The sequence below is a fragment of the Sulfobacillus sp. hq2 genome, from assembly GCF_002903155.1.
GTDB lineage: Bacteria > Bacillota > Sulfobacillia > Sulfobacillales > Sulfobacillaceae > Sulfobacillus > Sulfobacillus thermotolerans.
Window position 1 is genome coordinate 173015 of sequence record NZ_NWUL01000034.1, and the last position, 57516, is coordinate 230530.

Here is a 57516-nt window from a genome sequence, read left to right on the forward strand (position 1 = left end):
AGGTGCTCCATATCCTACGGCCACCGCACAGCCAAACAGCAGGCTAAATGGCGGCGGGGGCTCAATGCCTCCGCCGTCCATTTTGTTGAGAAAACGGGCTTCTTTTGGCGGGAAATCTACCGCTTATGCGTCTCAGATGGTATGCTATGCAGAAGGAGTGAGACACAAGGCCGTGGATCAAGAAAAGGCAGAATCTTTGTTTGATGGGGCGTTTCGCGTCTTGCGCATGATGGGGCGTCAGTTTGCTCGTGACCGAGCCCCATGGCATATTACCCCTACTCAATACCATACGCTGTACATGATTCGAGACCAAGGGACATTGACGCTTATGGACATGGCCAAGCATTTGCAGGTATCGGCTCCGACGGCGACAAGGGCGGTGGATGCTTTAGCGCAAAAAGGGTTATTGTCTAAAGACCGTGACCCTCAAGACCGCCGTATGGTGTGGCTTAGGCTCTCGGAAAGCGGAGAAGCGTTGTTGACACGGGAACGGCGTGAACATGTCGAGTTTTTGGCACAACGCGCGGATGAACGGTTGACGCCGGAGGAACAAGACCAATTGATTGGGCTTTTGAACAAGCTGATTCCGCCGGAATCAATGGCGAAAAACAGGTGATACGTTGATGACGACAATTGGCCTGATTATCAATCCGATGGCGGGACGTGATATTCGGCGTTTGGTGGCGGCCGCATCATTGCAGTCGGCACCTGAGAAGATGTTGACCGCGCGCCGCTTGTTGTCGGGGATGGCCGCGGTCCCAGACACCGAAGTGGTGATGGTCAATGACTACGAGGGTTTTGGGCGCTATGCATTACACGAACTGGGCGAACTCTTACCCGTACGCCTAGTCGCAGCAGAAAAGGAACCCAGTAATGGAGCGTCGACGACAGATTGGGCGAGACGCTTGCAAGATGAGGGAGCGCGTGTTGTCGTGTCCGTGGGGGGAGACGGGACGCAGCGTAACGTGGCTCAAGCAGGATTACGCATTCCCATGCTGCCGATCGCGGGAGGAACCAATAACGTCGCGTGTTGGACGGGCGACCAGACCGCCGCAGGGTTTGCCGCCGCCTTGTATGCCGTCCGTGGAGACGACCCGCTTCTGGTCGGCCGGCAAGCCAAACTCATTCACGTGCAATTGGACAATGGCCATGAGGAACTGGCATTAATTGATGCGGCGTTGGTCCGCCAAACCTATACCGGGGCTTTAGCGGTATGGCGTCCCGAGGATGTGGAACAATTGTTTTTGAGCATGGCCGATCCCGTTCGTCCCGGTTTGTCAAATGTCGGGGGATTTTTTCAGCCCATCTATGCCGATGATGATGTGGCATTACATCTTACCTTAGGAGACGAGACGATGGGTCAGCGCCCGGTTCTGGCGGTGATGGCGCCTGGGCTCGTGGTGCCTTTTTATGTAAAAGCTTCTGCTACCGTGGATCTGAACAGCCCCGTGGTGTGGTCACGGCCCCAAGGAGGATCAGTAGCCTTAGATGGCGAACGGACCGTAGTCTTGCGCCCTGATGAACCGGTGTCATTACGGGTGGAACGTGACGGCCCTTTTGTGTTAGATCCCCAAAAAATCTTAGCGGCTCCTACGCAGTTTTGAGCATGAACTCGATGTCCTCCCCAAATTACTCTGCGCTGACTGCTTAAAACAATAAAGCCTTAAAAGTTTTTGGTCTAAATCTTCTGCTTGCCTTCTATGCATTGACTAGGACAAAGAGCAAGGAGGCACGCATGGACATACCCCCCTTAACACCCGAAATAGCGCAAGATATTCTGCGTTTGGCTACTGTGCGTCGCACCATAAAACAGCTGGAATTAGAAGAGCAGCAGTTGCGGCAGACGCTAACAAGTCAGTTGGCGTCATGGCCGCCCGAGGCCTTTCCTTTGAAGGTGGGCGTACATGCTGTGCGCGTGAGCTACCGGAAGGGTCGGGTGGATTATGATGCGGCGATGGAAATATTGCGTGCGGCAGGGCTCTTAGACGAGGCACCCCGGGAGCCGTATGTGCTGGATGAGGCAACCTGCTCGGCTCTAGGGCAGGCGATTGTGGATTTGCCTATGCCGCCTTTGACCCAGGTGGCCTTGGAAAAGTATTATCATGGGGCCTTGGGACAACGTCCTGTCATTACGCCCGAGTGGTTAGAAACGTTGGGAGCGCAGCAGAAGCTCTCCCCGGAGGACTACGTGCAATGCTTTAAGGATGAGAAGCCGGTGGTGCCAGTTTTGATGGTACGCTAATGGGCCAGGCCTGAGCATTGGTTGCAATCAGCTGACGGTAAAAGGCGGCGCTAGGGCGTAAGGTCCGTTCTTGTGTCGAGTAATCGACTTCAATTAATCCAAATCGAGGCCGAAAGCCCTCGGCCCATTCAAAGTTGTCCAACGCTGACCAGTAAAAATAGCCCCGGACATCTGCACCTTGTTGTTGGGCTCGGCTCACAGCGGCCACATGATCTGCAATAAATTGTTGACGAACGGTGTCGTCGGCGGCGATGCCGTTTTCCGTAACCACGATGGGCTTGCCAAAGGACCTCAGCTCGTTAAGAAAGTGTTCGAGCCCTTGGGGGTAAATCTCCCATCCCATATCGGTGACGAAGGCCCCGGGTTTCGAGGCAATAGGGACCAGCACGTGCGGACGATGGGTGTATTGGCGTGTGTAATAATTGATGCCAATAAAATCTTGCGTACTATCTGCGGCTTGCAAGAAGCGACGGTTGAACAAGTAATGGAGCATCTTGCTGCTCGCACGGTCCCACACCGAGTGGGGATCGAAGGGCTCAAAGGCCACCATATGATGGGCTAGTCCGACGAGAGCGCCTGGCTGCCGGGTTTTAATGACGTGATAGGCACGGCGGTGGCTCTTGATAAGTTGGGGACCCAGTGCCCAGATGTCTCGTAAACGTTTGTGCCCAGGCGGCCAGGTGCCGATGCCATAACCCATGACGGCATAGATCATAGGTTCATTAATCGTGACATAGAAACGTACTTTGGGGCCAAGGTGCTCGACCACCTGTTGGACAAAACGTTCAAAGAGAGCAGGAGCCTGGGGTTGAAGAAACCCGCCCGCCTGAGCGAACCATATGGGGAGGGTAAAGTGGTGCAAGGTCATGACCGGCTCCATTCCTAAATCATGGCATAAATCAATCATGGCCTCGTAATGATTGAGAGCACGCGTATCAAATTGTCCGGGTTCAGGCTCGATTCGGCTCCACTCAATAGAAAAGCGGTAGGCATTGATGCCCAGGCTGTGAAATAAGGGCAAATCTTGCGCAAATCGTGCATAATGGTCACAGGCTTGCCCGGACGCTATACGGCCTTGATGCCGTCCTGCCTCTTCCCACTGTGTCCAACTGTTGTGATTATTACCTTCGATCTGGTGGCTCGATGTCGCAGCGCCCCATAAGAATGGGGGTAGATCGGTGGGCCAATGTATCATGTGCTGAATTCCTCGCCTTAAATTCCCATGTGGACCCGAATGGCTTTGGGAATAGTCTTCACGTGCACGGGCAAATGACCGATAAGTTCTCCATCAGCATGGACCCACAAGCCAGAGGGACCCTCGACCGTCAATTCGCGCGCCGGGAAGGTTTTCACGACAGACCTTTTGACATGAGTGCCGCGAAAAACACGGGTTAATAACGGAAGAATTTGCCACGGCTTGATCCCTTCAACCCACATGATTTCGAACTGCCCATCATGGGGATCAGCCTGAGGACAGATATTCATTCCTCCTGCGATATATTGCGTGTTACCCATCGCAATCATAAAGGTATTTTGCGTTGTGCTGTGGCCATCGATGGTAACCGTCATGGGCTGGGGACGATATCCCAGCGCATTATATAGTATGCCGCGAATGAAGACCCACGTGCCGTTGCCCTGTTTCTTATGTTTGTTGGCCCAGCCGGCGACCTCGGCGTCAAACCCTGCGCCTGCTACCGTCAAAAAATATTGGTCGTCAATGGCGCCGAGATCAAACCACCGATTAGGCCCATATAGCGCCGTATGTACCATCTGTTCAAGACTGGCAGGATAATGCAAGACGCGTACAAAATCATTACCGGTGCCTGCGGGAATCACTCCGAAGATCGTTTTGCCCATAGGCATGAGCCCATTAATTACTTCATGATGGGTGCCATCCCCACCTAACGAGATGACGGTCAGGTCCTCTTCGTTCGCGACTTCTCGAGCCAGTTCGGTGGCGTGTCCTGGACCTTTAGTTGTCACAATTTCAATATCTTGATCCCTTAAATAAGGCTTGACTGATTCGAGTATCTTGACGGCTTTGCCGTTGCCTGCCGCCGGATTAAAAATGATCCGCGCTGCCATAACTACCGGGATTCCCCCAATTCACCAAATTCCCTACCTTAGATTCGCGATCAAGGCGCAAGTTCCTGCCTTGGGGTCAAAAGTGCTCGGCATTCGCGAATCTCATCAGCATACTGCGCTTCCGACTCGACGGGTGTTTCCAAATAGAACGGAATGTCTCGCAAACGCGGGTCATTCAATAACGAACCAATCATTTCCAGGCCAAGATATCCGCGGCCAATCAATTCATGACGATCTTTGCGCCCGCCAAAGGGGACTTTACTGTCGTTAAGGTGAATGGCCTTCAAGCGCGCCATGAACTCCGGGTGCTTAAAGCCCGAAAAGCCGTCAAGATTGCCTGCTTCCAAGATACCCGCAGAGAAAGCATGCTGGGTATCTAGACAGAAGCCGACTTGGTTGGCGGGAAAGGGATCGGCTATGGCTAATAGCTGTTCGATCGTGGTGCCAATCTCAGAACCTTGGCCCGCCGTATTTTCTAAAAGCAGCATAGTCTGGGTCGTGGTGTTTTGATCCAGGACTTGGGCAATCGCGTCGCGCATGCGTTGAATGCCGTAGTCTATCCCCTTATCTTTGGGCTTGCCACAATGAACAACGACCCCATAGCTGCCGCGTGCTTCGCCAATAACCAGATCTTGTATTAGGGCATCAATCGAAAGATGCCACAATTCATCATCGGCTGTCGCCAAATTTATTAAATAAGGGGTATGGCCAATAGCCACTAAGTCGAGTTCTGTCATTAAAGCGCGTCCTCGTTCGGCGTCCACGATATTGAGCGGTTTTGCCCCCCGAAATCCACGAGGATTTTTCGTAAAGTATTGAAAGCAGTTGGCGCCGAGTTTTGGTGCCGTTTCGACTGCTTTGGTGAAGCCTTTCGCCACACTGAGATGGCAACCAATCCGTGTCATTTGTCTCGCCCCATTTCATCAATAGCATCAATCATGACGAAATCTGAAAAAGACGTCAAGCCGTGAGCAAAGACGTCACAAATTTAGAGGAATTAGGCGGGTCAAGAGAGAACAATTAAGGGAAAAGAATAGCGAGTGTGCGGACCGCTTACAGGAGGCGTAATCATACGGTGACAGAAGCCAGATACTGGACCTACCAAGACATGACAGAGGCATTACAGGATTGGCAACGTGCCTATCCCGACATTTTTTCCTTCACGTCTATCGGAAAAAGTCGGCGCGGCCGGGATTTATGGGCTGTCACGCTATGCGCCGATATAGAACATGCCGACCGTTATCCGGGTCTTTTGGTGGATGCCAATATTCATGCAGGGGAAGTGGCTGGCAATGCCGTGGCCATGCACTGGATTGCGACATTGCTTGAAGGATTTGGGAATGCGCCGGCCATTCAACAACTCTTGCAGACCCGCGCAGTATATGTCGTTCCGCGGATTGCCGTTGACGGTGCGGAAGAGTATTTGACAACGCCAGCACGGTTGCGTTCGAGTCCACATGATTATCCATTAAGTGAACCGCCCGCGGGCTGGGTGCCCAGTGATGTGGACGGCAATGGTCATATTTTGCAGATGCGGGTACCGAGTCCTGATGGAGCCTACGCCATAGATGAACACGATCCCCGGTTGATGCGGTCCAGGCGTCCGGGCGAGTTTGGTCAACGCTACTACCATGTCTTTACGGAAGGGCGTGTCCATCCTCCCACTTATCACGGAAAAGATTTGGAAGGCAGCCGCCTTGATTTAAGTGTGCGGCAAGGGATGGATTTTAATCGCAATTTCCCTATTCGCTGGGCTACAGAAGATATCCAAAATGGGGCTGGCCCTTTCCCATTGTCTGAGCCAGAAATCTACGCGCTCGCTAAATTTATTGAAGTGCATCCCAATATTGCGGCGTATGTGGCATTGCACACGTCAGGGGGCGTGATCTTGCGGCAACCTTCTACGGGAGATGACAGCGCGATACCGACGCTCGACGCGGTGCTATATCGCCGCATGGGAGAAGAAGGGGCACGCGTTAGCGGGTATTTTTCACGTTCCAATTACGAGACCTTTCATAACGGCTATGATCCCGTGTTAATGCCGGGTGCTGCGGATGATTGGATGTATGATCATCAAGGAGTTCTAGGCTTTACCGTGGAAATCTGGGATTTGCCTCGCCACGCAGGAGCCAGAGGATATGCAGAATATGGGGTTAAAGGACTCATGAAACTTTCTGAGGAAGAACGCCAAGAGGACTTGCGTAAGATTCTCCATTTTGTTGAGGACAAGGTGCCAACTCAGGGCTTCTTCCCGTGGATGCCGTTTCATCACCCCGATTTAGGGATGGTGGAAATTGGCGGCTTGGATCCCAAATTTGTTGTGCAAAATCCTCCCCTCTGTTTTTTGGAAGAAGAGTGCGAACGCGTCGGACGATTTCTTACCACTTTGGGTCTTAGCACAGCCCAATTGCAGGTGGGTCCTATTACGAGCGAGAGAATTGGAGATAATGTGTACCGCATTGCCGCGATGGTGAAAAATCAGGGATTTTTACCGACTTCGTCGACCAAACGTGGCGGAGAGATGAAGCGTGTCATGGGAGTGAAAGCTGAGCTAGCGGGTAATTTTGAAATGATTGCGGGGGAATCACCTTGTCAACTAGGGCATTTAGCAGGGTATGGGGAAATCACCTCAGCGATGCCGCCTGGTAAAAACCGCAAGGTCGCCGAGTGGGTTGTGCGGGCACAACCCGGTACGCACCTGACGTTGACCTTTTCGGCACCCCGTGCGGGGACGGTGCAGGAATTGATCGTACTGTAAATGGGGACTAGACAAGGAGGGATTGCGTGTTTGGGGAAGACTTGCGGTTGTTAATCCCGGCTGCCCTTAGGCAAACGTATTTAAACACGGGAACACTAGGCCCGACCCCCACTCCCGCATCGGCCGCCGCCTGTGCTGCGGAGATGGAGTGGGAGGAGATGGGGCCGGGGCATGTCCCTTATTATCTCAGTGCTCGCGACAAAGCACGTCAATTTGCCCTTCGGATTGAACAGACGATGCCTAAAGGCACGGTGAGTTTGGTTCATAATAATACGGAAGCCATTGCGCGGGTTTTGTGGGGACTCCATTGGAGTGCTGGTGACGAAATTATTACCACAGATCACGAGCATCCGGCAATGATCTTTGCACTCTCGTCACTTATTCGTCAGTTTGGTGTTAAAGTAAAGGTTTTGCGTGTGGATAGCTCCGTCAGTCTGGCAGATCAGCTTGAACAAAGACTGAGTCCTCGAACTAAGCTCTTAGCGGTGAGTCACGTGTCCTATCTCACGGGATGGCAGTTGCCCGTGGAATCCTTAGCGCGTGTGATGCGCCAAAAGCCCGATGCCCGCGTGTTGGTGGATGGGGCCCAAGCATTGGGCAATATTGCGGTAGATCCCTTGCGCACGGGGGCCGATTACTACGTATTTTGTGGCCACAAATGGATGATGGCGCCCGTGGGATGGGCGGGGCTGTGGGTGCGCCATACTCGCCTTCAAGAGCTCGTCACCTGCTGGCCGCCAGATGGTGATTACGATCCGCATGTTCTCGAGCGCGAGGAGTTATGGCCGGTGGATCACGTGACGGGGCAGGGATTGGAATACGGTAGTCGCGACTGGCTCCGGGTTGTCGGCTGGTCGGTCACCTGGGATTATTTCGAAGAAGAGGGGTTTGCCGCCCATGCGATTTATCAAAGTGGTTTAGCGCTCGAAGCGGCGCGAGAGGTGGCCCTAATCCCAGAATGTGAGGTGGTGCCGTGTCCCAGACCAGAATATCGCCCTACGGCCTTGATGACGATTCGGTCCAAACGCTATGGAGCAGGTTTAGCGGAAAAACTGTGGCAACGAGGGATCGTGGTCAAGCCTGTCAATGCTTATCAAGGCGTGCGGGTCTCCTTTGCGTTATTTAATACCAGCCAAGATGTGCACGCCTTGATGGAAGGCTTGCGTACAATTGATGCGTAGGCCGCTAGTGGTCTTCCTCGTCATGCAGAGTGGATAAACGGTCGTTTATCAGCCAAGCTAAATCGGGGTCAAGCTGCGACGCATCCAGAGGTCCCGAAAAATCCTTCCATAATTCGGCAAGGGCTTCGGGAACGGCGGGGTGGCTAAGAATCATAGACCGATACTCCGCGTCTTTTAAAAATCGGTCAATCGTAACAAAAGATAAAGGGGCGTGGGCGCTCAGCACGGCCAGACTGATATGGCCTAGCCACGTTTGGCAAGAGGCGGTACTGCGCTCGGGATAGAGCAATTCGACAAGATCTAAAATGGCTTGGACCCCTTTTTGGGGGTCATTGGTTGTCGGACCGAAACCCACTGTTCCCCTTCTTTCTACGCTCGTGGCGTGTTGATGGAACCCGAAATCCCTCTGTGCCGTATGGTACCACAAAGAGGAGGCGAGGGGATGATTCAGCCGTCTATAGAGCGTCCACGATTTTGGGTGGATACGCGATTAGCCTTCGAGCGTGCTATTCAGATCATGACAACGCACGTGGACCCGCGGGGAATTTGGAATTTCTATGAGGCCAAGGGATATAAGGTCAATACGTTAGGAGATATCGCATCGGTACCTTATACGTTGCGCGAGTATCGGGTTACGCTCCTGCGCGGGCGTTACCGTGCGTATATTTTGGGTGAGATGGGAATCAGTCAATTGGCGGGCCCGTTGTCTCCGGCCGTAGGCATACCCATTTTGGCATGGATTCTCCTCCTGTGGGGAGTGCAAATGGGGTGGGCTTATGCGGTGGACATGCGCGACCCAGCGGTCCAGGCAATGCTTGCCTCCATTATCGCCGAAGACTTAGAGCGTGTGGTATTTGGTAGCCCAGAATGCCGAAGATGGCGCGGAACAACGGTTTTGCGTTTGTTTCTCTTGGGATGGGGCCAAGAATTGGCGTGGGCAGATGAGGTGATGGCCCACGTTCGTCGCGTTTTTCGGAAGACACGGCTAAGCATCTAATATTCGCACCTCAACACCCGTCTCGTGGCATTCACAACCTTTTTCACACCTTTCGCGGTAAAGTTCTGGTCGATTAAAGCGCCTAGGCACAAAATAAGGGCATCAGCGGCGGAACTTTTGATCAGGAGGTGTGGATGATGGAAAAGGAAACGCGCGAGGTCGAGGAGAAATTTGAGGAATGGTTTGATGTGATGAGGGAATGGTTTGACGTTGCCGAATAACTAAAGAGGTTTAGGGAGATTTCAAAGCAAAGCAGCTTCCCGCCACCACGGAGCTGCTTTCTTTTTGTGTAAAAGTGAGCGTTAAGACACCTATGAGGTTTTTCGCTCCGACGTCTGGGGCGGAACAAGACCATATGGCAATGGAGACGGGGGCAAGGCGACGGTAACACTGTGGCCCTTGTCCCCGTCCTAGCCTCTGTGGGTCGCCCAATGGTAGCACGCATTTCGCACCTGAGCCTCTCCTATACAGGAATTTCAGGGCATCCGGCTAGCTCGAGGGCGCCGGGGGCGGAGGTTCCGTAACACACCGTTCAGATAATCGCAAGACCTTCAAGAAGGCCCAAAACATGGCATGAAAGGGCTCCGGCAGCGACACGGTGCGGGAACCATCAGGCTGTTGGAGCGCTCGCAGGTGGCGAAAGAGTTCATGGACCGTCGGGCGCGTCAAGACGCGCCGCGATGGCGAGAAGGGCACCCAGAAAACTTAGCATCCGGCCGCGGAATCGGATGCGAGTACCTGGGATCGACCATACTGATTTGGCCAAGCAACATTGTTCAATCGGGTGAGGTTGATTCATTGGGCGAGAGAACTAAAGTATGGTAATATTTTGAAAGAGGTGAAGCTCATGGATGAATTTACCGTCGTCGCGGCCGATGGGGCGCGCATTGAGACCTATTTTGCCACAGGGGGTAAGGTCGGGGTCATCTTGTGCCACGGCAAGGCTTTTGACCGCGATAGTTTTGTGGAATATGGCGAGACGCTGCAACAAGCTGGCTATACGGTCGCTATTCCTAATTTTCGGGGTTACGGGGCGTCTTCAGTGGGTTCGGAAGGGCCCGACGCCATTGAGCTTGACGTTATTGCCGTAGCGAGCGAATTGCGTTCACGCGGCCACCACGTGGTGGCTTTGGGCGCCTCTCGCGGTGGCGGCGGGGTTTTGCGCGCGGCTGCCCTACGTCCTGAACTTTTTGCGGCATTGATTACATGGTCCACGGTGGCTGTGCCTGACGCGACCGCTGTTCGTCTTGGAACCATGCCTAAACTGTTCATCGTGAGTGAGAGTGAAATGATGCATGATCAAACCTTAGCGGTGTTTCGGATTGCCCCTGAGCCGAAAACTCTCAAAGAGATTCCGGGCGGACGTCACGCCCAAAAGATTTGGCAGGGCCCTGACCGTTCCCTGTTGGAAGCCGAGGTGTCCGCGTTTTTGGCCACTGTCTCAGCACAGCAAGAGTAACTGCCGAAATTCGAGTGGTGTATTAAAAAGGTGCCGTGTCTTGACGGTGCCTTTTTTTGTTGATTGCGCCATCTTCTGTTCCTTGGCGTATGGCTATGAGGGCTGTTCCGTAGACAATCCACATAATATTAAACCCAATCATCACACTCGAGGGAGATACCGACCCGATGATAAAACCGGTGAGGGCGATAAAGCCACTCCACGCCACATAGCGCTGAAAGGCGTCGGAAGCATGGCGCAGACGGTAGAGTCCTTGTAGCAAGGCGGCATAAAAGACGACATACAGGCTTAAGCCGAGCCAGCCAAAATCGATGGCGATTTCTAGCCACATGTTATGGGCATCGATGACACCGTAGGTATTATAAGGGCTTTTATGGTGGACATAATATAAGTAATATCGCTCGGCTCCCCGGGGCCCTAATCCCCACGGATGGTGGCTTAAGGCTTGAAGACCACTGTGCAACAACGCTAATCGAATCGCTAAAGATCCAGGCCCCTGATGCGCAGTGACGCGGTGTGGGTGATACGCAAATAAATCGGCAATGTGACGGACTTTCGTCAAGGCAAAAGGCAGGTGAGCGGTCTGAGGTAAGGCCTGCATGTAGAGCATCAGACTCGTAAAGACAACCAGCACCGCGGCTAGGGCTACTAGTGCGAGGCGTTTATAGGGTCGAGGCAAGACGAACGGCAGTGCCGCGAATTCGATGATAATTGCAAGTTCTCCTCCCCGGCTCCCTGTTTTATAGAGCACATACAGCCCGGCTAGCGTAAAAAGGCTGCTTATGATATATGCCCAGCGGGTGCGTACTAAGGAGGCGGCGAAGGCGATAAACGGCAGGATTAAGGCAAGCGCTGCGCCTAAATGATTCGGACCATAGAAAAATGCTGTGGGAATGGGCTTGGGGTGGGCGCCCCCTTCGCTGGAATGACCCAAATGATGTGCCGTGCGAATTTCCCAGAAACTTACCATGAGTGTGGCGCCATAATAGAGAAACAAGGTGAAAAGCACGGTGGCTTTAGCCCATGTACGATGTCGACTTAATGTCCAAAGGCTAAGAACAAGAAGATATCCGGCGATTTGCTCCCACGTGTAATAGACATAATAGTAGGTATGGGGACTAAAGATAGCAAACGTCAATCCGACCCAGAGAAGCCATGCAGTCAACAGCACGAGATACCACCAGGGAGTATGGGGCTCTTGGCGCAGGGTCTGATACAGCACGTAAAGAGGCAAAGGTAGGACAATAAGGCGCTGAAGCAAAGAGACGATGGAGTGCCCGCCGGTTCCTGGCACCACAATATACCCTTCAAACGGAGCACTTATCACATAGAGCGCGAGAAGAAGAAACCAAATCTTATACACTGCGGCTTTCATAGTCAAACACGGAACACTCCCTAGGGTGGCTAAAATGAGCTTCACGGTGGCATTAGCCTTATCTTACTTCGTTCTTAATGTTTCGCCAATCAAGGTAGGTTTCCTGTGTGTTACCATTAAATACAAATGTTGTCATAAGGGGGCATGGTTCGTGCAAACCACAGTCTTTATTGGCCTAGGACAAATGGGGCGGCGCATGGTGCGGCGATTAGATCCTGCGACCACGATTATATACAACCGTACCGAGGATGTGGCGTTGCAGCTGCATCACGATTATGGGTATCAGGTATCATCAAACCTGGCGCAAGACGTTGCGCAGGCCCAGTGCGTGATCACGATGCTGACAGACCATCATGCGGTGGAAGACATCGGGCAACAAGCGCTCTATGGGCATTTAGCGCCGGGGTCTACATGGGTGGATATGACAACGGGAGATGTGGCCAGCACGAGACGGTATGAGGCCGTCTGCGCCAATCGGGAAGCCCATTTTGTTGCAGCTCCGGTGCTCGGTTCTTTAAAGCCGGCAGAAGCCGGGAATTTAGTGGTGATAGCTGGAGGAACGCCGTCAGCGATTTCAGGGGTCATGAGCACATTGGAGCGGTTTGGCCGGGTGGTTGAAACAAAACGTGCAGAACAGGCGGTAGCCGTGAAATTGGCCATGAACACGCTGTTGGGTTTTTATATGGACGGAATGGCGGAAATGTTAAAAATTACGGACGCAGCACAAGTGACACGCAGTCAAGTTCTTGATATTCTTCAAATGTCGTCATTAGATGCGCCTGTGATGCACGTCAAGCGGCCAAAATGGGAATCAGGCGATGCATCGGCAGAGTTTCCCATTCGCATGCTGGCCAAGGATTTAGGACTGGCTTTGCAGTTCGCAGCACGTATCGGTGTAGAACTCCCCGTATTAGCATGCTTAGAATCTGTGTTTCGGCAGGACGGACAAAGTGAGAGAGGCGGACAAGATATGGCCTTTGTAGAGACCGGGCGGGGCGAATAACAGGCCGTCCCGGTCTTTTGGAAAGCCATCCTCATTTAGGGTTCTTCTTCTTGATGGTCTTTCATATACCGGATGCCAATAATCAAGGCAACGACCATGGCAATCCCTCCGAGAATCCAGAGCATGTTGGATGACCTCCCGACCAAAGTTGCTTACCATAATAGGCTCATTTTGAGCATTTGGCAAAGCTAGTTTTCTCCAGTTGTGCGTGGAGGACGGCGGTGCGTTAGCACCGCTTGTAAGCTATCCGACAGTTTTGACTGCGCATCATCGGCGAAGGCGTTGGCAAGAGCAAGGAGCAGTACGTTGAGAGCCACCAACGACGCGATGAGCGACGAACCTGCGCCAATGCGGGGCGAGGCTTCGTAGGCATAGACGTAAAATGGCAAGTCGGCCATGCGGGCTAAGGGATTTTTTCGGTCGAAACGTGTCAAAGCGGCCACGCTTGCCCCTTTAGACCGGGCCAATTGAGCGAGTTCGAGCACTTCGGCGGTTTCGCCTGAATAGGACACCGCAAAGAACACGTCTTGGTCGGAAAGCTGCCCGACAATGGTCGCCATCACATGGAAATCCTCAGAGAAAAAGATTGGGAGGCCAAGGCGCCAAAGTTTTTGCTGAAAATCCTTGACAACGACCGCGGAAGCCCCAATGCCGTACGGTACAATCCAGCGGGCTTTCTGAATGCGTGTCACCAGTTCTTCAATATCATGCTCGCGCACATCATTTAGGGTGCGATTGATGGCCATGATGGCGTTGCGGCGCAAAGACTGAATGGACCGTGAAAGGGAGGCGGCCGGATCGATTTCGACAAATCGGTTACCCGCTGGTGGATCTTCGCGAGCAATATCGGCGACAATAGCCACCTTTAAAGCTTGATAGCCTGGGACCTGAATCGATTTACACAGGCGAATGACGGCGGCTTGACTGCTTCCAGTCAGTTGCGCTAGGTCTTTAACGGTTAAGTCAACGAGCTGGTGGGGATTTTCTAAAATCCAGCGAGCAATGCGTGCCTCCGAGTTTGCCAAGGTTGGTAACGTGCTGCTCAGACGGTCTAATACCCCAGAGATAGCCATGGCTTGTCCTCTCTTTCCCCTAACCATGATGGTGAAATGTGGAATGAAAAAATATTTTGTAATTGAAGATGAATATTTTTTTCACTCTATTGGTTCTACTTTTGAAATATGATAACATAAGCCCCAGATTTCTATACAGCTTATAGCAAATTCCCTGAAATTTTACAGTATGCAGCGTGTTTATGTCGGAAAATTTGGCGATTAAACAGCTTTTCAATCGAATGATAAGGAGAGACATCATGAAGAAAGTGCTTCCTCTAGCGCTAATTGCTAGCTTAGGGGTGTTGGCGGCAGGCTGTGGCGCCTCCCCAACACACAGTGCCGCAGCTCAGACCTTCACCACGATTGATGAAGCGCACGGCATTACCGACGGGGCTCCGATGAACCCCTTCAACACTAATGGGAACAGTTTTATGAGTTTTGATGTGATGCAATTGGGATGGTTCACGAATTCGGCGACGAATCCCAATGACTTCTATCCCGGATTAGCTAAGAAATGGCAAATTTCTGATGGCGGGCGAACTGTGACCGTGTGGCTGCAGCCTAATGCAAAATGGTCGAATGGGCAGCCGGTTACAGCGCAGGATGTCAAGGCGTCCATGGCTGCAGGCTTTACCCAGGGCAACTCGCAAGCTTTTTATTTGGGCAGTGTCAAAGTCATTTCGCCGACAGAAGTGCAGTTTACGCAAGTGCCCGGCCAAAACTACAATTTGTTTTTCAATTCGCTTATGCAGCAACCCATTATACCCGCTTTTGAATACGACCCCATTATGGGCAAGAACATCTGGACGATTATTGACGAATCGATGTATACCGGCAGCAACCCAGCGCTGAAAGCCTTAGCAACGAAAGCGCAGACAGAACTGACGAACATTGGCAAGTCCGTGGTGGACTACGCGCCCAAGACCGATATTTCGGCCGGACCCTTTTTGATCAAGAACTTGAACCCGGGTGAAGCGCTGCTTGTCAAAAACCCTGACTTCTACGCTGCGAATAAAATTCATATCAAACAAGTGGTCTTTCGCAACTATACAGGCAACCAGCAAATCTGGAACTATCTGATTGCGGGTCAACTTGACATGGCGCCTTTTACCGCCATGCCGACGGACATCCTTCACCGTATTTTGCAGGTGAAGGGCAATCAGGAAGTCGTATCGCCATCGTACGTGGGAGCCGCTTTAGCATTCAACCAAGGCATTTATCCTTACGGTATGCCGGCTGTCCGTCATGCTCTGGCGCATGTCATTAACCGCGATGTTGTCCAGAAAGTGGCGGAACCGGTGGTCGGGACGGTGTCTAAGTACTCGGATGGTATGGTCGATCAGGCTACCGAAAAATGGCTGACCCCTGCCCAAATTAAGGAGCTGAACCCCTATAGCTATAACCTCAGTGAAGCCACCAAAGAGTTAGAAAAGGCTGGGTTCAAGAAGGTCAATGGCAAGTGGATGATGCCTAATGGCAAGCCGTGGACCGCGACGATTTATACCGTGAACGGTTTTAGCGACTGGATTGAGGCCGCGAAGGTGATTTCGACTGAAATGACGCAGTTTGGCATTCCCACCTCTCCAGACATTGTGAGCAGCTATTCAGAATACCTTAAAGATATTGCGCTGGACAAGTACGCGCTGGCCTTCTGGATCAATGCGTTAGGCCCCGAAGCGTATCCGACTTTCCAGCGGATATATGGGCCCAATGATGGTTATAACGTGGTAGGCGGCCAGTTGGTGTATTATCCATACAGTAACAAGACGGAAGGCAATTGGGTCGACTCTCCGCAAGAAATTCCCTTGCCGAACGGGAAAATGGTCAATCCTGGCCAGTTGACCTATGATCTCAACAGCCTGACCGCTGCGCAACAGCGTCCTATTGTACAAAAGCTGGCTTTGGCCACGAATGAAAGCTTGCCGATGATCACGCTGTGGAACTATATCAATGTGCAGTTTATTAATACCACCCGCTTTACGGATTTCCCCGTGCATAACAATGGCATGCTAGACAACCCCCCGGGTGTGTGGATTATGAGCGGCTACGTGCAGCCGAAATAAGGGAAAAGTGTCGGGTCAGGTCTTTTGGGCCTGACCTGGCTCATCATGGTGTATGCGGAGGGACCACACGTGAAAAACATCCTCATCCGATTAGCGAAACGGATCGTGGCGGGAATCGTTATGGTGCTGGTCGTTGCGTCGTTTACCTTTTTCCTTGTGCGCATGATGCCGGGAAATCCGGTGTCCGCCAAGTATAATGAGCTGATTATGCGCGGAATGACACCAGTGCAAGCGATGGATGCGGTGCGTGTGATGTATGGCTTTATCCCTCATCAACCGCTGTGGCAGCAGTATTTGCATTACATTGGGCAAATCTTGCACTTGAATTTGGGGCGATCAATTTCTTATGAAGGGGTCCCAGTGCTTCATATCATTCTCAACGCAGCACCTTGGACCATTATCTTGGTGACGACAGGCCTGATTGCTAGCTTTATTGTGGGCGTGTTAGCGGGGGTCATTGCAGCCGTCAAACGTTCCTCACCGGTGGGAAGCGCGATTACGCTCTCTGGGTCGATTATGCATGGAATTCCGCAGTTTGTCATGGGACTGTTTCTTGCCTATGTCTTTACGACGATATGGGCGCTATTACCGTTTGGTGCGCCCTATAATGCTGCGTTGACACCCGGATTTAATGGCCCCTTTATCATGTCCTTGATCCGGCATGCCATTTTACCCGTAGCGACGTATGCGTTATCCAGTTATGGGGGATGGCTTTTGACCATGAAATCCAGCGTTATCAGCGTATTAGGTGATGACTTTATCCTGGCGTCTGAGGTGCGTGGAATCAAAGCGTCGACGCGCTTACGCTATATTGCGCACAATGCGATTTTGCCGCTGTTTACGATCTTTGCGCTGTCGATTGGTTTTATGTTCGGCGGCTCTTTGTTCATTGAGGATATCTTCGATTATCCGGGGCTTGGCAATCTGTTGTTGCATGCGATTGATTCGCGCGACTACCCTTTGATGAGCGGAGCGTTTTTGCTGATTACGGTGGCGGTCATTGTCGCGAACATTGTCGCAGATTTCTTGTATTCGGTCGTCGATCCTAGGATTCGGAGGTGAGCCGAGATGTCTTTAGCCGTTAGCACCAGCAGTTCGTCTAGACCATCCAAGGGACCCTCGGGCCATCCCTCATTTCTTAAGAATGCTTGGCGGATTATTGTCAAGAAGCCCGGGCGCCTGATTGGGCTGGGGATTATTGTGCTGTTTGCCTTGATGGCGATTTTCGGGCCCTATTTGTATCCCAAGCAACTGCCGATTAACCCTAATGCGATTTATGCGCCCATCAGCTGGCGTTATCCGCTGGGCACCGATTTTGAGGGGACAAGTAATTTAGCCTTAATTATCACCGGGGCGCGTTACGTTTTGTTCGCGGCTGCCATGGCGGCTGTCTTTACCGTCGTGTTCGGAACCGCCTTGGGCTTGATTTCAGGCTACTACTTGGGCTGGACCGATTCCGTGATTATGCGCATTACCGACTTTATTCTGACCATTCCTGGATTTCCCTTACTGGTGGTCTTATCTACGGTATGGAACTTTGGACAGCCTGTGGCCATGGGATTTGTGTTGGGCATTACCGGATGGGGTGGGTTGGCGCGAGCGGTGCGGTCGCAAACTCTGTCGTTGCGCGAACGGGGTTTTATTGAGGCAGCCATGACTTTGGGGTTGTCTCCGTTTCACATTTTGTTTAGAGAGATTTTACCGAACGTTGGATCCTATATCGCGATGAACTTGTTGTTAGCCGTGACGGGTAGCATTTATGCCGAAGTCGGGTTGTTCTTCTTAGGCGTCGTACCGTTTCAGGTCAACAACTGGGGTGTGATGCTCAATTTGGCGGTATTCTCTGCCGGCGCCATGTCTAGTGCGCAGGCCTTGCCGTATTTGCTCTCTCCGCTTCTCGCGTTGTTGATTCTGACTTTGGGCGTGGTGTTGTTCTTGGATGCCGTCGATGAAATTTTCAATCCGCGGTTGAAGGAGGCGTAATTTCGTGAGTGCCAATTCATTGCCGACAGCGCCGCCTGCTGCGGGGATTACCATTCGTGGGCTGGAAGTGGTCTATACCACGGGTCAAGGACAAATTCCGGCCGTCAACGGAATTAATTTGGACATTGTCGGGGGTCAGATTACCGGCATCATCGGGGAATCGGGATCGGGCAAGTCGACATTGGCAATGGCTATGATGAATGCCGTACCGCATCCAGGCAAAATTGTCAAAGGTTCCGTGATTATCGATGGTGTCGGCAATATGATGACGCTGGACAAGGAGAGTCAGCGCAGGGCGCGGGGCCGTCATGTGGGATTTGTTTTCCAAGCCGCTCAAAACTCTCTGAATCCTTTAACGCGCATTGGACATCAGGTGCTGGATTTAGGACGTTCCCATAATGTCAAAGACTTGCGGGCGTTGTTGCGCCGCGCTAAGGAGCTTTTGGAACGCATGGGTATGGATGCGGACCGGGTCTTAACGTCGTATCAGCATGAGTTATCCGGTGGAATGCGCCAACGGGTAGGCATCATGTTTGCATTGGTGCTCGACGCCCAAATCGTGATTCTCGATGAACCCACAACGGCCCTTGACATGTTGTCGCAGGCATCGGTTCTAGAAATTGTGCGGAGTATCCAGGAAGAACGCGGCCTAACCATTATCTTGATTACGCACGATATGGGAGTGGTGGCAGACTTAGCCGACCGCGTCATCGTTATGTACGGTGGCGAACTGGCGGAAGAAGGAAAGACCGAGGACGTCTTGGCCCATCCCCAACATCCTTATACGCGCGGGCTGATTCGAGCGATTCCCCGAATTTCGGGAAATCTTGATCAGGCCGTGGCTCTTGCGGGCTCGCCCCCAGATCTTCAGACGTTTGTGCAAAACGCTTGCTTATTTTACGATCGTTGCCCCGAACGCATGGCCCAATGCGAAAATCATCGGCCTCCCTATGAGATGGCAGGTCCTGGCCGCAAAGTCGCATGTTTTAAGGTGATGTCGAAATGATTGAGGTCAGACATTTGGAGAAGACGTTTCCCGGAACCCGCGGCTTACTAGGCCATGATGCCATAAAGGCCGTAAATGATGTCTCGTTTCACATTCCTGACGGCGGAGCGGTGTCATTTATTGGAGAGTCGGGGTGCGGGAAAACCACCATCGGTCGCATCTTGGCCGGATTAGAGGCTTATACCGCCGGCGAGGTGGTCATGGACGGACAGAACCTCGCACAGTTGCCCCGACGTCAGCGTGCGGCGTTGTTACGCCGGGTGCAATTGATTCAGCAAGATCCCTATCAGGCACTCAACCCGGCGCGCACGATTGAACAAGCTTTGACTGATCCGTTAAAAGTTATTGCGAAAGAGCGGGGAGCGGACAAAGCGTGGATTATGCACAGGTTGCACGAGGTGCTGGAGTTGGTAGGGCTTGATCCCGATGCAGTCATTTATAAATATCCGCATATGCTCTCAGGGGGACAGCGTCAGCGCATTGTGATTGCTCGGGCCTTAACGGTGGACCCATCGGTGCTGGTGGCGGATGAAGCTGTCTCTATGATTGATGTGTCCTTGCGGCTAGGGGTGTTGAAACTGTTGCGGGACTTACGGGAGCGCTTTAGGATTTCCGTCTTGTTTATCACCCACGATGTGGCTTCTGCCCGTTACGTCGGGGATGACGGGCAAATGTTTGTTATTTACAAGGGCAGGATTGTCGAGCACGGGCTTACCGATGAGGTCATCTTGCATCCGCAGCATCCTTATACGCAAGCGCTCTTAAGCGCCGTGCCCGTGCTCAAAGGATTAGAAGAGCCAGGGCCTGATCGGTATATCCCCTTAAAAGAATTTGGACATGGTCAACCTCCGGAACACGCGTGTGCCTTCGCTCCGCGCTGCCCTTATGCACAACCATTGTGTGGACAAGAAAAACCAGAACTTGTGGGGACGGCCCATCAATATGCCTGTCATTATCCTAAGGAGCGCCATGTCGTGGCCGTTCCCTTAAGCGAATAACTCAGGCCTTTGGACGAAACACCATCACACAATTGCAGTAAGACCCCAAAAAGAGAAAGGAGGCACCCTGGTTTCGTGGTCCCGACAAGGCACCGGGAATTTGTGGCATTGAGAATGTTTCAGGCGTAAAGCCTAGAACATCTTATCCGAATAAAATTCCTCGTGCAGGAAGGTTCAGACTGAGCCCATAGGAAAGACCTGCGATTTTGCGGGGCTTTGGGTTTTTAGGTCTCAGCCGCTTAATCTGGGACGCCACGGGTCTATTAGGACTTAAAAGCCTCAGGATTAGGGAGGTTTTTGAAACTAGGAGAGAACGTTGGGAGATTTTAGCGCGGCCGAGCGAGTGGTTCGGCAAGCTGTTGAGACAGGGATGATTCCTGGAGCTGTGGCCTCTGCTGGTCGTGGTGCCAAAGTCTTGTGGCGTGAGGCGATGGGCAGTGCGCAAGTGTATGGGGAGAGTCGGCCCATGCATAAGGATACGGTGTTCGATTTAGCCTCGTTAACCAAAGTGGTGGCGACATTGCCTGCCGTCTTGGTGTTGGTTCAGTCAGGCGACCTCTCGCTCGAGGCACCGCTCTCACGGTATTTTGAGGCCTTTCGCGAGGGGGATAAAGGGCAGGTACGCATCGGTCAACTTCTAACGCATACCGCGGGATTGGTTCCCCATCAACCATTTTATGCGCATGCCAAAGGACGCCAAGACATGATAGACCGGGTTCTCAAAGAGCCTTTAGCGTATCCACCCGGACAACAAGTGGTCTACAGCGATCTGGGATTTATTATCTTAGGGGCATTAGTCGAGAAAATCACGGGAACTTTTCTTGCGACATTTGTGGAAGAGCAGGTGTTTAAACCCTTAGGCATGCACTCTACCCGCTACTGTCCTGACTCTGATGCGGATATTGCAGCGACCGAGGTAATTAACGGCCAGCCCAAAGTGGGGATCGTGCATGACGAAAACGCGGAGGCCATGGACAAAGTGGCGGGACATGCAGGGGTATTTGCACCGGCTAAGGATCTCGCGAAGTATCTAAGCTTGTGGACCGCAGATCCCGATGAGAAAACCCCGGTCCTCGGCCGTGCGGTGAGGCAGCGAGCCGTTTTACTGCATACCGAAATGGCCCATGGGCGCCGAGGATGGGGATGGGTTCTGCCGGGCGATCCGCAAAGCGTCACGGGAGACTTGTGGCCCCAGAGCACGGCAGGACATACCGGGTTTACGGGAACGTCGTGCATCTTTGATCCCATCAGTCGCCATTGGGCGATTCTCTTGACGAATCGCGTCCATTTTGGACGGCAAACGGAAATTGGTGATTTACGTCGGCGATTTCATAACGCCGTCGCCCAAACGTTATTTGAGTAGGTGAAAGGACGAAGGCATAATGGATGCGATTAGGGTGAAGCGTGCCGCCCCAGACGATCTCGGGGCATTAGGAGAGATGGTGGACCGCATATACCGGCCCCAGCGGCCGCCGGGAGAAGGAATGCCCCGAGAATTCCCTCATTTGTTTGACCCCCGCAATTCGGCCAACTTATTTTTTGTTGAGGACCGGGGGCGTCCGGTGAGCATGGTGGGGGTGCTGAAGCAAATTGGCATGGTGCCGGGGGCGGCGGTTCCAGTGGCATCTATTGGGTCGGTGGCCACTGTGCCGGAATATCGCGGGCGCCACCTGGCTTCTCGCATCCTCCAAGTCGTATTTGATACCATGCGCGATGAGCAGCAAGCGTTATGTTTGATATCTGGAGACCGGGATTTATACTTGCGCCAAGGGGCCATCGCCGTGGGCCAGATGGAGACCGTTTTTATCGAGTTGACACCATCCATGCCCCGATTGTCTTATCCTTTGCGCCAAGTTCCGGCGCACCTCAGAGCCTCGTACGCTTCGCGTTTAATCCGTCTCTACCGGCAAGAGCCCTACCGCTTTATGCGGACGACGGCACACATGGAAGTTTTGCTGAACGCACTGTGGTTTCAACGTCCCGGATTTGACCAACAATTGTTTGTCATTGGCCCCGAGGACCATCCGGTGGCTTACGTGGTGGTCTATGTGTCCGCGCGCTCGATTGACCAAGGCACGATTATGGAGTGGGCGGGGGACCGGGCCGCCATTGTCCAAGCGTTGCCTTATGTGATGACGCATATGAACATTAGACATTTGCAGTTTCATATTCATGAGGCGGATTTCTCTATGCACCGACTAGCCGATGAGAAGGGATGGACCCTAGTCCCTGGTCCTTTGCAAGGAACGGTCAAGGTTGTCAATGAGGACGTGTTACGCAGTGCTTATCGTGCATGGCTTGCGGAGTATGAGCCCTGGCCCAGGGAAGAGGGGGATTGGGGCGATGTGACGGCTCGCTATTTTGGCAGAAATAAGGGCCAATACAACCTGCCGTTAATGTTAACGGATGATCTCAACTATATTTGAGGGGTTGTAAAACCTCTTAATGTCAATAGGACGAGGATGAACTCGCATGATTATTCGACCCTATCAACCTGGTGACGACCGGGCTCTCATCGATGTATGGAACCGGGCTGCGCCCTACGATGGCATGACGGAAGAACGGTGGCGGCGCAAAGTATTGCTCGACGCTAATTTCAATCCGCAAGGGCTGTTGGTGGCGGTGCAAGGTGCCCAGATCGTGGGATTTGTCTTAGCCGTTGTGCGCCGACTGCCTTTATACGGTCAAGACTTAGAGCCACACAATGGGTGGATTACCGCGTTTGGGGTCGATCCCCATTTTCGCCGTCAACATATTGCGACCGCCTTATTTTCCGAGGCCTATGAGTTTTTTCTAAGGCAAGGACGTTCCCATGTGTTCTTTGCGTCTTATGCCCCCCACTATTTTGTTCCAGGACTCGATGCGGTGGTATATCCCGAGGCACAGCAATTTTTTCAGCGCGAAGGCTTCCGCCTGCTTTATACAGCTGCCGCAATGGACAAAAGCTTAGTCACCTTTAGGGTTGACCCCGACGTGCGCGCCGTAGAGAAGCGCTTGATGGAGAAGGGGTATACATTTCAGACTTTGTCCACCACGACGATCTGGCCTTTGTTGAGATTCGTTGAGCAAGAATTTGACCCCGACTGGTTGCGGGCGGTGCGCGAGGGATTGTCTAGTGGTGTACCGGATTCCCGCATCATGATAGCCCGAGGGGACGCTGGGGATGTTGCAGGCTTTGCCATGTTTGGCGGTTATGACGACATAGGCGAACGGTTTGGGCCTTTTGGCGTCGCCAAAGACCTAAGGGGCACTGGTCTTGGCAAGGTGTTGTTGTACCGGACGCTCGAACGGATGCAACAGGCGGGGCACCATACTGCGTGGTTTTTATGGACGGGGGAGCACGAGCCAGCGGGTCATTTATATCGGCGGGCAGGATTTTCGGTCACTAGGCGTTTTCATGTGTTGGTCAAAGATGTGAAAGGGGAGAAGCGCGCATGAGAGTGCTGGCAATTGGCGCCCATGCCGGCGACATGGATTTAACCTGCGGGGCCGTGTTGGCGCAACACGTCTTGAGCCATGATGAGGTGACGATAGCGCACTTAACCCTTGGAGAGAAAGGGCATCCGACCATGCCGGTGGCGGATTATGCTATCCAAAAGCGCGATGAAGCCCAAGGTTTTGCCACGGCGATTGGGGCGCACGTGCGGTTTTTCTCGTATCATGACGCGGAACTGCCGGCCACGGGGCCGGTGGTGGACGAAGTGGTAGACCTGATTCGAGAATTGAAACCCCAGATTGTTGTCACGCATTGGAAACACAGCATTCATCCCGACCACGCCAACACCCATCAAGTTGTCGAACAGGCGCTGTTTTATGCGAGTTTGAAAACCTATGAACGCCCTGCCCCTTCTCATTTTGTGCCTTTCGTTTATTATGCCGACAATTGGGAAGACAGTGCGGGGTTTGAGCCCCAAGTCTTTGTGGAGATACAGCCGGATGCGTATGAGCGTTGGCTGCAGGGCGTTTCGCATTACGCGTATGCTCGGGGGGAGACCAGTCATTTTCCCTTTATTGCCTACTATAACGCGTTGATGGTGGTGCGGGGGGCTCCTCGGGGATTTCCGATGGCGCAGGCCTTTATGGTCCCAGATGGCGATCTGCACCGGAAAATGAGTCTCTTGGGGACGGGATATTGAGTATGGTGACCTTAGGCATTGATCGTCTATTAATGGAACCCGAGCGTGTACAAGGACGTAGGGTGGGCTTGGTCAGTAACTACAGCGTGTGTGATGGGCAGTTGCAGCCTGTCATTGAACGTTTGTATCAGGCGTTTGGGCACGAACTGCTGCGATTGTTTAGCCCTGAGCATGGGCTTTATAATGCCGCACTGGAAGGGGAACACGTCGCCTCAAGCCGTGATGGGCACACAGGGCTTGCCGTGCAGAGCTTATATGGGGAGGTAAGAAAACCGGACCCGAGCATGCTTCGTGGGTTGGACATGGTGATTTTTGATTTACAAGATATCGGTAGTCGATATTATACCAATTTAAGCACGCTCGTGGGTGTGATGGAGGCGTGTGAAACGGCAGGGGTGAGCCTTCTGGTTTTGGACCGGCCCAATCCCATTGCCGACCGCGCCGAAGGATGGCTGGTAGAGGAGCAGTGTCGCTCGTTTGTGGGAGCGGTTCCCGTGCTAGCGCGCCACGGACTGACGCTGGGAGAAATCGCGCGATGGCTACGCCGCACGCGCTTTGTAGGGTTGGATCTGTCGGTGATGACGCTTGGCGGGTGGAACCCGAAGATGTACTGGGATGAGACCGGTCTACCTTGGGTGCCGTCATCGCCCAATACGACCGGACTGGATATGATGACGCTTTATCCTGGCACGTGCTTGTTTGAAGGGGTAAATGTCTCGGTCGGCCGCGGGACGGCTAAACCGTTTGAGATGATTGGAGCCCCCTTTATTGACGGGTTTGCCTTGGCGGATGCTTTTAATCATTGGGATATGGCGGGGATCCGGGCGCGGCCGGTCTTCTTTGTGCCGTGGCGTTCGCAGTACCAAGGGACGTTATGCCAAGGCGTACAGCTGCATGTGACCCATCGGCGTCAAGTCGCGGCATGGCGCGCGGGGGTCATGTTACTATATCAACTTTTGAAAGATTACCCGGATAAGGTGGAATTTTTGAATCCCCACCAGCGAGGTCCCTTGTTTTTTGATCTGTTGGCCGGTTCGGAGGATTTGCGCACGGCCCTATCTTTAGGCCATATTGAGGAAATTTTTACCCGAGAGAGCCATGAACGCGCGCGCTTTATGGAAGAAACGGCAGAGGACCGCTTATATGGAACGACCGACCCCAAGGAGGTGGGACTGTGATTGATTCGGGATTACGGGACCTTATTGGACAAGTATTGGTCTGTGGATTTGCAAAAGATATGCTCGATGATCATGCACGTCGCTTAATTGAAGAGCATCATGTGGGAAATATTATTCTTTTTTCCCGTAATATCCACCATGTGGAACAGGTGCAAAAACTTACCGCAGATTTGCAAGACTTGGCGCGCGCGAATGGCCAAACCCATCCGCTTCTGATCTGTACAGATCAAGAAAATGGCTTAGTGCGCCGCCTGAGCCCCGATGTGCCGGGATTGCCAGGCAATATGGCGGTGGGGGCCAGTCATGATCCGGCACTCAGTTATCAAATCGGCATCATGACCGGGAAGCTCTTGGCCGCTTGCGGCATTAATATGAATTTGGCCCCGGTATTGGACATCAATAATAACCCGGAAAATCCCGTGATTGGTGTGAGGTCTTATGGCGATAACCCGCAGGAAGTGAGCCGACTGGGGACGCGTATGATTCAAGGCTTGCAGGAAACGGGGGTGATTGCCTGTGCTAAACATTTTCCTGGCCACGGGGATACGCAAGTCGATTCCCATCTCGACCTTCCTATCATCCGTCATTCGTTCGAACGTATGCAGCGTACCGAATTAGTACCGTTTGAAGCCGCTATCGACTCGGGCGTGCGTGCCGTGATGACGGCGCATATTGTATTCGAACAACTTGACCCCGAGCGGCCTGCAACGATATCTCCTACCGTGTTAACGGGCCTTTTACGCGAGCGCTTGGGGTTTGAGGGCATGATTACCACAGACTGCTTGGAGATGAACGCAATCGCCAACGGGGTGGGAGTAGGTCGTGGGGCGGTGATGGCCTTATTGGCAGGTGCAGACATGGTGATGATTTCCCATCGCCTCGATCGCCAAGAAGAGGCCATCTTGGCGATTGCTCAGGCTGTCCACAGTCACGAACTGCCCGTTGCACGGCTTGAAGAAGCGGTAAGCCGTATTGCCCAATTAAAAGCGACGGTGAGCTCTTCGGCATCTTCATTGGACATGCCCGATGATCTGCGCGCGGCAGCTTATGATCTGCAGCGGCAGAGTGCGCGGGCTTGTCTTACCCCGTTGGTCGATCAGGAACCTCATTGGCCGTATCCGCGCCGCGTGGCGGTGGTGATAGATCCCTATAAGCCGCATATGGTGGCAGCGGGCTTGGATCCTCTCGACCGGACTGTTCAGACAGTGCGCGAAGTGTTGCCGGGAGCCGTAGTGGAAGGGGTTGCTTACGACCACATCGCGCAGGAGTTACGGCTGCATGAAGCCGACTGGCTTTTGTTCGTCACGGCCGGGCAAAAGGTAGACCCGGACATGATTGATCAATTAAGGCGTCATGGGCATTCGGCCGTGCTGTTAGTGCATACCCCCTATAAATGGCCGATGTTTTCACCAGCGAAGCGTGTGTATGCCCTTTACGAAAATACACCTTGGATGATCCAAGCAGCGGTGCGCGCGTTAGCCTTTCAAGAATCTGGCCAAGGTCATCTGCCCGTGATGGTGGAAGCGATAAGCGATGATGTGACACCAAAGGAGTTGGGGTCTGATGATTGAGCTCGAAATCTTTCAGACAGCGTCTGATGCGGCCCACCGCGTCGCGGAACTCGCTTTGGAACAGGTCGCGGCGCGGCCCGCATCGGTTTTGGGACTGGCGACGGGCTCGACGCCTATTGCGATCTACCAAGATATTGTGCGCCAAGTTCGGGCTGGGCGCGTTGTATGGGATCAGGTGACGACATTTAATCTTGATGAATATGTCGGCCTTTGTGCCTCCGATCCGCATTCTTTTACCTATTATATGCAACAGCATCTCTTTGGGCCGTTAGGCATGCGGAAACAGAAATGGTTTATGCCTCCGCATTGTGGGCCCGATTTAGCTCAGATAGCACCACGTTATGACCAGACAATCGCTGATCATGGCGGCATTGACTGGCAACTGTTAGGCATTGGACGCAATGGGCATATTGGCTTTAACGAACCGGGGACACCCTTTGATAGTTTGACGCATGTGGCGACCCTTTCCGAATCTACGCGCCAGGCTAATGCCGCGTGGTTTGATGGTCATTTGGATGATGTGCCGCAACAGGCGGTGACCATGGGACTGGCCACAATTATGGCAGCTGGCACCATCGTGTTAGCCGCTTTTGGGGAGAGCAAGGCGTGGGCATTAGAGAAACTATTGAAAGAGCCTCCCACGCCGGCTGTGCCGGCGTCGGTGTTGACGCAGCATCCTCATGTCCTTGTGATTGCCGATCAAGCCGCAGCGTCGCGTATCAATGCCTTGGCGGGGCGCGCAGGAACCTAATGTTTCAAAACTCCAAGCCGTCTCGGTATAATATGATGGGGTGACTATATGGCGGCTGGCACGACAACATGGAAGTCAGGATTGGCGGCTCTGACGTGGACGCATTTTATGAATGATGGGCTGGCTAATTTTCTGCCCGGGATTTTGCCTTTTTTAGCCGTTGATCGCCATATGCCGTTGCCTCTCGTGGGATCGCTTATGACGGCACTCTTACTGGCTCAGACTCTTCAGCCGTTGTCAGGATTGTGGGCGGACCATTTGGGAGGACGGCGCCTTATTTTAGGTGGAGTTTTGTTGACGGCGTTAGGAGCCCTACTGCTCAGCATTTTTCATCGGCCTCTGGTGATGATTATTGTTTTGATTTTAACGGGGCTAGGCAATACGCTCTTTCATCCGCAAGCCTTGTCCCAAGCCCGCAAGTTGGCGACGGTCCATCCCGGACTTTTCATGTCCGTATTTTTAGTCGGCGGCGAACTGGGGCGGGCCCTTTCTCCGGCTGCCGCGGGATATCTGGTGGGACACATGGGACTGACGGCATTGAGCCTCATGGCTCTGCCGTTGTTGGTGTCATTGCCGGCGCTGTTCCGGTACATTCCATTGGGCACGTCTTTGCACAAAGCGCGCTCGGCCACGTTTCACTGGCGTGGACACGGACGTCGGGCCGGATGGCTCATTGGCTTTTCGTCGGTACGGTCCGCAACGATTTATGAAATTGTGACATTGTCGCCTATTGTATGGCATGCGCGAGGCGGCTCTTTGGTCAGCGCTGCATCGTTAGTGACCGTCTTTATTGGCGTGGGAATTGCGGGCAATCTTTACGGCGGATATTTAAGTGCCAAGACGGGGCGCCGTCCCATCGTATGGGTCACCACAGTGTTGGCTGCGGTAGCGTTAGCCTTGTATATTGCCTTGCCCCAAGCTTATTTATGGCTTATTTTATCCGTGCTCGGTGTGGCCTTATTTGGTACGTCATCTTTGACGATGCTCATGGGACAAGATATTTTTCCAGACAATCCGGCTATGGGCTCCGGAGTGGCGTTGGGATTGGCCAATGGCCTAGGGGCCTTAATGGTAATGCCGCTGACCGCGATGGCTGGCCACACGCACCCCTTGGCACCCATTTGGTGTTTATTGGTGCTCACGGTTTTCTCACTGATAGCCGTACCGCGACTGCCTGAGTCCAGGGCATGGGCGGCATGAAAAAAGAACGCAAACCCAGTATACTAAGAATTATTTTGAAGACTTGCAGGCGTTGACGGCATAAAACAGAGGAGAGAACGAAATTGCCATCCATTTTCTCACAAATTATCGCAGGAGAATTGCCGAGTGTAAAAGTTCGTGAGAACGACGAGTTCTTAGCGTTTTTGGACATTCGTCCGGTGACCCCAGGACATACGCTCATCGTACCGAAGAAAGAAGTCGATTACTTTTTTGATATGGAGGATCCCTTGCTCGAACATATTTGGCTCTTTGCTAAGCCTCTGGCTCAAGCTCTAAAGCGGGTCACAGGATGTGAGCGTGTTGCAGCGGTCGTCGCAGGATTTGATGTGCCTCATGCGCATCTACACTTAATTCCTGCGTCGGATATGTCCGACTTGAATTTCGCTCACGCCACACCCAGTACTCCCGCAGAGCTTGCCGAGATGGGAGAACGGATTCGCCAGGCGTTATCGGCATGAAAACGCGGCTGACGACGCTATGTGGGATTGAACGGCCTATCATTCAAGGAGGCCTGGCTTATCTAGCGCGTGCGCCTCTGGCGGCCGCTGTTTCGGAAGCAGGGGGCATGGGTCAAATTACAGCCGCCACACTCGGCACGCCGCAGGCTTTGCGTGAAGAGATTAGGGCCGTCAGACGCTTAACCGCAAAGCCTTTTGCGGTTAATTTTGCATTGGGCCATCAGCCGATCGACGCATTGCTCGAAGTGGCTTTGGAAGAACAGGTGCCAGCTGTCAGTCTTACCGGGGGCAATCCGGCTCCTTATGCGCACCGCATTAAAGAGGCCCGGGCACTGTTTCTGGTGTTAACGGCCGGTGTGCGTGCGGCCCAGAAAGCCGAAGGGTTAGGGGCTGATATCATTATTGCGGTCGGCGCCGAAGGCGGGGGACATCTAGGACGGGACGACGTGGGGACGATGGTCCTTACGCGGCGTGTTGTGCAATCGGTGCAGGTGCCTGTGGTGGCGTCAGGCGGTATTGGCGACGGACGTGGGCTATTGGCTGCCATGGCGTTAGGCGCTGAAGGGATTGAGATGGGCACTCGTTTTGTGGCCACCCAAGAATGTCAAGCCCACCTCAGCTATAAACAGCGCCTGGTGCAAACGCCGGAAAACCAGACCGTCGTCATTGAACGCTCTATTGGACGGCCGGGGAGGGTATTGTCATCGCCCTATGTTGATAAGATTTTAGCGCAAGAACAGCAGGTGACCCAACCCGAAGACTTGTGGCCATGGGTAGCGGGAGAGAAAAATGCGGCAGCGGCACTAAATGGGGATTGGGACCAGGGCTTTGCCTGGGCCGGGCAGGTTACCGGCTTAATTACAGATATTCCGACGGTCAGACAATTGCTCGACCGAATGGAGCGAGAGGCGGTAGATGCGTGGGATCAACTCAACCAGAACATGTCGACCAACCGATAAGCCCTTTGTCGCGTCGGCTGATTGTGGTCGGCTTGATGCTGGCCATGGCGCTTGCGGCAATGGATGGAACCATTGTCGCGACCGCCATTCCGACGATCGTTCATGACTTAGGGGGATTTTCGTTGTTCCCTTGGGTTTTTTCTATTTATTTATTAGTGCAAGCGGTGATGGTGCCCATTTATGGGAAGCTGGCCGACCTGTTTGGCCGAAAACCCATGCTAATGGTCGGCAGCGCCATTTTCTTATTGGGTTCTGCGTTGTCTGGATTGTCGGGCAGTATGATTGAGCTTATTGTGTTTCGGGGCATTCAGGGTATTGGCGCCGCGGCGATTATCCCGATTTCGACCACAATCGTGGGTGATTTGTTTGGGCTTCAAGAACGGGCTAAAATGCAAGGGTACCTGTCCAGTGTATGGGGCATATCGGCGGTGGTAGGGCCAGCCATTGGCGGATTTTTGGTTGAGTACGCGTCGTGGCACTGGATTTTCTATATTAATGTGCCCATAGGCCTTGCCGCGCTGTTCATGATTGGGCGCTATCTTCACGAACGGCTTGCGCCGCATGCGCACCGCATTGATGCTTTGGGAGCGAGTCTGCTCTTGATTGGCACCGGGGCATTGGTCTTAGGCCTTTTAGAAGGCGGTGTGGGGTGGCCGTGGCTGTCCTGGCCAAGTATCATGGTCTTTGCCGTGAGTATTGTGTCTTTGGGCATATTCTACGGCCACGAAGGGCGAACCTCAGAGCCGATATTGCCGATCTGGGTTTTTCGCCACCGCTTTATTGCCTTAGCCAATGCCGGTAGCTTGGTCGTGGGTGTGGTATCAATGGGGCTTAGCTCCTATTTGCCTATTTTCGTGCAAAGTGGGCTGGGCAGTACACCATTAGTCGCGGGGTTTGCCTTGGCGGCAATGTCCATTGGTTGGCCTGTGGCTTCTGCCTTATCCGGAAAGTTGTATTTGCGCATTGGGTTTCGGGGGACAGCGCTCATTGGTTCGAGTGTCATGATCTTAGCCAGCTTGGGCTTTTTAGTTCTTACCCTGCATTCCGCCCCATGGCAGGTGGCGCTGGCATCGTTGCTGATGGGCGCAGGGCTTGGACTCAACTCCACATCACTATTGGTCGGCGTGCAGTCGATGGTGGCATGGAATCAACGCGGCGTGGTGACGGGGAGCAATATGTTTACCAGGACTCTAGGGTCTACGGTCGGTGTTGCGATTTTTGGCACGCTGGTTAACGCCTTTTTGCTGGGGTGGTTGCGTCGGGCTCCTAGGGCGATTGCGCACATATTACCGCCTGGTTTAAATGTGGCGGCTTTAACGTCAGGAACTCAGACACATCTCAATATGCCGCAATCGGCGGTGTTCTACGTGCGTCAAGGCTTATATGGGGGCATTCACCAAATTTTTTGGGCTTTATTGTTGGTGAGTGTGCTCGCTATTGCATTAGAGTGGTGGCTGCCTAAGACGCATCAGCCTCAAGAAATCTCGTGATTAAAGAGCGCCGAGCAGGAGGCTCATAATGGAGGATATGGTGGAACCGATATTATTTATTTTTACCGGCCCTTCAGGTGCGGGCAAGGGGTCGGTGATGCAAGCGCTGCTAGCAGACGATCCCTCCTTGCGTAAGGTGGTGACGTATACGACGCGTGCGCCACGAGACGGGGAAGTGGATGGATTTGATTACCGTTTTGTGACGACGGAACAGTTTCAGGAGTTGATTGCACAAGGGAAGATTTTTGAATACGAAAACGTCTATCGCGATCATTTTTATGGGTCGCCGCGCGAACTGTTTGTGGAAGGCCATGACGGAATTATTGAGCTTGATTACAAAGGTCGGCTCAAATATCAGGAACGGCACCGCCGTGTTGTGTCGATATTTCTGTTACCACCCAGTTTGGACGAACTTAAAAATCGGATTGTGGCACGGTCGGCTGTCTCGAACCTTGGAGCGCGGATGGATAATGCGGTGGAGCAGTTGCGCCATGCGAAGAGCTATGACTATATTGTGCAAAATACGGATTTAAGCGTCTGCATCGCTCAGGTGCAAGCAATTGTTGCGGTAGAGCGGGCTCGACGATCGGGACAATATGCCTTAGACCATATGATGCACCAGTTGCAGGATGAGCGCTAAATGCGAATTGCGTTGTTAGCGGATGCCGGTAGTGTGCATACCCAGCGCTGGATTCAAGGACTCCAAGAGCAGGGGCATCGTGTGGTGACTTGGTCACAGCGTCCGGGTCCGGTTGGAGACATTCGACGTTTGCCGCCTCCGCGCCGCGGGCGGTTAGATACGCCGGCGGCGGTGTGGCAAATTCGCAAGCAAGTCATGGCTTTCCATCCTGATGTGGTGCATGCCCACTATCTTTCCCATTACGGGCTTTTAGGCGCTGCAGCGCACCTCGTCCCGCTGGTCGTGTCTGTATGGGGGGCCGATATTGAGTGCTTTCCGCACAGTCGTGGGCGGCTCACCCGAAGTCTTGTCCAATGGATTTTGCAAAGAGCCGATGCGATTACGGTTTCTAGCCAATATCTTCAAAAGGTGACCCAACAATATACCGCGAAACCTATTGCCATTATCCCGTTTGGCATTGACTTAAATCGATTTCGACCTCAAGCGCCCAATACTGGCCCCCTGCGTTTTATTATCAATAAGGCACTAGAGCCGGTGTACGGGATTGACATCATTTTTGAAGCGCTGCGCCATGTCCAGGGCCCTTGGCAGGGACGGGTGTTGGGTACAGGCAGTCAAGAGCAGAGGTTGCGCCAAATGGCGCACGACGCAAGTTGGGATGACCGTCTGCAATGGCGTGGCATCGTACCGGCGTCTCGGTTGCCAGAAGAACTGGCATGGGCCGATGTGGGTTTATACGCGTCACGGCGTGAATCATTTGGGGTGGCACCATTAGAAATGATGGCCTTGGGACGAACGGCTATCGCACACCGGATCGGGGGACTGGGTGAGGTGATTGATGACCACGTCAATGGCCTGTTGGTGGATCCCCAAGTCCCGGGTCTGTGGCAGCAAGTGCTACAGCAAGCGGTCAAAGATCCGGATGCGATTCGTCTGTTGGGCGCGCAAGGGCCTGCTTGGGTCGCCAAACGGTATGATTTTGCTCATAATTTAGGACAGATACAAGAGCTCTACAGACAAGTGCAACGAAAGGCAGGATAAAAGATGGATATCGTCGTGGTCAGTGTAGACCGGTCTCGACCAGATGTCGTGATCGCCAATACCTCGGTGGATTTATTGCATTGCCGTATTACCATGCCGAAAGCGGCGCTAGCAAAGTTGGGCTATAAGGCGTATCGCCCCAAGTTGTTACGACCCGTCATTGACGCCTTGATTGCGCGGCAAATCGCCCGTCATAACGGGGTATTGCCGCTGGGGGGCATTGTGTTGGATGAAAACGACCTTGAGGATTTGCCTGTAGCCCCGCCCGCCTAGGTCAACGGCCCGGGCGAGGCTAAGCTCTCCAGCGTACGGTACTGGCCTTGATAGAACAGTAGCGGAGGATCCTCCGATAATACCGCCATGTCCTCGACGCGGCCGAGCACGACAGAATGGTCGCCCCCAGGGTAGATCGCCTCAACGCGGCAGGCGATATAGGCCAGTGCTGCGGCGAGATAGGGAATGCCGTGAGGCGCTGGAATTAGCGTGAGATTTTCAAAGAGATTAGCCGGAGGGTGCGGGTTGGCAAAGCGGGTACTCAGTTGACTCTGGGAGGCCTTTAAAATATTTACGGTAAAAGGAGCCCCCAGTGTCATGGCTGTGTGCATGCGGGCGTTATGATCGACCGATATCAAAATCAGCGGCGGATCCAATGACACCGATGTCAAGGAGTTCGCCGTCATGGCATGCAAATCGGGCGTCAATTCGGCCAAAATGACGCTAACCCCTGTGGCAAAATGTCCCATAGTTTTTCGGAAAAGTTGGCTATTCACCATGATAGTCCTTTCTAGCTGACATTCTCATGGTATCATGGGCTCAACGAAATGAAAACCCGCGGACATGGGGTGAGCGGGCAGAGAAGAGGTGCGCGATGCTGGTTTCTCGGTCAACCGAAATCTATTTATTAGCGGGAGCGCGTACGCCATTTGGAACCTACGGTGGCACGCTAAAAGACATCGATTCGACAGAACTTGGACGTATTGCGGCAGAAGAAGCGATCCGGCGTGCGGGGTTAGAGCCGGCTCACATGGATTTTGCGATTGTTGGCAACGTGCTGCCTTCCAGTCCCGATGCGGCATATACCGCGCGCCACGTCGCGCTTAATGCGGGAATGTCTTTGAGCGCCCCGGCTTTGACGGTCAATCGCCTGTGCGGGTCGGGTCTGCAAGCTGCCATATCGGCCGCGCAATCTCTCGTGCTTGGAGAAGGGCAGGTGGCTCTGGCAGGGGGAACGGAGAATATGAGTCAAGCGCCTTTTCACCTCCGCAATAGTCGGTTTGGCGTCAAGGCTGGGGCGCCGGTGTTGACCGACGGGTTGCTTGATGTGCTTACGGATATGGGGTGCGGTTTAGGGATGGGAGCGACGGCTGAAAATCTCGCAGAACAATATGGCATCACGCGGGAAGCCCAAGATGCCTATGCGGCGCTGAGTCAAGCAAGGGCCTACCAGGCGCAGGTGTCGGGGCGTTTGCAAGAAGAAATTGTTCCCGTGCCAGTGCGCGTCAAAGGACAAATCACGGAGTTTGCTCTTGATGAGCACATGCGTCCGGGGACGACTGTCGAAACGTTGGCGCACCTGAAGCCAGCCTTTAAGACACCCGGTACGGTCACGGCCGGCAATGCATCGGGTATCAACGACGGCAGCGCCATGTTGGTTTTAGCGACCGGTGATTTTGTGCAGGCCCATGGATTGCGCCCTTTGGCTCGGATTGTCAGCTACGGCGTTGCGGGGGTCGACCCCCGGATTATGGGCATTGGCCCCGTTCCTGCCTCTCGTATTGCCCTGGAAAATGCCGGGCTTGATATTGAAGACGTGGGGCTCGTCGAAATCAATGAAGCGTTTGCTTCCCAGTATTTAGCCGTCGAACAAGAACTAGGGCTTGACCGAGACAAAACCAACGTCAATGGCGGCGCTATTGCGTTAGGGCATCCCGTCGGCGCTTCCGGCGCACGCTTGCTTCTCACGCTAGCCCTGGAGATGCGCCGTCGTCATCAACAGTTTGGCCTTGCGTCACTTTGCATTGGGGGTGGGCAGGGGATTGCGTGTGTGATCGAATCCGTCTAAAGACCAGCTTATTGGTGATGGGGTACAAGGCGTAAGCCTTCGATGTGGTTTGTAGGTCCATGAGGGGTCATACCGCCTACGAGCCATATGACTGACCCGGTGACGAAGGTTCCAAAGCCCGATAGCGGCGTCGGGAGCGTGACGGAGGAACGGTAGAGGTGTTGGTGATGAATAAACCAGATGGTACTCAAGGGGCGAGAACCGTGCATACCACCTAAGAGCCACACATTGCCTCGGACACAAACTAACCGAGCATTTTCGAGGCCAGATGGCAACCGCAAAGTCGCTACCAGATGATGGCTGTCTCTTGCAAAAATCCAAATGTCGGGGTTGTCCTGCCCTTGAGTGGTGAGACCCCCAGCGACCACAAGAAACTGCCGAGATACGGCTATGGCAGGGTTTTCAACGGCGAGTGGCAGATGACCCCAAACGCTAAAGTGTCCCCGGTGAAGACGCCAGATGAGGCGAGAGAGGCTTGGGGTGCTTTGCCCTCCCGCTATCCACGTTGATCCGCGGGGCCCTATAGCGGTTCCCGCATAGGCTAACGCTTCAGGCAACACATGGGGTACGGTGTGTCCACTAGCGACAGCCACTCCGGCAGTGATGGGCTGCGCGTGTTCAACGCCGCCTGCGACAATGAAATGACCGTGCGAAACCAGCATGAAGCTTCCGCGTGCAAAAGTGCCCGAAGGGCCTTGGATGAGTCCTTGAGGGGTAATCGTAGCGGAGAATGAGCTCAGCCCTTGAGAATTGTGGCCCCCTGCCATCTCTAAAAGGGAGCCTTGAGCAAGCGAAGCAAATCCCCACAAGGGTTGGGGAAGATCAAAGCTTGTGGCCTGGAGTTGACGGGTGGTTGGCCAGCTTTGGATGAGGGGAGGGTTTAGGGATCCTTGGTGCATACGCTGTGATGCGTTTACGATGCGGCTGGGGCGAAAGCTGAGAATATGCACACCCCATCCGGCCACGCCCACCACCGCGAGCACAAACACAAAAAACCGAGGCTTAATGCGCCGCTTAGAAAACCGGTGCGTCATGAGGGAACAACCTCTACGGTTTGAATGTCCGGCAAGGGGATTGTGACAATATCGCGATTCTCAAGGACGCCTTCTACGTTCATGAGCGTGATATGAATGGGCAATAGGCGTACTGGGTTCTTGTCGCCAATATGTTGAATGACCACCCACTGTTGCCCTCTTAAGGCGCGAACCAAAGCGCGGTGCAAGGTGCTGTCAAACGGCGTGGTTAAAAAGTCGTCATAGGCTAAATCATCTGGGTCGTCATATTCTTCGATGTGGGGGATGACGGGGACTCCCGATTGTTCGAGCGCTTTGAATAAGGCTTTGCGGTTATCCGCCCGGACAATGAGATCGGTCGGCGATAGGCGGGCGATTACAAAGTGCTGCAGAATTTTCTCAGCTGCCACAGAATCCTTGGTATCTTCGCTGTGCAAAAGGGTAGCATGCAATAGCCGGTGACGCGTCAACTGTTTGAACCAGTCTTGGATATTGTGCTGCAAGTTGGTGGGAATATCGACGCGCGCCATGTGCTTTAACTCAGCGAGATAGGTGGTGGCATCCCATTGCTGCATAACGGCTTGGGAAATGGCAGGGCGGTCAATGTGGTAAACTGTCATCAAATCATATTTCACCAATTGCGCCATGCTGCTGATTGTCCATAAAACGTAGGGGGAGGTTTCCGGAGGAGCTAACACATCGCCCGTGGGTTCAATCAGCAGGGTTCGCTCTTTCTCAGCTAACAGTTGCTGGCGAAATCCTCCGTAATAATAAGCATCCGTCAATCGCCCTAAGAAGCGGCCGTGATTCTCCCAAATCCCGGCGGCAATGAGGCTGGCCAGGGAATATTCGAGGCTATAAGAATCATAGGCTCCTGGGATCTTAAGCGCTTTTCCCCACTTTAACACCGCTTGCGTATCGAGCCATTCGTCGGGGTCTAATACGGCTGCCAAGGCTGTAATCACCACAAGAAACAGATTATGATGATCCAGTGCCCACTGCATAATGAAACTCAAAATTTGTGGGGTCGGGTGCGAAAAAAAATTCGTGGCTTCAGACGTGGCAACCAATGATCCGTCCCCAGACAGTGTGACCAGTCGAAAGTAATAGGCTAAGGTAGCGGCACTATCTAGCATTTCAGCGCTGATCCAAGGGGGAAGGACTTTCCTCATTTTCCCGATGGTGCGCCGATACAACTGGCCCGAATTGGTTTGCGGCAAAGGCTCGCGGCGGGCTTCGGTGACCAGGTGAAATAACGGCAACAAGGCTTCGAATCCGTAAGTGGGAGCGTTTCTGGGGCTGCGTTCGGCGGAGCGCAAGGTCTTGGGCAACTCGAAAACATATGGCAACAACAGAGGAAAGTAGTCAAAGGGAATGACATCGCGCGCATAGGTATCGCGCAAGGTAAAGGCGATGAGAGTCTCCCCTAAATTCTTCGCCAAGTTTCTGCCGTGAGCCAATTTGCTTAAAGGACTGCGCATGTGCTCTGCTTGAAGCAGATAATACCGGAGATCTGCTAATTCGTTTGGGCTGAAGGTACGCATAACGTCGTCCACACGAACAGGATTTAACAGCCAACCAAAAAGATCTTGCTGACTCAGGTGGTAGTGTTCGAACAATCTATAGAGCGTTTGTGGGTCTAGTCGATCAAGAATTCCAACGAGGGATGTCACACTCACGAGCGCAGACCTCCTGGAAACGGAATGACAGGGGCCTGGTTTGTCTTTGCCGGAGCGCCTGTGTCATCGGCATGGGCAATGTCATAGCGGTAGCCTTGCTCACATAAAAACAGCTGGCGTTTTTGGGCAAAATCTTGCTCCTTGGTATCCTCTGTGACTAAGCTATAAAAGGTGGCCATACCTCCGTCCTTTTTGGGACGCAAAATGCGGCCAAGACGCTGTGCCTCTTCTTGGCGCGATCCGAATGCCCCAGACACTTGGATGGCCACGTTGGCGTCTGGCAAATCGATAGAAAAGTTCGCGACCTTCGAGACGATGAGCACCGGCACTTCACCTGACCGAAATTTTTGATAGAGCTCTTCACGCACGGCCGTAGGCGTTTGCCCCGTGATGAGAGGGGCGCCAATTTCTTGATGAATAGCCTCCAATTGGTCAAGGTATTGGCCAATAATGAGAATATGATCGTCTTGATGTTCTGCCAATAATGTATGTAAGGCCCCAACCTTTGCAGGATTGGATGCTGCAATGCGCGCCCGATCTTGGTCTTCAGCCATTGCATAGCGTTCTCGCCAGGACTCGGGTAACCGTACGCGGATTTCTCGGCAGGCGGCTTCGGCGATCCAGCCCTGAGCTTCGAGATCTTTCCACGGCATGTCAAACCGTTTGGGGCCAATAAGGGAGAAGACGTCGTCAGCGCGGCCGTCTTCACGAATCAACGTAGCGGTTAATCCCAAACGGCGACGGGCTTGCAAACTCGCCGTCAGACGAAATACGGGTGCAGGCAGTAGATGCACTTCGTCGTAGATAATTAAGCCCCAATCATGGTCATCAAGGGCCGCAAAGTGCACAAATTCTCCCTTTTGGCGGTGGCTAAGAATTTGATAGGTAGTCAAGGTCACAGGGCGGATCACCTTGGTGCGCGCGCTGTATTCGCCAATCTCTTCGGGGGTCAGCGTGGTCTTGTGCAGCAATTCGTCACGCCATTGGTGTAAGGACGCAACAGACGTGGTCAAAATCAGCGTGTGGGCCTGGACCTTCTCCATGGCGCCAATGCCAACCATCGTCTTTCCCGCGCCACATGGCAGGACCACTACACCACTACCGCGGTCAATCCCTCCGTCTCCCCAAAAAGCACGAATAGCGTCTTGCTGGTAATGGCGTAAAGTAAATGGTTGACCATTTGGCTCACGCTCACGTAAGGCGATGGTCAAGGGGAGGCCCGGCGAATAGCCCGCGCGGTCATCGGCCGGCCAGCCGATTTTGGCCAAGGCTTGCTTTAGGAGGCCCCGGTGGCTGGGATCAATGCGGTATCCAGGGTGCAAGGCTTCGCCTAAATACGGCTGCACCGCCTTTTGATGGGTCAACTGCGTCAACAAATGGGAGTCGTCCGATGTCAACCACAAGCCGTGGCCGTCTGGAGAGATTTCCAGACGGAGTTTGCCATAGCGGCGTCCTTGGTCCTCAATAAAGGTGATAACTTCCTGAGGAACCGGATATTGCGAAAATCGCGTGAGTCTGTCTAAGATTGTGGCCGTTGTCATCCCAGAGGCGACGGCATTCCACAACGATAAGGAACTGACTCGGTAGGTGTGAACGTGTTCCGGGCTTTTGACAAGCTCGGCAAATCCTACCAAACTATCGCGTGCTTCCTCAAACAGGGCGTTATCGACTTCAAGTAATAAGGTGCGGTCTGATTGAACAATAAGAGGTAGACGGTCCACCAAGGCCCTCCCTTAACTGACAACATGATAAAGATATTGTACAAAATTGCACTGGAGTTGGCTATGTGCGTCGATTGGTGCCAAGACATTCGATCCTATGCTAGAATGACTCGTTGATTCGAGGCAAGGAGGGTTGCTCTATGGAATTTGATAACGTGAGCGACGCAGCAACTCCTCATGAGGTGATTGCTTTTGCGCAGGCTATTATTGAAGGGGAGTCTGACCGTATCGCCACGTTAGCGAACATATCGGCCTTGATTGGACAATATTTGCCTAGGATTAATTGGGCTGGTTTTTATCTCTTTGCCCCTGGCACGCAAGAGGGAGTACTAGGGCCGTTTCAAGGCCAGATTGCGTGTACGCGCATTGCCTTGGGGTCAGGCGTGGTGGGCACTTGTGCCCAACAAGGGAAGACGATTGTGGTGCCCGACGTGGATCAGTTCCCCGGACATATTGCCTGTGACAAGGCGAGCCGGTCAGAAATTGTGGTGCCTATTAGAGATAATCATGACGTGGTGGCGGTGTTAGATGTGGATGCGCCGATTTTAGACAGATTTCAAGCGGAGGACCAGTTCCTGCTTGAGAGCATCGCGGCGCTGTTGAGCAAAAATTGGTCCTCGATGCGCACGTTTTAAAGACGTAAGGTGGCGATTAAGCGGTTGGGCTTCAGAAGCAAGTCCACCGCGTCTTGGCCGCTTTGAACGACAATATCGGACGCCATGAGTGTTTTGGTATAAGCGCCTTCTTCCCCGAGGACACAAATAGACAAGTCCGCCGCGTTGAGCATAAACGTATCGACAGCGCCGTTGCCGACGGCGATGACGTGGCTTAAACGCCGCACGTAGCGCTCTTTATCCTCGCCGGTCTGAATCATGACCGGGGTAATCCCGGTGATGCCAGCGATGACGTCCACCCCGCCATGAGTGCCGGCGGTGAGAATATGTACCTCGAGGTGCGTGCTCAATTCCTGCAAGGCGATAGCCAAGGTTTCGCTGATATGGCCATCGGTAGCCAGTGTACCATTAAGGTCAAAGACAACGTGTTCATAGGTTTGTTTGCCGATGCCAGGAATATTGATGGTCATGGCCACGTGGAGGCCCCCCTTATCGTACTTCTTGTCCGCATTGTAGCATATCGCTCAGGGACTCACAGGGCAAATACTCCATTCTAAGCCGTTTCTTGTCGGGGTACTAGTCGAAGAAAAAGGGCTGAATGGTATCAGCCCATGTGGTTATTGCTGCTCATTGTCTGGATGATTGGCAATGAGTTTCTCAATTTCGCTGATGCGGTCTGCGATGTCAGCCTGTTGGGCTTCAAGGTGTCGTTTCATGCTTTTCAGGCTGAGTAAATCCTCGGGATCAAAAAACGGATTGGGCATCATGCCTCCGCGGTGATTTCTGCGTCCTCCTTGCATGCCGTGTCCGCCATGTCCCATGTTGTGGTGCATCCCGTGTCGTCCTTGGCAACATTGTTCTGCGTGGTTCATCATCGCAATTTCCCCTTTTTCGGTAGATTGTATTGACTCATCCGGATCAAGGTGGTAAATAACGGCTTCCACTTGTTGCAAATCCTGTGCCGTCAATTTTTGTCCGGGGATGAGATAGTGCCCATCGACGAGAAATTTGAGCGATAGGCCTAGATATTTGGCCGCATCGGCGGGACTAAGGGGGCCATTGGCATCCCACAGAGGTTCTGGTGGCAACGCCTTTCCCAATTGAAGCGCCAAGCGTTGAACATCTTCATATTTAAAACGCCGATGTTGAACTTGTCCTTGACCGATGCGGTAGGTCGGCAGACTGTATTGTTTGGCATACCACCGCACCGTGGCGGGCGAAACACCAAGCAGTACCGCGACTTCTTGGACACGTAAGTAATGGCCAAACATGTTCTCACCTCCCTTGCAGTATATACCGAAGGTTATTCCATTACAAGAATATCCTATAAATAAATTTATGATATTCTAGACAACCAGAAGGCGTTGCGATGAATCACAATGTCAAACGTCCAGAACCCGATGGGCAGATCGCTCAATGTTCCGAGAGAATTGGCAGGGGGTCCTAGAGTTCTCGATTAAGGGCCTGTCGATCCGTGTTCGGGTCGCCCGCCGCCGCGTAAACCTTCTTGTGCGACCAGGAGGCTAAATTTAGTCACAATAGGATTCTCTCTATGCTGTTTATACATAAAGAAAAGAAAGAGGGATGCTAGCGAGCGCGCTAGTCGTAATCTGTACGAATCTCATATTGTCAACCGGTGTTTCTTCACCTCACGGTGGCAACAAGAACGGAGTTTGTATCGCGGGGCTAAATTCGCCGTCTCAAGCACGGATAATCATTCTCTCTTTAGAACAGGAAAAGAACGGGAAACCTTGAGCTTCCTATTACCTCACCAGTTTCACCACGTCAGAGTATTGGGCAACAGTCGAGTCGGTAGTGAGTAGGCGAAATGGGCCGGTTAAGGCTTGGGCAATGAGTAGCCGATCAAATGGATCGTTATGAATTGGCGGTACGCTCACGACCATACTTGCATCCTCGGCGGTTACAGGCAGTTTTGAAAAACCGCTGGCCTCGATACCGTTGACAATATCAGAAATCTTGGCATCAAGTTTTCTTAGACCGACTTTGATGGCAGCTTCCCAGATATAGGCTGCACTAACAAAAACCACATCGGCGTTCAATATCTGATCGGAAATCTCCTGCGTAATACGAGGAGAATCCATGAGATACCATTAAGTAGATCTGTGTATCGAGCAGTAGCATCAATCATCAGACCCTTCAAAACTCTTTTGGATATCGACGGGCAATGGTTCGTCGAAATCATCGGAAATCCGGATCTTTCCACGTAAAAAGCCAGGTGTTCGAGTTGGTCGAGACGCCGTTACCGGGCCAAGCCGCGCAATGGGTTTGCCCGCCTTGGCAATTGTTATTGCTTCACCCCGACTCACCTCATCCAGAAGCCGCGAAAGGTGAGTCTTTGCCTCGTGAATGTTTACAGACTTCACTCAAGTCACCTCGAATGATTGAACATAGTTTAGTCTTAGTCTAACAGAGGAATGGGGTCAACCAAAAAACCGGGAACAAGACTTGTGTCATGTCCCCGATTCTCAACTTAAGGTGATATTAAGATGACACACTACGGCGAGGCACAGGCACGCGCTCACACGCCCGAAAGGCCCAACAAGACTCTTAGGCTAAACGGGGAGCACAGCGTCTTGTTCTTCGTCTGAGGGCTCAGGGCAACCGGGATCTTGGGCCAAATAGTTTCCGGTCACGGCATATGCGCGGGCTCGTGACCCGCCACAGATATCATGATAGTCGCAGATCCCACAGCGTCCTTCGAAGTTTCTAGAATCCCGCAAGGTGCAAAAGAGTTCGGAATGACGGTAAATCTCGCTAAAGCTTTGTTGCTTCAAGTTGCCCGCAGAAATCGGCAGGTAACCAGACGGGTACACGTCGCCATAATGACTAATGAAAGCAAATCCTTGCGCTTCACGGATCGTGGGTGCGGAATCAAGAGGCCGCCTTAAGACGCGAGAAAATTGAGGGGCTCCTACCGATGTGACGCGAAAAGGAACGGTCTGGGCATAATCTTTGAGCCAATGTAACGCCTTTTCAATGCTTTCAGCATCCAAACTTTCAGCGGCACGTGCTCGCCCCGTGGGAATGACAAAAAACACCTCCCAGCTGCGCGCTTTCAGCATTTGCACCAATCGACCCATTTTAGGCATGTCATTTAGCGTAAAAGGAGACACCGAGGTGTTGATTTGCAACGCCATGCCACTCTCTGTAATCGCATGGGCTATTTCTATGCTGCGTGCAAAAGTCCCGAGCACGCCACGAAAGCGGTCGTGCACGGCTTGGGTGGCCCCATCTAAACTCAAAGACACGGCGCTTACGCCCAAATCCTTCCATGTTTGAATCACTTCCGGTGTCAAAAGCGGCGTGACGCTTGGCGCGATGGCGGTGCGAATGTTGCGGCGCACGGCGGCTTTGATAATGGCGGGCAGGTCTTCGCGTTCTAAGGGGTCTCCGCCCGTAAAAATGACCATGGGTTTGGGATGCATTTGGGCAATATCATCCAGCACTCCTTCAATTTGAGAGAGGGTTAATTCGCGAAAATCACGCCGCGGAATGGCGCGCGCCCGACAATGGCGGCAGTGCAGTTGACAAGCGCGCGTGAGTTCCCACGTGATAATATGGGGCGATTCGTTAAAGTTCATGGTCGTGTCCTCCCCTATGTCGGCGTTGCTTGTTCGTCTTGTTGTATTTGATTATGCCGCCTAGGGTAGAGAAGACACAGGACCATTAGGGTTACTTTTGAGGTACCCAAATGGCCCATATCGTCCTATTCAAACTGTTCAAGGAGGGCGCCCCACGCCTCTTGAGCAATGTGTCCGTCATGATGAGCCAAGGGCGTCTTAAGGAAGCCGGGAATCTTTTCTTCGTAAGGCGTGGAAGCTTCTTGATAAATCAGCCCGGTGACCAGCTCATCGGTTTCCTCAAGGCGGGTCAGAGCGCGAGCTCGGCTCGATCGATCGTAAGTCGGGTCTTCATCCAAATTGACCAGGGTCTTTTTATACCAGTCATAGGAATTCACGCGGTTATAGGTTACACATGGTGAAATCACGTTAATGAGTGAAAATCCGGGATGTTCCATGCCTCGCACAATCAAGTCAGCGAGTTGGGGTTGCCAACTCGAGAAGCCTTGAGCCACAAAGGTGGCGCCGCCCGCAACCGCGAGCATGAGAGGATGAACGGGCGCTTCAATGCTGCCTTGTGGCGAGGTTTTGGTGTGAAAGCCTGTCTCAGAGGTTGGAGACGTTTGGCCTTTTGTCAATCCATAGACATGATTGTCCATGACGATATAGGTGATGTCGGCATTGCGCCGAAGCGAATGCATGAAATGCCCCATTCCGATGGCATAGGCATCGCCGTCTCCTCCCACGGCTAAAACTCTTAGGGCGCGGTTGGCCAGCTTAACGCCTAAAGCCGCGGGCAGCGTTCGGCCGTGGGTCACATGGATATTATAAGAGTTGATGTAGTTGCCAATCTTTCCCGAACACCCAATTCCAGCAATAATGGCTGTCGTGGCAGGTTCGGCGCCAACTTTGACCAAGGCTTTCTGTAAAGCTGCCAAAACCCCAAAATCTCCGCAACCGGGGCACCACCACGATTTCTCTTCCGTCTTAAAGTCTTGTAATGTGGCCATGTTAATGGGTCACCTCCATGGAGGATGCAATGAGCTGTTGGGCGTATTGAGCTACGTCTTCCGGTAAAAAGGGCACTCCATCATACTTCAGCAAGGTGGCGAAGCGCTGATCATATAGCCCTTGCATTTGAATCAATTGGGCGATTTGACCGGTCGCATTTTGCTCCACGACGAGGATGTGTAAGGAGCCTTGGGTCGCGGAGGCGAAGAGCTCATGCGGGAATGGAGCAATGGTGCGGAACCATCCCACCGCCGCTGCGATCCCTGATTGCTGCAATAATTGGGCAGCTTCGCGGTTAACGGCTGCTGTTGAGCCAATGCCAATCAGCATAAGGTCGGCGTTTGCAGGGCCTTGCACGAGAAATCCTTGGCGCCGGCTATGAATGCTTTGGATCTTGTGCAACCGTTTATCCATCATGCGCGCGCGATTTTCGGGGGCTTCCGACACTTTGCCAGAGGGAGCGTGTTCCACGCCCGTGGCCAGATATTGGCCGCCTGGGGTACCAGGCAATGTCCGAGGAGAGATGTTGTCGGCGGTAAAAGCGTAGCGTTGAAAGGGCTCAGACGTGTTGCTACCGAACGTTTTGACAATCTTTCCGCGCTCAATGGGGACGGGATTCTGGACGTGACTCCGTTCGATAGATTGCTGCCATAGGGCAAGTGAAAGATCGGTTGCAATAAAGACGGGGGTTTGATAAATCTCGGCTAAGTTAAAGGCTTCGTAGCCATCTTCAAAGGATTCTTCGAGGGATGAGGGAGTGATCACAATGCGTGGCGCTTCCCCGTGTCCGCCGTAAATCATGGCGAGCAGGTCAGATTGTTCTTGTTTGGTGGGCATACCCGTACTGGGTCCACCGCGCTGGGTGTCCACAATAACAACCGGCGTTTCTGTCATAGCCGCAAGCCCTATGGCTTCTTGCATAAGCGAGAGACCTGGGCCCGAGGTGGCCGTCATCGCTCGGGCTCCTGCAAATCCTGCGCCAATGGCGGCAGTAATGGATCCTAATTCATCTTCCATTTGTACGACGGCTCCGCCCACGGAGGGGAACCATTTCACGAGGGATTCCATGATGTCGGTGGCGGGGGTAATTGGATATCCGCACATCAGGCGGCATCCGCCAGCTAATGCTCCAAGAGCTACGGCGTCATTTCCTGTCATTACCAAGCGGTCTGCGGGTATGGGCGGAGTAAGCGTCCATGTTGTTTTGAGGGTGTGAGCCGATTCGGATAACGCTTGGTATCCACGCTGTAAGGCCATTTGATTAGCCTTCACGACCTCAGCGCCTTTGGTGCCAAAGCGTTTGGCCACATAATCGTAAAAGGGTTGTATGCCTAGTCCCATCAAGGCGGCCGAAGCACCCGCGGCAATCATATTGCGCATGAGGCCAGATCCGAGTTCTTTGGCCATTTGGGTCATCGGCAAAGCTAACAGTTGCGCATCGATGCCTGGAGGCAGAACGGGCGAAAAGGCACTGTCTGCAAGAATGACGCCGCCTTGGAGTTCCGATCCTTCTAACTCAATAGTTTCTTGATTGAGCGCCACTAAAATATCTGTATGGCGTGTAGCGGCTTGAATGGGATGCGTCCCAAGGCGCACCTTGTAGTGGGTATGCCCCCCTTTAATGCGGGAAGAAAACGATTTATAGCCGTAGACATAGTAGCCAAGACGATTCGCCACATGAATGACAATATCTCCGGTGGAGTCAATGCCTTCTCCTTGATCTCCGCCAATTTTCCACGCGATCATACCGTATCCCTCCTTGTAAGGCGCCCGCTATTGCACATTGTGCTGCGCGTATCTTTACTGTAGTCCCCGTGTGAGATGATTGAAAATGACAAATATTTATTGTTGGCATAACGAAGTGGAATAGTCTTGGGTGAGTTACAATAACAACCGGAGAACAGGTCAAGAGGGGGCGCTTGGGGTGGTCTTATCACATCTCAAAACATTTGTGCGGATTGTCGATGCAGGGAGCTTGACCCGGGCTGCGGAGCAACTGTCCTTAACACAACCGGCCGTGACCAAACAATTAGCGGCGCTCGAAGAAGAATTTCAGACTACTTTGCTGATTCGTCAAGGGCGGCGTATGCGCCTCACTGCGACGGGAGAAGTGCTTTATCATTACGCCAAGCGAATTCAGTCATTGGCGGAACAGGCGTATGAAGCGGTAGCAGAGGTGGAACGGCCTGGACAAGGAGAAATTGATGTCGGTGCAGTGTCCACGGTAGCGGTGTTTTCTTTGCCCAAAGTCCTGGCGATTTTTACGCGCAATTTTCCTAGATTGCGGATTAGGGTCCACATCGGGGATATTCAAACCACATTGGACGGCATTATCCGGCAAGAACTAGCGGTAGGATTGGTTACGGTCCCGATTATCCATCCCCAAGTCGACTCCATTCCTTTGTTTCAAGATACGGTACGGTTGGTTGTGAATCCTGACCGGGCTCGAAAATTACCCTCTCAGATCAGCTTGGAAGAGCTTGCCCATATGGATTTTATTTCATATCAAACCCCGTCCCGGTTCCGCGCGTTTATGGATGGGATGCTAGAGCAACATGGGATTATCCCCCACGTATTAATGGAATTCAACAGCCATGACTTAGTCAAAAGTATGGTCAAAGTCGGATTGGGAGTGGCTTTTGTCCCAGATTCCGTGGTGGCCGAAGATCTCGCCAATGGGACTTTGACAGCTATCGAAGTACCCGAATTGCCGCCATTGGCGCGTACCACCTCCTTGATTTTGTCCAAGGATCCCCCGCGGACCGGGGGCCTGATGGCGCTTCTGGCCACATTTTTTGACCATTATCAAGTGGAGCCCCGGTTGTGGCCGGGATGGTATTGGGAGACCCGGGCCGAAGAGTCTGCCTTGCCGTGGAGTGCTCCTCGCTCGACGGCCCGGCATCCATCCACGCATAGTTAAGAAGACCTGGCTTCTTCTTTTTGGCGAATGCGGCGGTTCAAGGCTTCTTTGGGAATAACGGCCGAGATGAGCGTGCCATGCGCTGCTTCGCCTTGACTATCGGTCGCAACAATGTCCCATGTAAACTTGTTGCCATGTCGTGCTTGCAGCTGAGCGGTGATCTCGACAGCGAAGCCGACAGGGGTGGGACTGGTATGATTTAGCGTCACGTGGGCACCGACAATGACGCACGAGGCGTCTAGAAACGGGGCCAACGCTTCCGCAGCGGCCACCTCGAACCACCCCAGAACGATGGGGGTGCCCAGTACGGGCACGGCCGTGGGGTTGCCCACGGCGATGGCAGTCATCGATTCGGTTACCATACGCCGAATCGTATGACGCAGTTGGGATGGAATATGTTCAAGCGCACAGGTCATCGCCTTAGGGCCTCCACGGGGACCGTTGCGGTGTACAGGGGAGCCAAGTGAGCGATGACATTATAAGTACGCGTAATCAGTTCGGCTGTGCCCACTATGGGATCTGTGCGGTCGAATGTGACGCCTACGGTGAAGCCATGACTTTTTACGTCCGTATGTCGGATGATCTCTTGCACTTTGGCCGGCGAGATTTCCGATAGCGGAAAGGGATCGACCCCGTGGTCATCCTTGTACCAGTAAATAGGGGCGGGGTCCGACAACCGAAAGGCGTCTATGCCATGACTACGGAGATGTTGCATGAGCTGCGGCTTGTCGTCTTCGCCTTCTCGCTTGACGACAAAGCGGACAAACACATAATTTAGAGTAATGCCGACCTCAAAATGGGCAAATCGTTTATAACCGCGCTCGTTGCGTGAAAACGATACCCACGTATCATCGGGCGGGTTAACCCGCCGACGGGCGTGAGAAGCGGTATGGGGGAAGATCGGATGATGTAGAAGATCTGAGAGCTGTGGCGCGAGATCTTCGCCAATCATGGCCAATTTGGGACGAATATGTGTACGGACAGCGGTCATGCGATCATGAAATTCGGGAATGAGAAAAATATTGAAATCATCCGGGGCGAATCCTGCGAACTGATACATGGTTTGTCCTTTCTACAATTTTCTAGATTGTATGTCTTTCATGGTAGCATATTGGCACAGGATTAACCAAATGCTGGCGTATCACGGTTGTTTGCCATGGTTCCCGACATTACGCCTCATTGTGACATAATCTGCGGCGAATATTGGGTGTCGATGCAGGAAGGAAGGCTAGGAGAAGGGGGACTTATGTGGAAACGTGGCATGAAATTGCTTGGAAGACTTGGGAAAAAGAACAGCTAGAGGCGCAGCCTTCGCTCATCCAAGAGGCTGTGAAGTTCTTGGATGAGGAACGCCGTGCTGTGTGGATTGAGCGTTTGGGGCGTCCATCCTCTGCGTGTGCGAGAACAATGGTCCGCTATATCCACAGTGGCGCCATGCCTTGGCTTGTCACGCCAGGGTTGTCATGGGATATCGCAGAGGTTCCAAGCGCTGTGTTCATGGCCTATCCTGCGCCGTTGGGAAATGATCCTTTGGCTATGCTAGGACTTGGGTTATTATGGGCGCAAAATCGCCCAGAGCGTTTGCAAGATGTTGTCGACAAAGTCGGTGTGGCGGCAATATGGGCGGCGTGGGAAGGCCAAATGAGTGTTCTTGTGGGTGCGAGCTTATGGCGCAGCTTTGTGGCGCGTTTTGGCGAGGACCGAACGGATGCGCCCGTTCAGAAATTTTTCGCCTCTGTGACCCACGCGGACGTTCCCGTGCCTCAGATTGCGTGGGGAGATTTTCCGAATTACCAGGCCTATTACGACCAATTGTGTTATGGCGTCGTCCCGCACGATCCGGGGGGAGCCAGTCCGCACGATATTGCGGCGGTGCTGTTGGCTTTGCACTTTGTTCCGACACCGGTGCGCTCCATGGCGTCGCACTTGGCGACCAAAGCGTTAGAAGGACACTTGTTGTCACGTGCTTGGCACAGAGCTGTGACGGGTCCCCAGGAAGGAGAGCAGACACAATGGTAATGGGCGAAGCTCAGCTTAGAGAGCGAATGCAGCATCCCGTGATCCAGGAACGATTAGTGGTCACCCCGTTGCTCAGTGATGCACAGGTTAAAGGCGCTTCTATCGATGTCCGCCTAGGCACCGATTTCATTCTCATGAAACGGTCCGCCGCGGGTCCCATTGACCCTATGGCGATGCGCACAGGGGTTCTCGATTATCAAGAACGCGCGCGCGTCGAAGTTGGGGAGAAGATGATTTTACATCCGAACCAACTCGTTTTGGGTGTGACCTTGGAATTTATTCAGGTGCCCAGAGATTTGATGGCCTATGTCATCGGACGATCTTCATGGGGGCGTTTGGGACTCATGGTGGCGACCGCGGTGATGGTGTCTCCAGGGTACCGTGGTAGTTTGACGTTGGAGCTAGCGAATCTTGCTGATACGCCCGTTTACTTGTACCCAGGAACTCGGGTGGCGCAATTGGTCTTTCATCAAGTGGATGGCGCCAGTTCTGCTTATGCGGGAGCAGGGAAGTATACCGGACCCGTAGGTCCTGAGTTCTCTAAACTGTCATGGGATGAGGATTGGCAGGCGATTCAGCGGATGCAGCCGGAGGAGATGTAATGCCGCAGATGTGGACGAAGAGGCATGTGTGGATTGCCTATTTGGCCTTTGTGGCAACGGAACTGTGGCTGAGTGTTCACTTTCCCGAGGCGGATGTGGCAGAATATCACCGCTATGCGGTGGCCGCCATGACCTATCCTTGGTTCCATCATTGGCCACGCGAATATCCGGCGTTGTCCTTGCTTATTTTCTTGTTGCCATTATTGTTGCCCGTGGGGTACCGGATCGCGTTTGCTATATGGGCGTTGGCGGCTTTGGGCGTCATGCTATGGCGCGGCATGAGCCATCACGGTCCCGTGTGGGGGATACGGCTCCTAGGATATCTAGCGGTGGGAACCACCGGACTGTTCGCTCAACGCTATGATATTTTTGCGGCGTTGGCGGCGCTTTTGGCGATCGATTACGCGTTGCGTCAAAAGTGGCGTCTGGCTTGGGCCTTTTCGGTGATAGGATTTTTATTAAAGCTGTTTCCTGCTGTATTTTGGCCCGTGTTCCTCATCCAAGAATGGCGTCAGACAGGGCGCTGGCACTGGGACCGTTTAGCCTACAGTGTCGGGACTGGGCTTGTTGTCGTTGGTTTTCAGGCGCTAGGTGCTGCTCATCAGGCCTTCACCTCGTATCGTTACCTGTTAGATCGCCCGGTCGAAATCGGTTCGTTGGCGGCGAGTGTCACCGCGATGATAGCGCATCCCCACCTCTTTTATGCCTTTGGATCGATTGACGTCGAAGCCCATGGTTTAGCGCATGGTGTGGGCGTATTCTTGACCGTAACGGGCGTCGTCGCGTGGCTGGCGGTCTTTTATCAGCAATACCGTGGCCGCCTTGAATTGGTCCCGGCTGTGACGTATACACTGGGAATATTACTGCTGACGACCAAGGTTTTTTCGGCCCAATATCTGATTTGGCTAGCCCCCTTGTTGGCCATGCGTCGCGGCAATGGCTTTTTGGTCGCGTCATATGCGTTGACGAGCGTGGGCTATCCTATTGGATACGCTATTCCTGGGATGATGCCGTGGGTTGTGTATATCTTTGCCGCTCGCAACTTGCTGTTGGTGGCGGGACTTATTGCCTTGGCGGTAGTTAGCCGCTCGTCAGTGCCGGCTGCACCGTCAACGGGAAAGGAACACTCTCTTTAATTCTTTCACAAAAGTTTTCACTATAAGCTTTCAATACTCTCTGAAATTAAGGCTGCCCCTATGGGGACAGCCTCTTTAGAGCTTTTACAGATCCACTCCTGCCTCATCATTGAGGACGCTGTCCACCATGTCTTCCATATCTGTCTCTTTATCAAGACGTTCGTCGATGGTAATGGTAGTGAGGACGCGATCGGCACCTAGCGTAAAAGGAGCATGATGCATTTGGTCGGCAAGGGCCAAAATAGCGCTAAGCGGGCCATCAAGGACGGTGGACGTCGGAGTCAAGACGGCATCCACTAAAGGACTGTCTTCCGCGATGCGAAAGCACTCGCGGATATAAGGCGCCACACTGGCATCGGATGTTCCAACAGGCCAGATTTTAATTTCCGCTACAGCCATTTTGCAAGACCTCCTCGTTGCTGGGGTAATACGTAAGCCAACACTAGGATTTCTGTTTTGAGGATTTTTCATCACGGGAAATTCTTCATCGGGAAAAGTCCTCCGCGACAAAGCCTTGTGGCGGAGGCGTGCTCACAGATGGCGCAGTTACAACGCTTATGAATCCTAGAATTTACTGCAGCCAGGGGGCAACAACTGCGAAGAATTGGGTCATGACTATCTGTATGCGCAGCATGCTTGATGGGGCATACTACGTTCACTAAAGGAGGGAGCACATGGAAGACGAGCGGAAGGATGTGCAGCACCGATCAGATGACACAGAAAGAAAACAAAAGGAAGGCCCAGGGGATCCCGGCGATCCGGGTACTGTGGAATCACTTAATGAGGCCATTCGCCAAGAGTTGAAGTATTTGGATGTCGTGGTGGCGACTCCCTTTCGAGCCGTGCGCCGCACGACCGGTCAACGCTCGTCAGGATGGGCTAAGAGTTTAGATGAAATGTTGTGGGCCGCAGAGGGGATGGCGAGAGTTCCCATAAAAATGCTGCAATCGGCTTTCGGAGAGCCTATGAAGCGCAATCAGCCTTAAGTGAATTAGGTCTAGTCCCACGTGCCAATGCGTAGACGTAATGAAGAAGCAGGTCCGCGCAGCCGGGAGGGATGAGATGTTAAAAAAACTGGGAATGACTCATGACCTATGGTGGCTGACGCTGTCAATGGGACTATGGGGAATGGGCTTTGGGCTCTACGGCATATTGTGGCCGCTATATATTGAAAAGTTAGGAGGAAGCGCCGTCGCTGTAGGCATTATGTCTACCATTGCAGGCATCGCGACGGCTCTGGTGGTATTTCCCGGCGGGTACTTGGCGGACCGCATTGACCGCCGTACATTGGTATTGTGGGGATGGATTTTAGGCGTGCCTGTGCCCTTTTTATTTGCATGGGCCCCTTCTTGGCAATGGTTAATTCCTGGAGTGCTGCTATATTTTGGATCCGCGTTTTCGACGCCCGCTTTGCAGGCGGTGATTGTGGAAGAAGCGTCGGGAGAACATCTTGCAACCGCATATAATGTTGTCATGAGCGTTTTTGGTGCTGGGATGGTCATAGCACCTCCCGTTGGTGCCTACCTGGCCTCGCATTATTCATATCAAACGGTCTTTGTCATCAGTGGCATTCTCTACACCGTCTCAACCCTTACCGTGCTTCCTGTCCATTCTCATCCTCCGGTAGCGCGCAAGGCGTCATATCGTCCCCGGTGGACCCCTAAAGGCCGCCCCCGTTTGTTCCAGTGGATGATTTTTGCTGCCGTCTTAGCGGTCGTGCAGGGAATGGCATTTCCTTATGTGGTACCGTTTTGGAAATCTGTGGGACATTTTTCCTTGCAAACTATTGGTTATTTGGGCAGTGTCGGCATCTTGTGTGGCACCGTGGGAGGGCCGATTTGGGGAAAGATTGGAGAAAAACATGGCATCACGGCCACCATAGGCTGGGGTCTTGGTCTGGTGACACTGGGATGGCTTGCGATTTTGTGGGCTCCTGGCAGTGTGACGTGGGCCTTTATCTCCGGTGTTTTCCGCGGAGGAGGCGAGTCTGCCCGTGGTCTTCAGGGCGTTGCGGTAGGGCGGGTGGTACGCCGTGAAGAAGCGGGGACAGCCTATGGATTGTTTAACTTGGTAACTGAAACCGCAGGCGCTTTGGCGCCTTTACCCGGAGGGATTTTGTATACGCATTGGCCTTATGCCCCCCTCGTAGTCGCGGCATTTTTCACAGGCCTTATCGCGTGGTGGCTCGTCAATGGTCTCCCCGGACGCCCTATTCCACCGCCCCCTGTGACCACGCCCTAACGTGATACACTAAGGGTAAAAAGACGGGGAAGGGGAGAGGACTTCATGCTCAAACGGCTGCTGGCAATCTTTTTCATTGTTCCCCTAACAGAATTACTGTTATTGTTCCTGATCGCCCATTTCTTGGGATGGGGATGGACCATTGCGATTACCTTGGCGTCATCGCTATTGGGCGCGTATTTAGCCCGGGTCAGTGGGAAGCAGTGGTGGGAAACTGTACAACGGGAATGGGCCTCTGAGGGATTTCCTGTGCACCGGTTGGGAGAAGGAGCTTTACTGTTAATTTCGATGGCGTTTATGATTACGCCCGGACCGCTCACCGGTGTGATTGGGCTACTGTTTATGATTCCCAAGGTACGCACAAGTGCAGCGCGCATGATTGGGCGATGGGCATCTAGACGCTTTATGGAGCGTTTTTGGCGTTAACGCTTACAGGCTTGGTCGTGCTCATGGGCTGTGTAGGCCAGGCAAGGGCGACGATAAGGAGAGCATAAGGCCACATCATGCCAGGATCCGTGCCGGTGCCCGTTAAAAGGGTTCCAAAAGCTTGGGGAATCGCCCAAAGGAAGAGCAGCCAAGCGAATTCGACGATGTGAGTTATCGTAGCCTCGGGATTCCAAAAATTGAGGATGGCAATCAGTGCCATTATCAGACTAAAGATGGCATTATCCAAGACCGGATGAGTCTGTGCGCTAATGACGAGCGCGTTGATGGTCATTTGCAGCCAAGCCGGTTCGGGGCCGTTCATCGTGACGTCGCCAAATTGTGCGGCCAGTCCAGGACCTGTCCAAAACCCAGAACTTGGTAAGACTTGCCACAATAACCCGAGCAGCCAAAATCCGCCGAACCCCCAACGTGCAAGACGGCTGCGATTTTCTTTTGTCCAAAGGGTCTTGGGCGCCAATAAAAGGACGGCCGCTACAAGATAGAACGGGATGGAACCGGGAGATCCTTGAATGATGGTAGGGGAGCCCGATACAAGTCCTCCCAGCCCTTCTGCAAAGACCCACAGAACGATTCCCCAAGCACACGATAGCCATAGGCCTGTACGGCCCATGACCCTATCAGGGCCCCATAAAATGAGAATGCCAATGATCAGTTCGATACCAAAGTTGACGATGTTGGATAAAATGCCGAGATGAACCCACCACTTAGCTCCTGCGAGCATGATGTGGTAAAGCCACGCAGGCTGCGAATCTGTTGCGGCGGGGGCCAAGACATTGCTGATAAGAAAGGCATGGTACATGGCCGGTTGCAGCTTGAGCAAGGCATCAACAATCCATAAACTGCCCAAGCCGTAAGTAAGCGTTCGGCGTGCATTAAAGGCCATGGTTCGTCCCCTCCTCTGGTAGAGTATAGCCTAGAATTGGGGTCGCGCGCTTCTCATTTGACAATTAGGGTGCGAACGATATCAGCGATGAGGGTACTGTAGGATGTGGTTAAAGACGTTTTCGGCGATCCTCCTAAAAGCCATCGTTCATGGCCGTGTGGACCGATAAAGTAAAAATAGGTGGTATGGTAAACGGAGCGGGTCTGGGGAAATTGTTGCACAAGGATGTGGTACTGCGACCACAATTTCGTGAGGGATGGGACGGATCCTGTCAGGAAATACCAATTCGCCATGGACGTCAGATGGTGTTTAACATCGAAGGCATTGATGTCACCAACTGAGGTCCAATAAGGATTGACATTGAAACCAACAATCGCGACGTGTTTGGATAAAGACCCGAGGAGGCGGTCTGCGTTTTTCATTTCCCCTGCGACGACTGGGCAGACCGTGGTACATACGGGATCAATGGGAATTAAAATCACGGCTTTCCCCTTAAAATGACTCAGACTGAGACGTTGTCCGCGTTGATCGATAAGCGACCAATTTGGGGCTTTCTCGCCGTGCAACCGCGTGAGGATGCCCTCTTGAGCAGCGCCTTGTGTGGGTCCCGCAAACGGCGGCGGAGACAGGGCAGGGCCTTTTGAGGACAATTTTCCCCAGGTCCAGCCCACAACCCCTGCCATTATGAGCAGGAGCATGAGCCGCACTGAGACTTTGCGGGACCAGACAGGCTTAGTCGTTAGATACTTCATAACGAGCCTCCTTAAGGGATTTTCGACAGGGGTGTAACAACGGCTTAAATTCTTTCCCATTAAAAGAGGAATTATGTCGAAGCAGGGAGAAGTAGGAAAAATATATCCGGATTGCTTTTAGGGAAATACACAGCGCGAGGAGCCATGATGGTCTTCAACCGCATGAAGGACGAGGCACACAATGAGTGATGAGCCGCTTTCTCAAGAAGAAATTGATAAACTGCTGCAGGCGGTGCTTTCTAAGGAAGCCCAAGAAGAACCCGCGCCAGAACCGGTCGGGACTCCGACCGCTGAAGCGGCCGATTTGGCCGGCTCCAAGGACGAATCGAGCGAACTGCCCTACCAGAACGAGCCCCTTGTTGAGCACTCAGGGCATCTGGCCCGCGATTTAGGGAAATGGGCTCCGTTAGCGGACTTGCAGTTGTCTTTTTCTGTCGAAATTGGAACAGCGCGGCTGGTGGTAGGGGACGTCATGCAATTTGGAGTGGGGTCACGCATTGCGCTGAAAAGTCGCTGGACGGAACCCTTGCAGCTTAAGCTCAATGGAAAGGTCGTGGGCCACGGCCGAGTGGTGCTGGTAGGGAACAAATTTGGCGTACAAGTGACGGATTGGGGTCGGGTGTAGGGGATGGAACAGCCTTTGCGGTGGACCATTTTGGTAAATAGTTGGGCCATGGGTGTGGAGGCGGTTTGGCAGGCGTTGGAACCTCTAGCAGATAGCGTGCAGGACATCGTCTGGATGGAGTTAGGGTCCTGGCATCGTCAGGTAGAGTTGCCGTCTCAATGTCGCCTGGGTCCTGCCTGGCAAGGCAGTTTTGCCGAGCAGTATGACCGCGCTTACGCCCAAACAACCGGTAATGTGGTCTTATTGTTGGAGGGGGGCGAGATTGTCCGCCGGATGGACTGGCGCCAGTTAGAAGAGGCGGCCCAGGGGCCTTTTGAAGCGTTGGCGTTGCCAGTGGCTCGAGACAAGGAGTCGACACACCAGGAGATCCGCGTGTTGAAAAGGCCTGCCGCGGTGGGATTTCGTGGAGCGATTCGGGCCAATTCAGCGCCTGAACTGCTAGCATTTTGCGAGCCCATTGGGGATATCGATGTCGAGGTGGACGCCTCGGAGGCGATTTGCAGTTGGGCGCCTGTGGTGCAGGACCTGCTTCGAGATGATAAGGTGCCGTGGGAGATAAA

61 protein-coding genes (2 of these 61 only partly in view) are annotated in these 57516 nt (G+C 53.1%); 39 read left to right on the forward strand and 22 right to left on the reverse strand.

Features of this window, described 5'->3' with window-relative positions; all coding sequences use genetic code 11:
- The 4 genes from CO251_RS10410 to CO251_RS10425 form a co-directional block, all read left to right on the forward strand.
- Positions 1-47, forward strand: the end of a protein-coding gene (locus CO251_RS10410; RefSeq protein ID WP_103375745.1) for an ABC transporter ATP-binding protein. 730 nt of this gene lie to the left of the window's left edge; 47 of the gene's 777 nt are visible here — the last part of the coding sequence; the start codon falls outside the window, past its left edge; it ends in the stop codon at positions 45-47.
- 125 nt (positions 48-172) lie between these two features.
- Positions 173-616: a MarR family winged helix-turn-helix transcriptional regulator gene (locus tag CO251_RS10415; RefSeq protein ID WP_158246290.1), complete on the forward strand. Its 444-nt coding sequence runs from the start codon at positions 173-175 to the stop codon at positions 614-616.
- Positions 617-623: 7 nt separating this feature from the next.
- Positions 624-1604 carry an NAD(+)/NADH kinase gene (locus CO251_RS10420; protein WP_103375747.1) on the forward strand — a complete coding sequence of 327 codons (981 nt, stop codon included), beginning with the start codon at positions 624-626 and terminating at the stop codon, positions 1602-1604.
- 131 nt (positions 1605-1735) lie between these two features.
- Positions 1736-2242, forward strand: a complete 507-nt coding sequence (locus CO251_RS10425) for a hypothetical protein (protein ID WP_103375748.1) — start codon at positions 1736-1738, stop codon at positions 2240-2242.
- Here CO251_RS10425 and CO251_RS10430 read toward each other — a convergent pair.
- Genes CO251_RS10430 through CO251_RS10440 form a run of 3 tightly spaced genes read right to left on the reverse strand, consistent with a single transcriptional unit; the run spans position 2199 to position 5232 of the window.
- The gene (locus CO251_RS10430) at positions 2199-3437 is read right to left on the reverse strand and encodes a glycoside hydrolase family 1 protein (protein ID WP_103375749.1); all 1239 of its coding nucleotides are present in this window, start codon (positions 3435-3437) and stop codon (positions 2199-2201) included. The genes CO251_RS10425 and CO251_RS10430 overlap by 44 nt on opposite strands.
- A gap of 17 nt (positions 3438-3454) precedes the next feature.
- Positions 3455-4327 carry a diacylglycerol kinase family protein gene (locus CO251_RS10435; RefSeq protein WP_103375750.1) on the reverse strand — a complete coding sequence of 291 codons (873 nt, stop codon included), beginning with the start codon at positions 4325-4327 and terminating at the stop codon, positions 3455-3457.
- Positions 4328-4377: 50 nt separating this feature from the next.
- Positions 4378-5232, reverse strand: a complete 855-nt coding sequence (locus tag CO251_RS10440) for a deoxyribonuclease IV (RefSeq protein WP_103375751.1) — start codon at positions 5230-5232, stop codon at positions 4378-4380.
- A gap of 170 nt (positions 5233-5402) precedes the next feature.
- Between CO251_RS10440 and CO251_RS10445 the strand changes: the two genes are divergently transcribed.
- The gene (locus CO251_RS10445) at positions 5403-7085 is read left to right on the forward strand and encodes a M14 family metallopeptidase (protein ID WP_207654673.1); all 1683 of its coding nucleotides are present in this window, start codon (positions 5403-5405) and stop codon (positions 7083-7085) included.
- 26 nt (positions 7086-7111) lie between these two features.
- The gene (locus CO251_RS10450) at positions 7112-8266 is read left to right on the forward strand and encodes an aminotransferase class V-fold PLP-dependent enzyme (RefSeq protein WP_103375752.1); all 1155 of its coding nucleotides are present in this window, start codon (positions 7112-7114) and stop codon (positions 8264-8266) included.
- Positions 8267-8270: 4 nt separating this feature from the next.
- Here the strand turns inward: CO251_RS10450 and CO251_RS10455 are convergent, their stop codons facing one another.
- Positions 8271-8621: a hypothetical protein gene (locus CO251_RS10455; RefSeq protein WP_103375753.1), complete on the reverse strand. Its 351-nt coding sequence runs from the start codon at positions 8619-8621 to the stop codon at positions 8271-8273.
- Positions 8622-8708: 87 nt separating this feature from the next.
- Here CO251_RS10455 and CO251_RS10460 point away from each other — a divergent pair, with 87 nt between their 5' ends.
- Both CO251_RS10460 and CO251_RS10470 read left to right on the forward strand, forming a co-directional pair.
- Entirely contained in the window at positions 8709-9263 is a 555-nt protein-coding gene (locus CO251_RS10460) for a hypothetical protein (RefSeq protein ID WP_103375754.1), read from the forward strand.
- Positions 9264-10110: 847 nt separating this feature from the next.
- Entirely contained in the window at positions 10111-10722 is a 612-nt protein-coding gene (locus CO251_RS10470; protein WP_103375756.1) for a S9 family peptidase, read from the forward strand.
- A 22-nt stretch (positions 10723-10744) separates the two neighbouring features.
- Here CO251_RS10470 and CO251_RS10475 read toward each other — a convergent pair whose 3' ends face one another.
- Positions 10745-12097 (reverse strand): O-antigen ligase, encoded by a 1353-nt coding sequence (locus CO251_RS10475; RefSeq protein ID WP_242968560.1) that lies wholly within the window; start codon positions 12095-12097, stop codon positions 10745-10747.
- Positions 12098-12248: 151 nt separating this feature from the next.
- Between CO251_RS10475 and CO251_RS10480 the strand changes: the two genes are divergently transcribed.
- Positions 12249-13100 carry an NAD(P)-dependent oxidoreductase gene (locus CO251_RS10480; RefSeq protein ID WP_158246291.1) on the forward strand — a complete coding sequence of 284 codons (852 nt, stop codon included), beginning with the start codon at positions 12249-12251 and terminating at the stop codon, positions 13098-13100.
- A gap of 188 nt (positions 13101-13288) precedes the next feature.
- Here CO251_RS10480 and CO251_RS10485 read toward each other — a convergent pair whose 3' ends face one another.
- Positions 13289-14173, reverse strand: coding sequence for a MurR/RpiR family transcriptional regulator (locus tag CO251_RS10485; RefSeq protein WP_158246292.1), 885 nt, complete (start codon positions 14171-14173; stop codon positions 13289-13291).
- 239 nt (positions 14174-14412) lie between these two features.
- On the opposite strand from CO251_RS10485, the gene CO251_RS10490 reads away from it, so the two are divergent.
- The 19 genes from CO251_RS10490 (at position 14413) to CO251_RS10580 (ending at position 33923) form a co-directional block, all read left to right on the forward strand.
- Complete coding sequence (locus tag CO251_RS10490; protein ID WP_158246293.1) at positions 14413-16218, forward strand: ABC transporter substrate-binding protein; 1806 nt, start codon at positions 14413-14415, stop codon at positions 16216-16218.
- 69 nt (positions 16219-16287) lie between these two features.
- The gene (locus tag CO251_RS10495; protein WP_242968549.1) at positions 16288-17280 is read left to right on the forward strand and encodes an ABC transporter permease; all 993 of its coding nucleotides are present in this window, start codon (positions 16288-16290) and stop codon (positions 17278-17280) included.
- A gap of 6 nt (positions 17281-17286) precedes the next feature.
- Positions 17287-18201 (forward strand): ABC transporter permease, encoded by a 915-nt coding sequence (locus CO251_RS10500; RefSeq protein ID WP_103375761.1) that lies wholly within the window; start codon positions 17287-17289, stop codon positions 18199-18201.
- Between the two features lie 4 nt (positions 18202-18205).
- Positions 18206-19207, forward strand: a complete 1002-nt coding sequence (locus tag CO251_RS10505; protein WP_207654674.1) for an ABC transporter ATP-binding protein — start codon at positions 18206-18208, stop codon at positions 19205-19207.
- Complete coding sequence (locus CO251_RS10510; protein WP_103375762.1) at positions 19204-20205, forward strand: ABC transporter ATP-binding protein; 1002 nt, start codon at positions 19204-19206, stop codon at positions 20203-20205. Before CO251_RS10505 ends, CO251_RS10510 begins: the two co-directional genes overlap by 4 nt.
- A 316-nt stretch (positions 20206-20521) precedes the next feature.
- Complete coding sequence (locus CO251_RS10515) at positions 20522-21568, forward strand: serine hydrolase (protein ID WP_103375763.1); 1047 nt, start codon at positions 20522-20524, stop codon at positions 21566-21568.
- A gap of 19 nt (positions 21569-21587) precedes the next feature.
- Positions 21588-22631 (forward strand): GNAT family N-acetyltransferase, encoded by a 1044-nt coding sequence (locus CO251_RS10520; protein WP_103375764.1) that lies wholly within the window; start codon positions 21588-21590, stop codon positions 22629-22631.
- Positions 22632-22677: 46 nt separating this feature from the next.
- Entirely contained in the window at positions 22678-23643 is a 966-nt protein-coding gene (locus CO251_RS10525; protein WP_103375765.1) for a GNAT family N-acetyltransferase, read from the forward strand.
- Positions 23640-24341 carry a PIG-L deacetylase family protein gene (locus tag CO251_RS10530; protein WP_103375766.1) on the forward strand — a complete coding sequence of 234 codons (702 nt, stop codon included), beginning with the start codon at positions 23640-23642 and terminating at the stop codon, positions 24339-24341. The genes CO251_RS10525 and CO251_RS10530 overlap by 4 nt, the downstream gene beginning before the upstream one ends.
- Before the next feature lie 2 nt (positions 24342-24343).
- On the forward strand, positions 24344-25519 hold the full coding sequence (locus tag CO251_RS10535) for an exo-beta-N-acetylmuramidase NamZ domain-containing protein (RefSeq protein ID WP_103375767.1): 1176 nt from the start codon (positions 24344-24346) through the stop codon (positions 25517-25519).
- On the forward strand, positions 25516-27090 hold the full coding sequence (gene nagZ / locus CO251_RS10540) for a beta-N-acetylhexosaminidase (protein WP_158246294.1): 1575 nt from the start codon (positions 25516-25518) through the stop codon (positions 27088-27090). The genes CO251_RS10535 and nagZ overlap by 4 nt, the downstream gene beginning before the upstream one ends.
- Positions 27083-27841, forward strand: coding sequence for a glucosamine-6-phosphate deaminase (locus CO251_RS10545; RefSeq protein WP_103375769.1), 759 nt, complete (start codon positions 27083-27085; stop codon positions 27839-27841). Before nagZ ends, CO251_RS10545 begins: the two co-directional genes overlap by 8 nt.
- 48 nt (positions 27842-27889) lie before the next feature.
- Complete coding sequence (locus tag CO251_RS10550) at positions 27890-29041, forward strand: MFS transporter (protein ID WP_103375770.1); 1152 nt, start codon at positions 27890-27892, stop codon at positions 29039-29041.
- Between the two features lie 83 nt (positions 29042-29124).
- The gene (locus CO251_RS10555) at positions 29125-29520 is read left to right on the forward strand and encodes an HIT family protein (protein ID WP_103375771.1); all 396 of its coding nucleotides are present in this window, start codon (positions 29125-29127) and stop codon (positions 29518-29520) included.
- Positions 29517-30479, forward strand: coding sequence for a nitronate monooxygenase family protein (locus CO251_RS10560; protein ID WP_173677096.1), 963 nt, complete (start codon positions 29517-29519; stop codon positions 30477-30479). Before CO251_RS10555 ends, CO251_RS10560 begins: the two co-directional genes overlap by 4 nt.
- Entirely contained in the window at positions 30440-31969 is a 1530-nt protein-coding gene (locus tag CO251_RS10565; protein ID WP_242968550.1) for an MDR family MFS transporter, read from the forward strand. The genes CO251_RS10560 and CO251_RS10565 overlap by 40 nt, the downstream gene beginning before the upstream one ends.
- Before the next feature lie 28 nt (positions 31970-31997).
- The gene (locus tag CO251_RS10570; protein WP_242968551.1) at positions 31998-32609 is read left to right on the forward strand and encodes a guanylate kinase; all 612 of its coding nucleotides are present in this window, start codon (positions 31998-32000) and stop codon (positions 32607-32609) included.
- A complete protein-coding gene (locus tag CO251_RS10575; RefSeq protein ID WP_103375773.1) occupies positions 32610-33650 on the forward strand; it encodes a glycosyltransferase family 4 protein in 1041 nt (346 codons plus the stop codon).
- Between the two features lie 3 nt (positions 33651-33653).
- Positions 33654-33923 (forward strand): hypothetical protein, encoded by a 270-nt coding sequence (locus tag CO251_RS10580; RefSeq protein ID WP_103375774.1) that lies wholly within the window; start codon positions 33654-33656, stop codon positions 33921-33923.
- On the opposite strand, the gene CO251_RS10585 is transcribed toward CO251_RS10580, so the two are convergent.
- The gene (locus CO251_RS10585; protein WP_103375775.1) at positions 33920-34423 is read right to left on the reverse strand and encodes a flavin reductase family protein; all 504 of its coding nucleotides are present in this window, start codon (positions 34421-34423) and stop codon (positions 33920-33922) included. The genes CO251_RS10580 and CO251_RS10585 overlap by 4 nt on opposite strands.
- A 95-nt stretch (positions 34424-34518) precedes the next feature.
- On the opposite strand from CO251_RS10585, the gene CO251_RS10590 reads away from it, so the two are divergent.
- Positions 34519-35712, forward strand: a complete 1194-nt coding sequence (locus CO251_RS10590; protein WP_103375776.1) for an acetyl-CoA C-acetyltransferase — start codon at positions 34519-34521, stop codon at positions 35710-35712.
- A gap of 8 nt (positions 35713-35720) precedes the next feature.
- Here the strand turns inward: CO251_RS10590 and CO251_RS10595 are convergent, their stop codons facing one another.
- From CO251_RS10595 to CO251_RS10605, 3 genes are read right to left on the reverse strand one after another with little or no spacing between them, the layout of a single operon-like run.
- A complete protein-coding gene (locus tag CO251_RS10595) occupies positions 35721-36746 on the reverse strand; it encodes a hypothetical protein (RefSeq protein ID WP_103375777.1) in 1026 nt (341 codons plus the stop codon).
- Positions 36743-38404, reverse strand: coding sequence for a helicase-associated domain-containing protein (locus CO251_RS10600; RefSeq protein ID WP_103375778.1), 1662 nt, complete (start codon positions 38402-38404; stop codon positions 36743-36745). Before CO251_RS10600 ends, CO251_RS10595 begins: the two co-directional genes overlap by 4 nt.
- The gene (locus tag CO251_RS10605; protein WP_103375779.1) at positions 38401-40125 is read right to left on the reverse strand and encodes a DNA repair helicase XPB; all 1725 of its coding nucleotides are present in this window, start codon (positions 40123-40125) and stop codon (positions 38401-38403) included. Before CO251_RS10605 ends, CO251_RS10600 begins: the two co-directional genes overlap by 4 nt.
- 140 nt (positions 40126-40265) lie before the next feature.
- Here CO251_RS10605 and CO251_RS10610 point away from each other — a divergent pair, with 140 nt between their 5' ends.
- Positions 40266-40760, forward strand: a complete 495-nt coding sequence (locus tag CO251_RS10610) for a GAF domain-containing protein (protein WP_103375780.1) — start codon at positions 40266-40268, stop codon at positions 40758-40760.
- Here CO251_RS10610 and CO251_RS10615 read toward each other — a convergent pair.
- The 7 genes from CO251_RS10615 to CO251_RS10645 form a co-directional block, all read right to left on the reverse strand.
- Entirely contained in the window at positions 40757-41215 is a 459-nt protein-coding gene (locus CO251_RS10615) for an HAD family hydrolase (RefSeq protein WP_103375781.1), read from the reverse strand. The two genes, CO251_RS10610 and CO251_RS10615, sit on opposite strands and share 4 nt — an antisense overlap.
- A 141-nt stretch (positions 41216-41356) precedes the next feature.
- Positions 41357-42010, reverse strand: a complete 654-nt coding sequence (locus CO251_RS10620; RefSeq protein ID WP_103375782.1) for a helix-turn-helix domain-containing protein — start codon at positions 42008-42010, stop codon at positions 41357-41359.
- A 492-nt stretch (positions 42011-42502) separates the two neighbouring features.
- Complete coding sequence (locus CO251_RS10625; protein ID WP_207654675.1) at positions 42503-42799, reverse strand: type II toxin-antitoxin system VapC family toxin; 297 nt, start codon at positions 42797-42799, stop codon at positions 42503-42505.
- Positions 42800-42880: 81 nt separating this feature from the next.
- Positions 42881-43123 (reverse strand): type II toxin-antitoxin system Phd/YefM family antitoxin, encoded by a 243-nt coding sequence (locus CO251_RS10630; protein ID WP_103375783.1) that lies wholly within the window; start codon positions 43121-43123, stop codon positions 42881-42883.
- 189 nt (positions 43124-43312) lie between these two features.
- Positions 43313-44341, reverse strand: a complete 1029-nt coding sequence (locus CO251_RS10635) for a radical SAM protein (RefSeq protein WP_103375784.1) — start codon at positions 44339-44341, stop codon at positions 43313-43315.
- Between the two features lie 125 nt (positions 44342-44466).
- Entirely contained in the window at positions 44467-45330 is an 864-nt protein-coding gene (locus tag CO251_RS10640; RefSeq protein ID WP_103375785.1) for a 2-oxoacid:ferredoxin oxidoreductase subunit beta, read from the reverse strand.
- Position 45331: 1 nt separating this feature from the next.
- A complete protein-coding gene (locus CO251_RS10645) occupies positions 45332-47077 on the reverse strand; it encodes a 2-oxoacid:acceptor oxidoreductase subunit alpha (protein ID WP_103375786.1) in 1746 nt (581 codons plus the stop codon).
- Positions 47078-47255: 178 nt separating this feature from the next.
- Here CO251_RS10645 and CO251_RS10650 point away from each other — a divergent pair, with 178 nt between their 5' ends.
- Positions 47256-48251, forward strand: coding sequence for a LysR family transcriptional regulator (locus tag CO251_RS10650; protein WP_158246295.1), 996 nt, complete (start codon positions 47256-47258; stop codon positions 48249-48251).
- Here CO251_RS10650 and CO251_RS10655 read toward each other — a convergent pair.
- Positions 48248-48667 (reverse strand): thioesterase family protein, encoded by a 420-nt coding sequence (locus CO251_RS10655; RefSeq protein WP_103375788.1) that lies wholly within the window; start codon positions 48665-48667, stop codon positions 48248-48250. The genes CO251_RS10650 and CO251_RS10655 overlap by 4 nt on opposite strands.
- Positions 48664-49311: a DUF1054 family protein gene (locus tag CO251_RS10660; RefSeq protein ID WP_103375789.1), complete on the reverse strand. Its 648-nt coding sequence runs from the start codon at positions 49309-49311 to the stop codon at positions 48664-48666. The genes CO251_RS10655 and CO251_RS10660 overlap by 4 nt, the downstream gene beginning before the upstream one ends.
- A 188-nt stretch (positions 49312-49499) precedes the next feature.
- Here CO251_RS10660 and CO251_RS10665 point away from each other — a divergent pair, with 188 nt between their 5' ends.
- From CO251_RS10665 to CO251_RS10675, 3 genes are read left to right on the forward strand one after another with little or no spacing between them, the layout of a single operon-like run.
- Positions 49500-50270 carry a hypothetical protein gene (locus tag CO251_RS10665; protein WP_103375790.1) on the forward strand — a complete coding sequence of 257 codons (771 nt, stop codon included), beginning with the start codon at positions 49500-49502 and terminating at the stop codon, positions 50268-50270.
- On the forward strand, positions 50264-50872 hold the full coding sequence (dcd, locus tag CO251_RS10670; RefSeq protein ID WP_103375791.1) for a dCTP deaminase: 609 nt from the start codon (positions 50264-50266) through the stop codon (positions 50870-50872). The genes CO251_RS10665 and dcd overlap by 7 nt, the downstream gene beginning before the upstream one ends.
- Positions 50872-52008 carry a glycosyltransferase 87 family protein gene (locus CO251_RS10675; protein ID WP_103375792.1) on the forward strand — a complete coding sequence of 379 codons (1137 nt, stop codon included), beginning with the start codon at positions 50872-50874 and terminating at the stop codon, positions 52006-52008. Before dcd ends, CO251_RS10675 begins: the two co-directional genes overlap by 1 nt.
- A gap of 84 nt (positions 52009-52092) precedes the next feature.
- Here CO251_RS10675 and CO251_RS10680 read toward each other — a convergent pair whose 3' ends face one another.
- On the reverse strand, positions 52093-52407 hold the full coding sequence (locus CO251_RS10680) for an MTH1187 family thiamine-binding protein (RefSeq protein ID WP_103375793.1): 315 nt from the start codon (positions 52405-52407) through the stop codon (positions 52093-52095).
- Positions 52408-52682: 275 nt separating this feature from the next.
- On the opposite strand from CO251_RS10680, the gene CO251_RS10685 reads away from it, so the two are divergent.
- The 3 genes from CO251_RS10685 (at position 52683) to CO251_RS10695 (ending at position 54675) form a co-directional block, all read left to right on the forward strand.
- A complete protein-coding gene (locus CO251_RS10685) occupies positions 52683-52994 on the forward strand; it encodes a hypothetical protein (RefSeq protein ID WP_242968552.1) in 312 nt (103 codons plus the stop codon).
- 76 nt (positions 52995-53070) lie between these two features.
- Entirely contained in the window at positions 53071-54249 is a 1179-nt protein-coding gene (locus CO251_RS10690) for an MFS transporter (RefSeq protein ID WP_103375794.1), read from the forward strand.
- Positions 54250-54294: 45 nt separating this feature from the next.
- Positions 54295-54675 carry an FxsA family protein gene (locus tag CO251_RS10695; protein ID WP_103375795.1) on the forward strand — a complete coding sequence of 127 codons (381 nt, stop codon included), beginning with the start codon at positions 54295-54297 and terminating at the stop codon, positions 54673-54675.
- On the opposite strand, the gene CO251_RS10700 is transcribed toward CO251_RS10695, so the two are convergent.
- Together CO251_RS10700 and CO251_RS10705 are read right to left on the reverse strand one after the other, a co-directional pair.
- A complete protein-coding gene (locus tag CO251_RS10700; protein WP_103375796.1) occupies positions 54653-55579 on the reverse strand; it encodes a hypothetical protein in 927 nt (308 codons plus the stop codon). The two genes, CO251_RS10695 and CO251_RS10700, sit on opposite strands and share 23 nt — an antisense overlap.
- A 53-nt stretch (positions 55580-55632) precedes the next feature.
- Positions 55633-56331, reverse strand: a complete 699-nt coding sequence (locus CO251_RS10705) for an SCO family protein (RefSeq protein WP_158246296.1) — start codon at positions 56329-56331, stop codon at positions 55633-55635.
- A 181-nt stretch (positions 56332-56512) separates the two neighbouring features.
- Here CO251_RS10705 and CO251_RS10710 point away from each other — a divergent pair, with 181 nt between their 5' ends.
- Together CO251_RS10710 and CO251_RS10715 are read left to right on the forward strand one after the other, a co-directional pair.
- The gene (locus CO251_RS10710) at positions 56513-56956 is read left to right on the forward strand and encodes a FliM/FliN family flagellar motor switch protein (RefSeq protein WP_103375798.1); all 444 of its coding nucleotides are present in this window, start codon (positions 56513-56515) and stop codon (positions 56954-56956) included.
- 3 nt (positions 56957-56959) lie between these two features.
- Positions 56960-57516: the 5' portion of a hypothetical protein gene (locus CO251_RS10715; protein ID WP_103375799.1), read on the forward strand. 598 nt of this gene lie beyond the right edge of the window; only the first 557 of its 1155 coding nucleotides appear in the window; it begins with the start codon at positions 56960-56962; its stop codon lies beyond the right edge, outside the window.

Coding starts and splice junctions, on each gene's coding strand:
- CO251_RS10620 (WP_103375782.1), bottom strand. CDS start 42,010: ATGTTTGGCCATTACTTACGTGTCCAAGAAGTCGCGGTACTGCTTGGT.
- CO251_RS10440 (WP_103375751.1), bottom strand. CDS start 5,232: ATGACACGGATTGGTTGCCATCTCAGTGTGGCGAAAGGCTTCACCAAA.
- CO251_RS10485 (WP_158246292.1), bottom strand. CDS start 14,173: ATGGCTATCTCTGGGGTATTAGACCGTCTGAGCAGCACGTTACCAACC.
- CO251_RS10430 (WP_103375749.1), bottom strand. CDS start 3,437: ATGATACATTGGCCCACCGATCTACCCCCATTCTTATGGGGCGCTGCG.
- CO251_RS10675 (WP_103375792.1), top strand. CDS start 50,872: ATGCCGCAGATGTGGACGAAGAGGCATGTGTGGATTGCCTATTTGGCC.
- CO251_RS10420 (WP_103375747.1), top strand. CDS start 624: ATGACGACAATTGGCCTGATTATCAATCCGATGGCGGGACGTGATATT.
- CO251_RS10535 (WP_103375767.1), top strand. CDS start 24,344: ATGGTGACCTTAGGCATTGATCGTCTATTAATGGAACCCGAGCGTGTA.
- CO251_RS10655 (WP_103375788.1), bottom strand. CDS start 48,667: ATGACCTGTGCGCTTGAACATATTCCATCCCAACTGCGTCATACGATT.
- CO251_RS10435 (WP_103375750.1), bottom strand. CDS start 4,327: ATGGCAGCGCGGATCATTTTTAATCCGGCGGCAGGCAACGGCAAAGCC.
- CO251_RS10550 (WP_103375770.1), top strand. CDS start 27,890: ATGGCGGCTGGCACGACAACATGGAAGTCAGGATTGGCGGCTCTGACG.
- CO251_RS10595 (WP_103375777.1), bottom strand. CDS start 36,746: ATGACGCACCGGTTTTCTAAGCGGCGCATTAAGCCTCGGTTTTTTGTG.
- CO251_RS10530 (WP_103375766.1), top strand. CDS start 23,640: ATGAGAGTGCTGGCAATTGGCGCCCATGCCGGCGACATGGATTTAACC.
- CO251_RS10635 (WP_103375784.1), bottom strand. CDS start 44,341: ATGAACTTTAACGAATCGCCCCATATTATCACGTGGGAACTCACGCGC.
- dcd (WP_103375791.1), top strand. CDS start 50,264: ATGGTAATGGGCGAAGCTCAGCTTAGAGAGCGAATGCAGCATCCCGTG.
- CO251_RS10545 (WP_103375769.1), top strand. CDS start 27,083: ATGATTGAGCTCGAAATCTTTCAGACAGCGTCTGATGCGGCCCACCGC.
- CO251_RS10575 (WP_103375773.1), top strand. CDS start 32,610: ATGCGAATTGCGTTGTTAGCGGATGCCGGTAGTGTGCATACCCAGCGC.
- CO251_RS10510 (WP_103375762.1), top strand. CDS start 19,204: ATGATTGAGGTCAGACATTTGGAGAAGACGTTTCCCGGAACCCGCGGC.
- CO251_RS10660 (WP_103375789.1), bottom strand. CDS start 49,311: ATGTATCAGTTCGCAGGATTCGCCCCGGATGATTTCAATATTTTTCTC.
- CO251_RS10585 (WP_103375775.1), bottom strand. CDS start 34,423: ATGGTGAATAGCCAACTTTTCCGAAAAACTATGGGACATTTTGCCACA.
- CO251_RS10680 (WP_103375793.1), bottom strand. CDS start 52,407: ATGGCTGTAGCGGAAATTAAAATCTGGCCTGTTGGAACATCCGATGCC.
- CO251_RS10690 (WP_103375794.1), top strand. CDS start 53,071: ATGTTAAAAAAACTGGGAATGACTCATGACCTATGGTGGCTGACGCTG.
- CO251_RS10525 (WP_103375765.1), top strand. CDS start 22,678: ATGATTATTCGACCCTATCAACCTGGTGACGACCGGGCTCTCATCGAT.
- CO251_RS10560 (WP_173677096.1), top strand. CDS start 29,517: ATGAAAACGCGGCTGACGACGCTATGTGGGATTGAACGGCCTATCATT.
- CO251_RS10520 (WP_103375764.1), top strand. CDS start 21,588: ATGGATGCGATTAGGGTGAAGCGTGCCGCCCCAGACGATCTCGGGGCA.
- CO251_RS10475 (WP_242968560.1), bottom strand. CDS start 12,097: ATGAAAGCCGCAGTGTATAAGATTTGGTTTCTTCTTCTCGCGCTCTAT.
- CO251_RS10700 (WP_103375796.1), bottom strand. CDS start 55,579: ATGGCCTTTAATGCACGCCGAACGCTTACTTACGGCTTGGGCAGTTTA.
- CO251_RS10470 (WP_103375756.1), top strand. CDS start 10,111: ATGGATGAATTTACCGTCGTCGCGGCCGATGGGGCGCGCATTGAGACC.
- CO251_RS10610 (WP_103375780.1), top strand. CDS start 40,266: ATGGAATTTGATAACGTGAGCGACGCAGCAACTCCTCATGAGGTGATT.
- CO251_RS10645 (WP_103375786.1), bottom strand. CDS start 47,077: ATGATCGCGTGGAAAATTGGCGGAGATCAAGGAGAAGGCATTGACTCC.
- CO251_RS10425 (WP_103375748.1), top strand. CDS start 1,736: ATGGACATACCCCCCTTAACACCCGAAATAGCGCAAGATATTCTGCGT.
- CO251_RS10710 (WP_103375798.1), top strand. CDS start 56,513: ATGAGTGATGAGCCGCTTTCTCAAGAAGAAATTGATAAACTGCTGCAG.
- CO251_RS10705 (WP_158246296.1), bottom strand. CDS start 56,331: ATGAAGTATCTAACGACTAAGCCTGTCTGGTCCCGCAAAGTCTCAGTG.
- CO251_RS10640 (WP_103375785.1), bottom strand. CDS start 45,330: ATGGCCACATTACAAGACTTTAAGACGGAAGAGAAATCGTGGTGGTGC.
- CO251_RS10490 (WP_158246293.1), top strand. CDS start 14,413: ATGAAGAAAGTGCTTCCTCTAGCGCTAATTGCTAGCTTAGGGGTGTTG.
- CO251_RS10590 (WP_103375776.1), top strand. CDS start 34,519: ATGCTGGTTTCTCGGTCAACCGAAATCTATTTATTAGCGGGAGCGCGT.
- CO251_RS10685 (WP_242968552.1), top strand. CDS start 52,683: ATGGAAGACGAGCGGAAGGATGTGCAGCACCGATCAGATGACACAGAA.
- CO251_RS10570 (WP_242968551.1), top strand. CDS start 31,998: ATGGAGGATATGGTGGAACCGATATTATTTATTTTTACCGGCCCTTCA.
- CO251_RS10580 (WP_103375774.1), top strand. CDS start 33,654: ATGGATATCGTCGTGGTCAGTGTAGACCGGTCTCGACCAGATGTCGTG.
- CO251_RS10500 (WP_103375761.1), top strand. CDS start 17,287: ATGTCTTTAGCCGTTAGCACCAGCAGTTCGTCTAGACCATCCAAGGGA.
- CO251_RS10460 (WP_103375754.1), top strand. CDS start 8,709: ATGATTCAGCCGTCTATAGAGCGTCCACGATTTTGGGTGGATACGCGA.
- CO251_RS10695 (WP_103375795.1), top strand. CDS start 54,295: ATGCTCAAACGGCTGCTGGCAATCTTTTTCATTGTTCCCCTAACAGAA.